57 protein-coding genes and 1 riboswitch (2 of these 58 cut by a window edge) are annotated in these 57,671 nt (G+C 36.9%); of the genes, 27 read left to right on the forward strand and 30 right to left on the reverse strand.

Annotation, left to right across the window (positions count from 1 at the left end; translation table 11 throughout):
* From DHD80_RS10660 to DHD80_RS10670, 3 genes are all read right to left on the reverse strand, one after another.
* Positions 1-511, reverse strand: the 5' portion of a protein-coding gene (locus DHD80_RS10660; RefSeq protein ID WP_251741158.1) for an efflux RND transporter periplasmic adaptor subunit. Its footprint begins 674 nt before the window's first position; only the first 511 of its 1,185 coding nucleotides appear in the window; it begins with the start codon at positions 509-511; the stop codon falls past the left edge of the window.
* 56 nt (positions 512-567) lie between these two features.
* Positions 568-4,935, reverse strand: a complete 4,368-nt coding sequence (locus tag DHD80_RS10665; protein WP_251741159.1) for a CusA/CzcA family heavy metal efflux RND transporter — start codon at positions 4,933-4,935, stop codon at positions 568-570.
* A gap of 127 nt (positions 4,936-5,062) precedes the next feature.
* Positions 5,063-5,446, reverse strand: coding sequence for a hypothetical protein (locus DHD80_RS10670; RefSeq protein WP_251741160.1), 384 nt, complete (start codon positions 5,444-5,446; stop codon positions 5,063-5,065).
* Positions 5,447-5,838: 392 nt separating this feature from the next.
* Here DHD80_RS10670 and DHD80_RS10675 point away from each other — a divergent pair, with 392 nt between their 5' ends.
* Together DHD80_RS10675 and DHD80_RS10680 are read left to right on the forward strand one after the other, a co-directional pair.
* Positions 5,839-6,816: a TerC family protein gene (locus DHD80_RS10675; protein ID WP_251741161.1), complete on the forward strand. Its 978-nt coding sequence runs from the start codon at positions 5,839-5,841 to the stop codon at positions 6,814-6,816.
* A 73-nt stretch (positions 6,817-6,889) separates the two neighbouring features.
* The gene (locus DHD80_RS10680; protein WP_251741162.1) at positions 6,890-7,825 is read left to right on the forward strand and encodes an NAD-dependent epimerase/dehydratase family protein; all 936 of its coding nucleotides are present in this window, start codon (positions 6,890-6,892) and stop codon (positions 7,823-7,825) included.
* Here DHD80_RS10680 and hisS read toward each other — a convergent pair.
* Positions 7,822-9,195, reverse strand: a complete 1,374-nt coding sequence (hisS, locus tag DHD80_RS10685; protein WP_251741163.1) for a histidine--tRNA ligase — start codon at positions 9,193-9,195, stop codon at positions 7,822-7,824. The genes DHD80_RS10680 and hisS overlap by 4 nt on opposite strands.
* A gap of 317 nt (positions 9,196-9,512) precedes the next feature.
* Between hisS and DHD80_RS10690 the strand changes: the two genes are divergently transcribed.
* Positions 9,513-10,751 (forward strand): ABC transporter permease, encoded by a 1,239-nt coding sequence (locus tag DHD80_RS10690; RefSeq protein ID WP_251741164.1) that lies wholly within the window; start codon positions 9,513-9,515, stop codon positions 10,749-10,751.
* 210 nt (positions 10,752-10,961) lie between these two features.
* Here DHD80_RS10690 and DHD80_RS10695 read toward each other — a convergent pair whose 3' ends face one another.
* The 4 genes from DHD80_RS10695 to rpsF are packed head-to-tail and all read right to left on the reverse strand — an operon-like array spanning position 10,962 to position 12,599.
* On the reverse strand, positions 10,962-11,435 hold the full coding sequence (locus DHD80_RS10695) for a DUF6495 family protein (RefSeq protein WP_251741165.1): 474 nt from the start codon (positions 11,433-11,435) through the stop codon (positions 10,962-10,964).
* Between the two features lie 60 nt (positions 11,436-11,495).
* Positions 11,496-11,945, reverse strand: coding sequence for a 50S ribosomal protein L9 (gene rplI, locus DHD80_RS10700; RefSeq protein WP_251741166.1), 450 nt, complete (start codon positions 11,943-11,945; stop codon positions 11,496-11,498).
* A gap of 13 nt (positions 11,946-11,958) precedes the next feature.
* Positions 11,959-12,258, reverse strand: a complete 300-nt coding sequence (gene rpsR / locus DHD80_RS10705; protein ID WP_251741167.1) for a 30S ribosomal protein S18 — start codon at positions 12,256-12,258, stop codon at positions 11,959-11,961.
* Positions 12,259-12,260: 2 nt separating this feature from the next.
* Positions 12,261-12,599 (reverse strand): 30S ribosomal protein S6, encoded by a 339-nt coding sequence (gene rpsF, locus DHD80_RS10710; RefSeq protein WP_251741168.1) that lies wholly within the window; start codon positions 12,597-12,599, stop codon positions 12,261-12,263.
* A 168-nt stretch (positions 12,600-12,767) separates the two neighbouring features.
* On the opposite strand from rpsF, the gene DHD80_RS10715 reads away from it, so the two are divergent.
* Positions 12,768-13,487, forward strand: a complete 720-nt coding sequence (locus DHD80_RS10715) for a LytTR family DNA-binding domain-containing protein (RefSeq protein ID WP_251741169.1) — start codon at positions 12,768-12,770, stop codon at positions 13,485-13,487.
* 49 nt (positions 13,488-13,536) lie between these two features.
* Here the strand turns inward: DHD80_RS10715 and priA are convergent, their stop codons facing one another.
* The 5 genes from priA to nadC all read right to left on the reverse strand — a co-directional run bounded on the left by priA (position 13,537) and on the right by nadC (position 18,865).
* Complete coding sequence (priA, locus tag DHD80_RS10720) at positions 13,537-15,990, reverse strand: primosomal protein N' (protein ID WP_251741170.1); 2,454 nt, start codon at positions 15,988-15,990, stop codon at positions 13,537-13,539.
* An 84-nt stretch (positions 15,991-16,074) separates the two neighbouring features.
* Positions 16,075-16,500, reverse strand: a complete 426-nt coding sequence (locus DHD80_RS10725) for a DUF2147 domain-containing protein (protein ID WP_251741171.1) — start codon at positions 16,498-16,500, stop codon at positions 16,075-16,077.
* Position 16,501: 1 nt separating this feature from the next.
* Positions 16,502-17,062, reverse strand: coding sequence for a chalcone isomerase family protein (locus DHD80_RS10730; protein ID WP_251741172.1), 561 nt, complete (start codon positions 17,060-17,062; stop codon positions 16,502-16,504).
* Between the two features lie 26 nt (positions 17,063-17,088).
* Positions 17,089-18,006: a YihY/virulence factor BrkB family protein gene (locus DHD80_RS10735; RefSeq protein WP_251741173.1), complete on the reverse strand. Its 918-nt coding sequence runs from the start codon at positions 18,004-18,006 to the stop codon at positions 17,089-17,091.
* A 1-nt stretch (position 18,007) separates the two neighbouring features.
* Complete coding sequence (gene nadC, locus DHD80_RS10740; protein ID WP_251741174.1) at positions 18,008-18,865, reverse strand: carboxylating nicotinate-nucleotide diphosphorylase; 858 nt, start codon at positions 18,863-18,865, stop codon at positions 18,008-18,010.
* Between the two features lie 52 nt (positions 18,866-18,917).
* On the opposite strand from nadC, the gene rlmH reads away from it, so the two are divergent.
* The 4 genes from rlmH (at position 18,918) to DHD80_RS10760 (ending at position 22,800) form a co-directional block, all read left to right on the forward strand.
* Positions 18,918-19,391: a 23S rRNA (pseudouridine(1915)-N(3))-methyltransferase RlmH gene (rlmH, locus tag DHD80_RS10745; protein WP_251741175.1), complete on the forward strand. Its 474-nt coding sequence runs from the start codon at positions 18,918-18,920 to the stop codon at positions 19,389-19,391.
* A 9-nt stretch (positions 19,392-19,400) separates the two neighbouring features.
* On the forward strand, positions 19,401-19,973 hold the full coding sequence (locus tag DHD80_RS10750; RefSeq protein WP_251741176.1) for a non-canonical purine NTP diphosphatase: 573 nt from the start codon (positions 19,401-19,403) through the stop codon (positions 19,971-19,973).
* A gap of 182 nt (positions 19,974-20,155) precedes the next feature.
* Positions 20,156-21,973 (forward strand): DEAD/DEAH box helicase, encoded by a 1,818-nt coding sequence (locus tag DHD80_RS10755; protein WP_251741177.1) that lies wholly within the window; start codon positions 20,156-20,158, stop codon positions 21,971-21,973.
* A 74-nt stretch (positions 21,974-22,047) separates the two neighbouring features.
* Positions 22,048-22,800, forward strand: a complete 753-nt coding sequence (locus DHD80_RS10760) for a carboxypeptidase-like regulatory domain-containing protein (RefSeq protein WP_251741178.1) — start codon at positions 22,048-22,050, stop codon at positions 22,798-22,800.
* Here the strand turns inward: DHD80_RS10760 and DHD80_RS10765 are convergent.
* Positions 22,797-23,327, reverse strand: coding sequence for an SRPBCC family protein (locus DHD80_RS10765; RefSeq protein ID WP_251741179.1), 531 nt, complete (start codon positions 23,325-23,327; stop codon positions 22,797-22,799). The genes DHD80_RS10760 and DHD80_RS10765 overlap by 4 nt on opposite strands.
* 34 nt (positions 23,328-23,361) lie before the next feature.
* The gene (locus DHD80_RS10770) at positions 23,362-24,015 is read right to left on the reverse strand and encodes an RNA methyltransferase (RefSeq protein WP_251741180.1); all 654 of its coding nucleotides are present in this window, start codon (positions 24,013-24,015) and stop codon (positions 23,362-23,364) included.
* Between the two features lie 193 nt (positions 24,016-24,208).
* Here DHD80_RS10770 and DHD80_RS10775 point away from each other — a divergent pair, with 193 nt between their 5' ends.
* Together DHD80_RS10775 and purB are read left to right on the forward strand one after the other, a co-directional pair.
* Positions 24,209-24,889: an NAD-dependent deacylase gene (locus DHD80_RS10775; RefSeq protein WP_251741181.1), complete on the forward strand. Its 681-nt coding sequence runs from the start codon at positions 24,209-24,211 to the stop codon at positions 24,887-24,889.
* A gap of 164 nt (positions 24,890-25,053) precedes the next feature.
* Positions 25,054-26,391 (forward strand): adenylosuccinate lyase, encoded by a 1,338-nt coding sequence (gene purB, locus DHD80_RS10780; RefSeq protein WP_251741182.1) that lies wholly within the window; start codon positions 25,054-25,056, stop codon positions 26,389-26,391.
* A gap of 53 nt (positions 26,392-26,444) precedes the next feature.
* On the opposite strand, the gene DHD80_RS10785 is transcribed toward purB, so the two are convergent.
* Genes DHD80_RS10785 through DHD80_RS10800 form a run of 4 tightly spaced genes read right to left on the reverse strand, consistent with a single transcriptional unit; the run spans position 26,445 to position 28,548 of the window.
* Positions 26,445-27,083, reverse strand: a complete 639-nt coding sequence (locus DHD80_RS10785) for a DUF4252 domain-containing protein (RefSeq protein WP_251741183.1) — start codon at positions 27,081-27,083, stop codon at positions 26,445-26,447.
* On the reverse strand, positions 27,064-27,591 hold the full coding sequence (locus DHD80_RS10790; RefSeq protein ID WP_251741184.1) for a DUF4252 domain-containing protein: 528 nt from the start codon (positions 27,589-27,591) through the stop codon (positions 27,064-27,066). Before DHD80_RS10790 ends, DHD80_RS10785 begins: the two co-directional genes overlap by 20 nt.
* Before the next feature lie 11 nt (positions 27,592-27,602).
* Entirely contained in the window at positions 27,603-28,052 is a 450-nt protein-coding gene (locus DHD80_RS10795) for a hypothetical protein (RefSeq protein ID WP_251741185.1), read from the reverse strand.
* Complete coding sequence (locus DHD80_RS10800) at positions 28,033-28,548, reverse strand: sigma-70 family RNA polymerase sigma factor (RefSeq protein ID WP_251741186.1); 516 nt, start codon at positions 28,546-28,548, stop codon at positions 28,033-28,035. The genes DHD80_RS10795 and DHD80_RS10800 overlap by 20 nt, the downstream gene beginning before the upstream one ends.
* Before the next feature lie 133 nt (positions 28,549-28,681).
* On the opposite strand from DHD80_RS10800, the gene DHD80_RS10805 reads away from it, so the two are divergent.
* Entirely contained in the window at positions 28,682-30,208 is a 1,527-nt protein-coding gene (locus tag DHD80_RS10805) for a S41 family peptidase (protein WP_251741187.1), read from the forward strand.
* Positions 30,209-30,734: 526 nt separating this feature from the next.
* Here the strand turns inward: DHD80_RS10805 and DHD80_RS10810 are convergent.
* The 3 genes from DHD80_RS10810 to DHD80_RS10820 are packed head-to-tail and all read right to left on the reverse strand — an operon-like array spanning position 30,735 to position 35,274.
* Complete coding sequence (locus DHD80_RS10810) at positions 30,735-31,799, reverse strand: DUF5074 domain-containing protein (protein WP_251741188.1); 1,065 nt, start codon at positions 31,797-31,799, stop codon at positions 30,735-30,737.
* A gap of 19 nt (positions 31,800-31,818) precedes the next feature.
* Positions 31,819-33,438: an MAC/perforin domain-containing protein gene (locus tag DHD80_RS10815; protein ID WP_251741189.1), complete on the reverse strand. Its 1,620-nt coding sequence runs from the start codon at positions 33,436-33,438 to the stop codon at positions 31,819-31,821.
* A 3-nt stretch (positions 33,439-33,441) separates the two neighbouring features.
* Positions 33,442-35,274, reverse strand: coding sequence for a TonB-dependent receptor (locus DHD80_RS10820; protein ID WP_251741190.1), 1,833 nt, complete (start codon positions 35,272-35,274; stop codon positions 33,442-33,444).
* A gap of 31 nt (positions 35,275-35,305) precedes the next feature.
* A riboswitch (cobalamin riboswitch) is annotated at positions 35,306-35,578 on the reverse strand.
* A gap of 67 nt (positions 35,579-35,645) precedes the next feature.
* On the opposite strand from DHD80_RS10820, the gene DHD80_RS10825 reads away from it, so the two are divergent.
* The 8 genes from DHD80_RS10825 to DHD80_RS10860 all read left to right on the forward strand — a co-directional run bounded on the left by DHD80_RS10825 (position 35,646) and on the right by DHD80_RS10860 (position 43,129).
* Positions 35,646-36,782: an ABC transporter substrate-binding protein gene (locus DHD80_RS10825; protein WP_251741191.1), complete on the forward strand. Its 1,137-nt coding sequence runs from the start codon at positions 35,646-35,648 to the stop codon at positions 36,780-36,782.
* Positions 36,775-37,806, forward strand: a complete 1,032-nt coding sequence (locus DHD80_RS10830) for an iron ABC transporter permease (protein WP_251741192.1) — start codon at positions 36,775-36,777, stop codon at positions 37,804-37,806. The genes DHD80_RS10825 and DHD80_RS10830 overlap by 8 nt, the downstream gene beginning before the upstream one ends.
* Positions 37,807-38,601, forward strand: coding sequence for an ABC transporter ATP-binding protein (locus tag DHD80_RS10835; protein ID WP_251741193.1), 795 nt, complete (start codon positions 37,807-37,809; stop codon positions 38,599-38,601).
* Positions 38,602-38,667: 66 nt separating this feature from the next.
* Positions 38,668-40,116, forward strand: coding sequence for a DNA recombination protein RmuC (gene rmuC, locus DHD80_RS10840; RefSeq protein WP_251741194.1), 1,449 nt, complete (start codon positions 38,668-38,670; stop codon positions 40,114-40,116).
* Positions 40,113-41,255, forward strand: coding sequence for a serine hydrolase (locus tag DHD80_RS10845; RefSeq protein ID WP_251741195.1), 1,143 nt, complete (start codon positions 40,113-40,115; stop codon positions 41,253-41,255). The genes rmuC and DHD80_RS10845 overlap by 4 nt, the downstream gene beginning before the upstream one ends.
* A gap of 1 nt (position 41,256) precedes the next feature.
* Entirely contained in the window at positions 41,257-41,622 is a 366-nt protein-coding gene (locus tag DHD80_RS10850; RefSeq protein WP_251741196.1) for a 6-phosphogluconate dehydrogenase, read from the forward strand.
* A 2-nt stretch (positions 41,623-41,624) separates the two neighbouring features.
* Positions 41,625-42,176: an acyl-CoA thioesterase gene (locus tag DHD80_RS10855; protein WP_251741197.1), complete on the forward strand. Its 552-nt coding sequence runs from the start codon at positions 41,625-41,627 to the stop codon at positions 42,174-42,176.
* A complete protein-coding gene (locus DHD80_RS10860) occupies positions 42,173-43,129 on the forward strand; it encodes a bile acid:sodium symporter family protein (RefSeq protein ID WP_251741198.1) in 957 nt (318 codons plus the stop codon). The genes DHD80_RS10855 and DHD80_RS10860 overlap by 4 nt, the downstream gene beginning before the upstream one ends.
* Here the strand turns inward: DHD80_RS10860 and DHD80_RS10865 are convergent.
* From DHD80_RS10865 to rpmH, 3 genes are all read right to left on the reverse strand, one after another.
* Positions 43,119-43,517, reverse strand: coding sequence for a DUF423 domain-containing protein (locus DHD80_RS10865; protein WP_251741199.1), 399 nt, complete (start codon positions 43,515-43,517; stop codon positions 43,119-43,121). The genes DHD80_RS10860 and DHD80_RS10865 overlap by 11 nt on opposite strands.
* A gap of 6 nt (positions 43,518-43,523) precedes the next feature.
* On the reverse strand, positions 43,524-46,376 hold the full coding sequence (gene carB / locus DHD80_RS10870) for a carbamoyl-phosphate synthase large subunit (protein WP_251741200.1): 2,853 nt from the start codon (positions 46,374-46,376) through the stop codon (positions 43,524-43,526).
* Between the two features lie 101 nt (positions 46,377-46,477).
* On the reverse strand, positions 46,478-46,636 hold the full coding sequence (rpmH, locus tag DHD80_RS10875) for a 50S ribosomal protein L34 (RefSeq protein WP_251741201.1): 159 nt from the start codon (positions 46,634-46,636) through the stop codon (positions 46,478-46,480).
* A gap of 150 nt (positions 46,637-46,786) precedes the next feature.
* Between rpmH and DHD80_RS10880 the strand changes: the two genes are divergently transcribed.
* Together DHD80_RS10880 and DHD80_RS10885 are read left to right on the forward strand one after the other, a co-directional pair.
* Positions 46,787-47,302, forward strand: a complete 516-nt coding sequence (locus DHD80_RS10880) for a DUF2892 domain-containing protein (protein WP_251741202.1) — start codon at positions 46,787-46,789, stop codon at positions 47,300-47,302.
* 121 nt (positions 47,303-47,423) lie between these two features.
* Positions 47,424-48,125 carry a TlpA disulfide reductase family protein gene (locus DHD80_RS10885; protein WP_251741203.1) on the forward strand — a complete coding sequence of 234 codons (702 nt, stop codon included), beginning with the start codon at positions 47,424-47,426 and terminating at the stop codon, positions 48,123-48,125.
* On the opposite strand, the gene DHD80_RS10890 is transcribed toward DHD80_RS10885, so the two are convergent.
* Complete coding sequence (locus DHD80_RS10890; RefSeq protein WP_251741204.1) at positions 48,126-49,073, reverse strand: lytic transglycosylase domain-containing protein; 948 nt, start codon at positions 49,071-49,073, stop codon at positions 48,126-48,128.
* A 2-nt stretch (positions 49,074-49,075) separates the two neighbouring features.
* Positions 49,076-49,783, reverse strand: a complete 708-nt coding sequence (locus tag DHD80_RS10895; RefSeq protein ID WP_251741205.1) for an alpha/beta hydrolase — start codon at positions 49,781-49,783, stop codon at positions 49,076-49,078.
* A gap of 100 nt (positions 49,784-49,883) precedes the next feature.
* Here DHD80_RS10895 and DHD80_RS10900 point away from each other — a divergent pair, with 100 nt between their 5' ends.
* A complete protein-coding gene (locus DHD80_RS10900) occupies positions 49,884-50,597 on the forward strand; it encodes a pirin family protein (RefSeq protein WP_251741206.1) in 714 nt (237 codons plus the stop codon).
* A gap of 12 nt (positions 50,598-50,609) precedes the next feature.
* Positions 50,610-50,906 carry an N-acetyltransferase gene (locus tag DHD80_RS10905; protein ID WP_251741207.1) on the forward strand — a complete coding sequence of 99 codons (297 nt, stop codon included), beginning with the start codon at positions 50,610-50,612 and terminating at the stop codon, positions 50,904-50,906.
* Here the strand turns inward: DHD80_RS10905 and mtaB are convergent.
* From mtaB to DHD80_RS10920, 3 genes are all read right to left on the reverse strand, one after another.
* On the reverse strand, positions 50,903-52,231 hold the full coding sequence (gene mtaB / locus DHD80_RS10910; protein WP_251741208.1) for a tRNA (N(6)-L-threonylcarbamoyladenosine(37)-C(2))-methylthiotransferase MtaB: 1,329 nt from the start codon (positions 52,229-52,231) through the stop codon (positions 50,903-50,905). The genes DHD80_RS10905 and mtaB overlap by 4 nt on opposite strands.
* 58 nt (positions 52,232-52,289) lie before the next feature.
* Positions 52,290-53,462, reverse strand: coding sequence for a GlmU family protein (locus DHD80_RS10915; RefSeq protein WP_251741209.1), 1,173 nt, complete (start codon positions 53,460-53,462; stop codon positions 52,290-52,292).
* Positions 53,463-53,562: 100 nt separating this feature from the next.
* On the reverse strand, positions 53,563-53,817 hold the full coding sequence (locus DHD80_RS10920) for a type B 50S ribosomal protein L31 (protein WP_251741210.1): 255 nt from the start codon (positions 53,815-53,817) through the stop codon (positions 53,563-53,565).
* 147 nt (positions 53,818-53,964) lie between these two features.
* Here DHD80_RS10920 and DHD80_RS10925 point away from each other — a divergent pair, with 147 nt between their 5' ends.
* The 4 genes in view from DHD80_RS10925 to DHD80_RS10940 are tightly spaced (at most 49 nt apart) and all read left to right on the forward strand, a layout consistent with a single transcriptional unit that may run on beyond the window.
* Entirely contained in the window at positions 53,965-54,495 is a 531-nt protein-coding gene (locus tag DHD80_RS10925) for a DUF4199 domain-containing protein (RefSeq protein WP_251741211.1), read from the forward strand.
* A gap of 2 nt (positions 54,496-54,497) precedes the next feature.
* Positions 54,498-55,457, forward strand: a complete 960-nt coding sequence (locus DHD80_RS10930) for a glycosyltransferase family 2 protein (RefSeq protein WP_251741212.1) — start codon at positions 54,498-54,500, stop codon at positions 55,455-55,457.
* 49 nt (positions 55,458-55,506) lie between these two features.
* A complete protein-coding gene (locus DHD80_RS10935) occupies positions 55,507-57,237 on the forward strand; it encodes a phospho-sugar mutase (RefSeq protein ID WP_251741213.1) in 1,731 nt (576 codons plus the stop codon).
* Positions 57,238-57,247: 10 nt separating this feature from the next.
* Positions 57,248-57,671, forward strand: partial view of an ABC transporter ATP-binding protein gene (locus DHD80_RS10940; RefSeq protein ID WP_251741214.1) — the start only. It continues 1,403 nt past the right edge of the window; the window shows 424 of its 1,827 coding nt (coding positions 1-424); the start codon lies at positions 57,248-57,250; the stop codon falls past the right edge of the window.

Below are 57,671 nucleotides of genomic sequence, written 5' to 3' on the forward strand. Positions count from 1 at the left end.
CTGCTTTTTTTGCGGAGTATTCAGATTGTGCCTGTTGAAGGTTTTTCTTCGCTCCAACATCAGCATCGTTTAAAATCTGTTGACGTTCCAATTCTTGTTCTAGATAATTCAGGCGACCATAAACGCTCAAATATTCCTGTTGAAGCTTTACATAAGCAGGGTCTTTCAATTCTACCAGAGCCTCACCCTTTTTAACCACATCGCCTTCCAAAAAATTGATTTTGACCACAAACCCATCCAACAATGAAGAAATTGAAGCTATATTATTTGGAGGAAGTTCTATGCTACCGTTGACCTCAATGGGCACTTTGATTTCCTCCTGTCTAAAGGTGCCATAGACAAGCCCGGCATCTTCCGCCTGTGATTGTGTTAGGCTGATATGTTCTTCTTCGTGATGTTCTGTTTCAGAATTTTCTGACTTTATTTTAACAGTATCATTTTGATTTTCCTTACAGGCGGCCAACGAAAAAATTGCAAGTCCCAATACCGTTATTTTTGATAAATATTTCATTTGTATATATTTTAGATGCCCATCCGCCTGCCGTTGGGCAGGTTATAGGCTCATTTTTATTGCTTTTTCGCAGTTAAATATTCCAGTTCGATCACAGATAAATTGTAGTTCAGCAGGGCATCGAACCAGTTGGTTTTTATAGTGGTCGCTTCCGAAAGACTCTGGATGTATTCGATATAATTGATACCGCCCACACGGAAGGAAAGAGAAGCCCCATTGAAAAGTTCCTCGCTCATCGGCAGTCCGGTTTTCCTATAATATGCCACTTGCTCTAACCATTGTGCATAATTTGCTGTGGCCGTGGCAAGCCTTTGGTGTATGCTTAGTCTATCATTTTTCAATAATTCTTCCTGGCGCAACCTATCGATTTTCAGCGCCTGTACATTTGCCTTCTGGGAGTTGAAAATCAATGGAATGCTGATACCTGCCTGAAAACCATAAAATCCGCTTGTACCGTCAACAGTCTGCAAGGAATACTGTAAGTTGATATCAGGCAACCATTGGGTTTGCTGAAGATAAGTCTCTTCCTGGGCAAGATTTACCAACTCGTTTCTATAAGCAAGGAAGGCATTATCCTCGGTAAGTTCTTCATTGTTCCCAGAACTTAAAATGGATGTATGTTGTATCTCTAAGGGATAATCAACCATAGAAATTTTAGAGGCCGTCAACTGTTCGAGCTCCAAAACTGCAGAATTGTAAAGAACCCGGGATTCCTTCAGTTTCAGTTCGATCTGTTTTCTCTTGCTACTGGCATTTAACTGTTCCAGTTTGGTAGTCTCACCTGTCTCGTAGCGGAGTTTGGCCGCCTTCTCAAAATTGGCATATAGACTGTCCAGTTGGTTATAGAATTCCACTTTCTGCCACCCGTTTACCCATTTATAATAGGCCGTTGCCACCTGCTTTTCCAGTTCGTTTTGCTGTAAGCGATAGCTATTTTCGGCAACTTTTGTACGTTGTTTCAATACTTGCGAACGTTGGATATAAGTGGTGGGAAAATCGAATTTTTGGCCTATGCCATAGCTGTTGATACCGCTACCTAAATTGGATTGATCAACACCGTTGCCCGGCACTTCTTCCTCGGAATAGAAAAAATTTGTATTCGACGGATTAAAGGCCGTTCCTTGCAGCTTTCTGTTTTTAGTGATGTTCAAACTATCTGCCCTTAGCATGGGATTGTTGCTCGTCGCTCTTTTCTGAAGTTGGGTCAGGGAAATTCCAACCCTATCTTTTGTGGTTTGTCCTTTCGCGGAAAACGAAAAAACTAAAAGCACCAGGAATGTTGCTATTATCGGATTTATTTTCATTTTTTTGGGTTTTTCGAACCAGCTATATAAAACCGGTAATACCACTAGCGTAAGTAGGGTGGCCGTAAACAGCCCGCCGATGACCACGGTCGCCAAAGGCCGTTGTACTTCCGCGCCCGAGGAGCCGGAAAGTGCCATGGGCAGAAAGCCTACGATATCAGTTACGGCGGTTAGAAAAATTGGACGTAAGCGTGATTTGGTTGCTTTTCTAATTCGGGTCTTTAGATCGGTTACACCATCGGCTTTCAATTCGTTTAAGCTGCTTATCAAGACGAGACCATTGAGCACCGCTACCCCGAATAAGGCTATAAAACCTACCCCTGCAGAAATACTGAATGGCATTCCCCGCAACCAGAGCGCGAACACGCCGCCCACCGCTGCAAAAGGAATGGCAGTATAGATTAATAAGGACTGCTTCAATGAGCCAAGGCTGATGAACAGGATGACAAAAATGAGCACCAAGGCCAAGGGAACGACGAACGAAAGTCGTTTTTGCGCCCGCTGCAGGTTCTCAAATTCCCCGCCATAGGTAACCGAATAGCCCGGTGGAAGGTCGAGTTGCTGCTGAATGGTTTTCTGCATTTCTTCGACCAGGGATTGTGTGTCCCGGTTGCGCACGTTCACCCCGATAACGATGCGACGGCTCGTATCATCACGGGAAATCTGGGCGGGGGCGTCCTCAAAACTGATGTCGGCCACTTCCCTCAAAGGAATTTTTTGACCATTGGCAAGCGGGACGTAAAGATTCTGAATCGATGCAATTCCATCACGGGATTTTTCCTGTAACCTAACGCTAAGGTCGAACCTCCTTTCGCCCTCAAAAACTTTACCTGTGGTTGCCCCGGCGAAAGCGGTACTGATTATTTGGTTAAGTTCTGAAATAGTAAGTCCGTACTCGGCTATTCGGCTACGTTTAAAGTCGATAACGATTTGAGGTAGGCCAACGACCTGTTCCACGCGAACATCGGCTGCGCCTGTAATGCCCCTAATAATTTCCGCAGCTTCGTTTCCTTTTTCCTGCAAAAGATCCAAATCCTCCCCATAGATTTTTACGGCGATGTCCTGTTTTACTCCGGTCATCAGTTCATTGAATCGCATCTCGATGGGCTGCGAAAATTCCACCTCCACGCCCGGTAGTACAGAAAGGGCTTCCTCCATCTGTTCGGCCAGCTCTTGTTTGCTTTCGGCAGACACCCATTCAGACTTATTTTTAAGGCTTACCATAATATCGGCACCTTCTATGGGCATCGGGTCGGTAGGGATTTCTCCCGCCCCTATTTTCGTAACCACGGTCTTGACCTCCGGAAATTGATCTAATAGAATCGCTTCCAGTTTGGTCATATTTTTGGTCATTTCTGCTAGGGAAGTACCGGGGGCCATACGCGTTTCCAGCGCAAAATCGCCTTCATCCAGTTTTGGGATAAATTCACCACCCAGTGTCGAGAATATGAAAATGGCAATCGCTAAAAGAGCTATAGCTACTATGACCACAAGCTTTTTAGCAGATAATGCCCAATCCAGCACAGGTCGATACTTGCGCTCCATCCATCCCATAAACTTGTCCCCCCATGTCTTTTTATCTAGTTTTTTTGAATACAATAAACTGGAGGCAATCATTGGAACGTAAGTAAGACATAGAATCATCGCGCCAATGATGGCAAAAATAAAAACAAGTGCCATTGGACGGAACATTTTCCCTTCAATACCCGTGAGTGTTAAAATAGGGATAAAGACAATCAGAATAATAATCTGACCAAAAATTGCAGCGTTCATCATCTGGGAAGATGATTTGAGAGCTAATTTGTTTACCTCAGATTTTCGTTCTTCTTTGGAAAGCTTTTTGAGCTTGGCAAGCCTTGCCACCAGGAGAACGACCATTGCTTCGATAATAATTACCGCTCCATCGACGATAATCCCAAAATCAATAGCACCCAGACTCATTAGGTTGGCCGAAACGCCAAAGGTGTTCATCATACCTAATGCAAACAACATCGAAAGCGGAATCACAGAAGCCACAATAAGACCGGAACGCCACGTTCCTAACAGAAATACCAAGAAAAATATCACGATAAGCCCGCCGATTATCAGGTTTTCTGAAATGGTGGAGGTAGTTTTCTCTACCAGTCGGGTACGGTCAAGGAAAGGCTTAATGCTAATGCCTTCCGGTAGCGTCTGTTGGATTTTTGATACATTTTCCTTTACCCTCTTAATAACATCTGCAGAATTGGCATCTTTTAGCATCATTACGATTCCGACTACGGTTTCGCCTTTTCCGTCCTTTGTGGCAGCTCCGTATCGCGGGGCTTTGCCAACGCCCACTTTTCCTATTTGTCCAACGGTAAGCGGGACACCGTTCCTATTTGTAATTACGGTTTGGCGGATATCGTCAAAATCTCGGGCCAGTCCTTTGCTACGTATGTAGAACAGTTCCGGCCCTTTTTCAATATAGCTGCCCCCGGTATTGGCGTTGTTCTGTTGTAGTGCATTAAAAACTTCCGGTAAGGTTATGTTATAAGAATTGAGAACGGAAGGGTCAATGGCCACCTCGTATTGCTTGATGTAACCACCCCAGCTACTGATTTCAACTACGCCGGGCGTCATACTCAACTGGCGTTTTACGATCCAGTCCTGAATACTTCGCAACTTAACGGCATCGTATTGGGATTCATAGCCGGGTTCGACTTCTAAAGAGTACTGATAAATTTCCCCCAGTCCTGTAGATATAGGTCCGATGGAAGGGGTCCCCAAATCCGAACCGATATTTTCTTCGGCTTCCTTCAGTTTTTCATTGACCAGTTGGCGGGGTAGATAAGTGCCCCTATCTTCTTCGAAAACTACAGTAACAACCGAAAGCCCAAAACGGGATATCGAACGGATTTCCAGCACCCCGGGAATATTGGCCATGGCCAGTTCTATGGGATAAGTAATGAATTGCTCCACTTCCTGGGCGGCAAGGTTCTGGGAAGTCGTGATAACCTGTACCTGATTATTGGTAATATCGGGTACGGCATCTATGGGAATTTGATTGAGCGAGTATATTCCCCAGCCCACAATAAGTAGACTAAACAACCCAATAATAAGTTTGTTATTGATTGAAAAATCAATGGTTCGGTTAATCATAAAAATGGTCTAAATTCAGTTAAACTAGTATTGAAAAATTTCACACAGGGAAAGTGAACGATATTGATGTTTCCAAAAAGGAAATACATTAAAAAAGGATATAATTAATTATCCTATAAAAACTGAATTAAGCCCGAGGTGGCTGGAAAGGGGATTCCAGATATCTGGAATTGAAATTGAAAGAATAATTATCAAATTTATTCCTGTTTTCCAGTCTTATCACTTTAAAATCAACCCACTGGGATGAGGCAAGAAAGACTACGGGATGGCAACATTGATTAGAAGTATGCGAAGGTATCTTCTGATCAAAGCCATTGTGATGCCCCTCTTTATCACCGTTATCATTAAAATAGTCTTCAACCACAAAATCTATAAAAGAATCTCCATCGTATTCTTTGTGGTCTTGATAATGGGAGATAAAATTTGAGATTTTTTCACATAAATCCATATCTAATACCAATCCCTGAAGTAGGAAAACGAAAGACATCAATATGGAAATGAATATTTTCATATAAAATTCAAAGATAAAAGAAATTTAATGCAACTGGAATGCAAAACCAGAAAGGACAATTGATTATACATGCCCATCGCGATAAAGGGCAATATTCATATCATCTTTCTAAAATTTTGACTTATATATAAATGTCTTCACAAATGAGTACCAGTCTTGTGAACCATAAAATTTCGATAATTTGAAGAAGCCTGATAAAAATAGTGTTGAATTATATGGGGACAGGTCCAGAAACGAATGGCTCGTAAAACAAAATTAACACATCGAAATGTACCCCCAACCCCTTAACTTAGGAGAATTGCTTTTAGAATTAAATACCATATTGTTATAGTTGTTTTAAACTCCAACCTTATTTCCTAAGAATGTTTTTTATTTGTGCCTAGATTTCTAAAATGATTCAACAATTTTTTTTCATTAATTATTTCCTAAACCCGTCAACTGGTTCTCCTGAAATTGACACATGGATTTGGGTGGCCTTTGCCGCATTTATTGCTATTTTGTTATTAGTGGATCTTAAACTGGTCATGAAAAATCCTCATGAGATCAATACTAAAGAGGCTGCCTGGTATAGCGCGGGATGGATTAGTTTAGGAGTTGCCTTTACCGGAGTCATTTATTTTTGGATGGGTGCACCTGCGGCAGGAGAATATATCACCGGTTATTTGATTGAAAAATCGCTTTCCATGGATAATGTTTTTCTATGGGCAGTTTTATTCACCTATTTCAAAGTTCCCAAGCAATATCACCACAAAGTTCTTTTTTGGGGAATATTCGGGGCACTGGTACTTAGGCTTATATTTATTTTAGGCGGAATTGCCCTTATTGAATCAGTACACTGGATTATTTATGTATTTGGAGCTTTTCTTCTCTTTACTGCCTACAAGATTTTCCGAAGTAATATTTCTGAAACCGATCCTGAAAATAATAAAATATTCAGGTGGGTCAACAAAGTTATTCCGCAAACCAAAGGCTATCGCAAGGATAAATTTTTCGTTAAGGAAAATGGTAAAAAACTGGCCACTCCCCTTTTAGTGGTTTTAATTATCATTGAACTTACAGATATCATTTTTGCTTTGGATTCCATTCCGGCAATTCTGGGTGTTACCAGGGATAAATTTCTGGTGATTAGCTCTAATGCCTTTGCCATATTAGGTTTAAGAGCCTTATATTTTCTTCTGGCAGATATGAAAGACCGATTTATTTTCCTGAATGAAGGCCTTGCAATCATTCTCGCCTTCGTAGGGGTCAAGTTTTTAGTAAGCGAAGTTTATGAAATCCCCATCTGGATTTCCCTTAGCTTTATCGCCCTGGCACTAGCTGCATCAATATTTTTCTCCCTAAGACACCAACCAAAAAAGGATAAACATTGATTTAAAGCCGTATTATAATTGCCAGTTGCCATATTATTGATTTATTTTGCAGGCTACAGAATAATCATTCTTAATGAAAGTATTGGTTACCGGCGCCGCCGGTTTTATTGGTTCTCATTTTTGCGAAGCCTTGGCGGAGCAGGATCATGAGGTTATAGGATTAGATAATTTTTCCAACTATTATTCTGTAGCATTAAAAAAGAAAAATGCGGAAACCTTAGAAAAAAAAGGGATTTCCATGATAGCTGCTGATCTTTTAAACCCTGAATTTTCTGTAGAAATTCCTGAAAACATCAATTATATCTTTCACTTTGCAGCCCAGCCCGGAATCGATAGAAACACATCTTTTGATGCTTATTTGAACAACAATTTCATAGCCACTCAAAATCTTTTAAAGTTTGCTGAAAAACTGCCAGACCTAAAAATGTTCGTGCATATTAGCACATCGTCTGTTTATGGACAAATGGCAACTTCAGCAGAAACTGAAGTAACTTTACCCGTTTCAGATTATGGAGTAACAAAACTTGCCGCAGAACAGCTGGTACTTGCCAGAAGCCGGCTGGGAATTCTCAAAGCTACTTCCCTTCGACTCTATTCAGTTTTTGGTCCCCGGGAACGTCCCGATAAACTTTTTACCCGTCTTATTGATTGTGCTCTGAATGATAAAGAATTTCCGCTTTTTGAGAATAGCCTAAAACATATACGCAGTTTCACTTATGTGGAAGATATCGTAAATGGTGTGTTGGCGGTAATGGGCAAAGAAGAGCAGTGCAATAATGAAGTTTTTAATATTGGTTCTGAGCATGAATATACCACCCGGGAAGGTGTGGATTCCGTAGAAAAAATTACCGGAAAAAAAATTAAAATGAAGATTCTGGAACCCAGACCCGGTGACCAGTTGCGCACCAATGCCAATATTGAAAAAGCTCGAAAAATCTTAGGATACCATCCAAAAACGAGCTTATACAAGGGATTGGAAAAGCAGGTAGCATGGTTTAAAAATTGCTAAGATTTTAATTTGTCTACCAACTCCTGAAAATTAAGCTGATCCTGTTCTCCAGATTTCATATGCTTTAAGGTATATTTTTCCTGTTCCATTTCTTCCTGGCCGGTTAGCACGGTAAAAGGAATATCACGTTTATCGGCATATTTCATTTGTTTTCCCATCTTAGCATCGTCTGGAAATAATTCTGCCGCAATTCCTTCTTTTCGCAGTTTTGAAACTGCCTTCATTGCATACAGGGATTCCCTGTCTCCAAAATTGATAAATAGAACTTTGGTCGATGCTTTAATTTGGTCAGGAAATAAACATAGTTCTTCCAGCACAAGATAAATGCGATCCAGTCCAAAAGAAATCCCAACCCCGCTCATATCCTTTAGACCAAAAATTCCTGTAAGATCATCGTATCGACCACCTCCACCAATAGATCCCATTTTTACACCCTCCGGAGCAGCAACTTCAAAAATTGCTCCTGTGTAATAATTGAGTCCGCGAGCTAAAGTAACATCCAGGTCTAAAGTTGCGGTTTGCAAAGGCATATTCTGAATAGCCTGCTGAATAAATTTTAGCTCTTCAATCCCGGCCATTCCTGTTTTCGAAGATTTTAAAATGTTGCTTATCCCTTCAATTTTTTCTGAAAAGTTTCCGTTCAGATTAAAAATGGGCTGAATCTTTTCAATTGCTTCCGGAGAAATACCTTTTTCCAGCATCTCTTTTTTCACGGCTTCTTCCCCAATTTTATCCAGTTTATCCAAGGCTACTGTAAAATCGATTAATTTATCCTGGGCACCGATTACTTCAGCAAAGCCTGAAAGCACTTTTCGATTATTGATTTTAATGGTAACGCCCTTAAGATTCAAACTATTAAAAACGGCATCATATAGCTGGACAAATTCAACTTCCTGCCACAGGCTTTTACTTCCCACCACATCGGCATCACATTGGTAAAATTCCCTAAACCTTCCTTTTTGAGGACGATCTGCCCGCCAAACAGGCTGTATTTGATATCGTTTAAAAGGAAATTCAATCTCATTTTGATGCTGCACCACATACCTGGCGAAAGGCACGGTGAGATCGTAGCGAAGCGCTTTTTCACTAATGGAAGAAATTAAGGCGGTGCTATCCATTTCTTTTATAGCATTCTTATCGGCCTTTTTCAGGTAATCGCCTGAATTCAGAATTTTAAAAATAAGCCTGTCCCCTTCTTCCCCATATTTGCCCATTAAGGTCGCTGAATTTTCAAAACTTGGAGTTTCAATAGGTTGAAACCCGAAATTTTTAAATTCATGACGAATGGTCTCCATAATATAGTTCCTCTTTAAAACTTCTTCCGGAGAAAAATCTCTTGTGCCTTTTGGAATAGATGGTTTTTGCGCCATATTTTTCTTTACTCTATAATTTTTACAGGAGTGCAAATATCATAAAAAATTTATTGAAACTGACCATCCCAGTGCTTTTCATAAGACTTTTGAACATTTAAACAGATCGTAAATTCCAAATATGAAATTTTTCATTCCCCTCACCCGGAACTGTTAAAAAAAGTTCCGACCTCTCCCCAGGGAGAGGTGTAGCGTAATCCATAGCTAAACCTCAGAGAATTATTTATCTCACAATTTATAAAACACGAACAAATTTCAAATTTTAAGTAACATTCGGGTAATTTTGTAGTCTAACCAGTAACCTCTAATTTCAGTATATGTTCTCATTGTTCGGGGAAAATATTAGAATCGCCCTTAGTTCTATAAGGAATCAAGCCCTTAGAACCATTTTAACTATCTTAATTATCGCCATTGGAATCACCGCTTTGGTGGGTATTTTAAGCGCGGTTTCTGCCCTTGAAAATACGATTAGCAAGGATTTTGCTTCCATGGGCGCCAACACTTTTAATTTACAGCGCTATGAATTTAGAACGCAAAGTTCTGGAGTTGAAGAGCAAAAAGTGAATCCTATTATAAGTTACAGGGAAGTCCGGAAATTTGAAGAAGAATATCACTATCCTACCACGCAAACAGCCATATCATTTGTGGGAACAGGTGGCGCAGAGATCAAATACAAAAACGAAAAAACCGATCCGGAAATTTCTGTATCGGGAATTAATGAGAATTTTTTAACCAATTCAGGATTGAGTGTTGAAGACGGGCGTGAATTCAATGTTTTTGATATCGAGAATAATAATAATGTCGCGGTAATTGGATCAGATTTTAAGAATGGTATCTTTAAAGGAACCGATCCTGTAAATAAAACGATTAGTATTCGCGGTGCTAAATTCAAAGTAATTGGTGTACTGGAGTCAAAAGGAAGTACTTTTGGAAATAACCAGGATCTTCGCGTTTTTATTCCCTTACAGCATGCCAGATCCTTATTTTCCCAACCGAATATAAACTATAGTTTAAGTGTGAAGGTTTCTGATAAGGAACTTTTGGAATCTGCACAGGATGATGCTATAATAACCTTCAGGAATATTCGCGGACTGAATCCTATTGAGGAAAATAACTTTGGGCTGGAACGCAGCGATGATCTTATAAACCGTATTCTCTCTATTACCGGAGCCCTAAACATTGCCGCATGGATCATTTCAATAATTACCATTTTTGGATCTTCTATTGCGCTAATGAATATTATGCTGGTAAGTGTGACGGAAAGGACCCGGGAAATTGGCGTACGAAAAGCGCTGGGTGCCAAGAAAAATACGATCGCCACCCAATTCTTTTTAGAAACACTGGTCATCGGTCAGCTTGGGGGAATTTTGGGAATAATATTGGGGATTTTAATTGGGTTCGGAATCTCTTCCGCACTGGATTTTGAATTTACCACACCCTGGAAAGCGATGATCTGGGCAACGCTGATCACCATAGTTGTCGCCATTCTGGCAGGAAGTTATCCTGCGGCCAAAGCTGCAAAACAGGATCCTATCGAATCGCTGAGGTATGAATGATTTTGGAAGTTGGTAGTTGGTACAAAAGTGAAAGCTTGATGCTGGATGCTGGAGGCTGGAGGCTGGATGAGTGAAAAAAATTAAAATTTGACAGGTTAAAGACAATAAACTCTGAACAACAAACAACAATATTTTAAATTCGAAATTTTGAATTTTGAATTTTGAATATTGAATATTGAATATTGAATCTTGAATCTTGAATTGAAAATATTAATCCTGAACCACTTCTTCAAAATAAGTATAAAGATCTCCTTTGGTAATATTGGCACCCTGTTGAATTAGAGCAAAAATATCTTTATTTCGATCTTCCTGTATGGTTTTTGTAGACGTATAAATATCTACAAGATCATCCATCAAATTCTTCTGAAGCCAGGTATAACCCGATCGAGTGGTGATATCGATATCTTCATTTAGAACTTTTATCGCAATCAACTTCATATCATTTTCAGTAATTTGAAAAAGGAACATTTGATTTTGTGAAAAATGCTCGAGATATTCCACTTTGTTTAAAACCCCTTCCCAAATAAGATCGCTAAAAATATCCAGTTCTTTTTCAGCAATTTCAGGTTTTGAAGCTTTGATCTCTTTCCATTCTTCCGCAGTTATAGATTGTGTCGCCAGGAAATTGATGAACTCCTGATGCATTTCTTCAAACTGCTCTTTCGTTAATCTTGCGTACTTCATTTTATTCTAATAAAAAAGCCTACTCCATAAGAGCAGGCTTTATTTTAATAATAATATAGTTTAAGCTTCACCAACTACATCAAACGTTAGGTTAGAAACAACCTCGCGATGAAAACGCAACGTAGCATCATATTGTCCTAAACGCTTAATGTTTCCACCAGCGATGCTAATATATTTTTTATCGATCTCCACTCCTCCTTTAGAAAGGGCTTCAGCTAAATCTCCATTTGTAATAGATCCAAAAAGCTTATCACCTGCTCCTGCTTTCGCCGTAAGTTTTATTTCAAGGTTATTAAGTTTTTCAGCTTGTTTTTTAGCTGCGTCGATATTCTTTTGCTCTTTATAGGCTCTCTGCTTCAAAGTTTCAGCTAAAACTTTTCTTGCAGAAGGAGTTGCTAATTCAGCATACCCATGAGGAATAAGATAATTTCTACCATAACCGTTTTTTACAGCTACAACATCATCTTTAAAACCTAAGTTGTCTACGTCTTTTTTAAGTATCAGTTCCATGTTCTGCCTATTTTTATTTTAATAAATCACCTACATAAGGCATTAATGCTAAATGACGTGCACGTTTTACGGCGGTAGCCACTTTTCTCTGGTACTTTAAAGAAGTTCCGGTTAAACGACGGGGCAATAATTTCCCCTGCTCATTTACAAAGCCCATTAACCAGTCCGGATCTTTATAATCGATATATCGAATACCAGATCTTTTAAACCTACAGTATTTCTTGGCCTTAGTCGTTTCTATATTAAGAGGAGTAAGATACCTGATCTCACCGTCTTTTTTTCCTTTTGCTTGTTGTTCAATAGATGTTGCCATGCTTACGCTTTTTCCTTGTTACGTTTTCTTCTTTTCTCAGCCCAGGCGATCGCGTGCTTATCTAACCTCACAGTTAAATAGCGCATCATACGCTCGTCCCTTCTGAATTCTACTTCCAGAGGGTTAATTACCTCTCCTTCTACCTGGTATTCAAATAAGTGATAAAAACCACTTTTTTTGTGTTGGATCGCATAGGCTAATTTTTTTAAGCCCCAATCTTCTTTCGCAACCATCTCGGCACCTTTAGAAACAAGAAAATCTTCGTATTTCTTAACTGTCTCCTTTATCTGCTCATCAGATAAAACGGGATTCAAGATGAAAACAGTTTCATAATTATTCATAAAAATTTACTTTAAGTTAAATCGGGTGCAAAAATAGAATTATTATTCCGAAAATCAAAGCTTTAAATAAAGGATAAGATGTAACATTTACCGATGAAAATCTTTTTAACCTTGTATTTGTGATTATTAATGAGTAATATTGTTTAATTCTAATCCTATTAACTAACCGTGGAAGAAGTATTACTCAAATGTGCTGTTGTAGACGATTCAAGCCTTCAAAGGCTATCTATCGTAAAGATGATCAAGGATCATCCCAACTTAAAACTAGTAGCCGAATATAACAATGCCATCGAAACTAAGAATGGACTTTTAGATATTGAAACCGATCTTATTTTTCTGGATATCGAAATGCCGATTTTATCGGGTTTTGAATTATTAGACAACTTACCTAATAAACCTCAAATTATATTTGTAACCGGTAAAACGAAATATGCTTTTAAAGCTTTCGATTACGATGCGGTAGATTATATTCACAAACCTGTAACGAAAGATCGCTTTAATAATGCCGTAACCAAAGCAATTAACCTTTATAGATTAAAAAATCAAACTGCCGCTCCGGAAGATGAAGATTTCATCTTTGTAAAGAGCAATTTGAAGAATAGAAAAGTATTTTTAAGTAAATTAAAATACATTCAGGCTCTTGGGGATTATGTGAAATTTGTAACCGAAAAAGATAATTTTGTGGTACTTGCTACCATGAAATCTTTTGAAAAGCAACTGCCTAGCGAACGTTTCCTTCGAACTCATAAATCTTATATCGTAAATCTTGATAAAATTGAGCGTTACAACAGTAAGAATATTGAAATTGAAAAAGAATTACTACCCTTGAGCAGACATAAGAAAAATGATCTGGTAGAGGCGCTTGCTGCGATACAGGAAGAATCTTAAAATAAGATGATAAAGTTTTACGGAAGCCATTCGAAATGAATGGCTTTTTTTATTGGGGATCTACATTTGGGATCACCCTAACCGATCGAAAAGCCCCAATAGCATTGAAAGTGTTCAAAATTTTTCTCACCACTTCTTTGGTCTTTCCCAAGGATTGTTTTTGCGGAATTTTGATCATAATATTTTTATAATATTCATTTCTTATCCTGGACACGGGCGGAAACTCAGGTCCCAGCACGTATCTTCCAAAAACATTTTCCAAAGCTCTGGCCAGCCAGTCTGCCGCTTCATTTGTCTTTGAATAATCACGACATTTTAGGGTTAACCGTATTAATCTGAAATAAGGAGGATATTGATATTGATAACGGTCTTCAGCCTGCTCCTTATACATATTCTTATAATCTCCAACCGAAACCTGTTGTATGATCTGATGATGTGGGTTATACGTTTGAATTAAAACCTTTCCCCTTTTCTGGGTCCTACCAGATCTTCCCGCCACCTGGAGCATCAATTGAAAACTACGTTCGTGCGCCCTAAAATCGGGGAAATTTAAAAGATTATCTGCATTCATAATACCTACAAGTCCTACATTTCTAAAGTCGAGACCTTTTGTAAGCATCTGCGTTCCAATCAGGATTTGCGTTTCCTGATTTTCAAATGCCTCAATAATCTTTTCATAAGAATACTTTCCCCGGGTGGTATCCTGATCCATTCTGCCAACATTTACCTCGGGAAAAAGGGCTTTAATTTCTGTTTCAACCTGTTCGGTGCCAAAGCCTTTCGTAGAAATCTCATTACTTCCGCAAGCCATACAACTTAACTGCATAGCAATATGGTAACCACAATAATGACAGCGCAGTTGATTATTCCCGCTATGATAAGTGAGGCTTACATCACAATTAGGACATTGGGGAGAATGACCGCAAGTGTTACATTCTAAAATTGGTGAAAAACCACGACGGTTCTGGAAAAGGATTATTTGCTCATTTTCATCCAAACTTTCTTTGATTCCCTGCATCAATCTTTCAGAAAAATGTCCGGTCATTTTTTTCTTACGATGGGCCACTTTAATATCCACAACTTCAACTTCAGGCATTAAAACATTTCCGAAGCGTTTAGAGAGTTCTACCAGGGTATATTTATTATGAAGGGCATTATAATAAGATTCCAAAGAAGGCGTGGCCGATCCCATGATCACATTCGCCTTAAATAAAGCAGCTAAAACTACCGCAGAGTCTCTTGCCTGGTAACGGGGTGCAGGATCGTATTGTTTGTAAGTAGATTCATGTTCCTCATCGATGACGATCAAACCAAGGTCCTGAAAAGGAAGAAAAATACAGGAACGGGCTCCAATAATAATTTTTCCTTTTTCTGAATTTTGCAAAACATGACGGTAGACTTCCACCCGCTCATTTACGGAATATTTACTGTGATACACCAGCACTTTATCCCCAAAATAATTCTGAAGCCTTTTGATTAACTGCGTGGTTAAGGCAATTTCGGGTAAAAGATACAGCGCCTGCTTTCCTTTATTAACGGCTTCTTCAATAAGCCTGATATAAATTTCAGTTTTCCCGGAAGAGGTGACACCATGTAGCAGGCACACCTGATCCTGGTTAAATTCAGATTTTATTTTATTAAATGCTTCCTGCTGAATTTTATTCAGGTTTATTTCAGGATTGGTAATTTCGCCTTCAAATCCTACCCTTCCAATTTCTTCATAGATTTCCTGAAAAACATTTTTCTCGATTAGGCTTTTTAAAATTGAAGAAGAAGCACTGGCGGCTTTCATCAATTTTTTCGCTTTTATCTTTTTCTTTTTCCCAGCCGTTTGGCTGAAATATGCCATCACAATTTCCCTTTGTTTGGGTGCATTGGAAAGTTCATCCAACAGCCGATGCATCTCGGCTTCAGCTTCATACAGCGGATTTAACTGAACGTACCTGCTTTCTTTTGCCTTGAATTGCTCATAAATTTCCTGATTAAGGTTTATAAGATTTTTATCCACTAAAACATTAATAATAGGCAAAACCCTTTTTTTGTCCAGCAAAGCTTCAATTTCCTGAATTTTCATGGACGACTGGCTTTCCAGAGCTTCAACAACGAGGAATTGTTCATCACTTAATTCAGATTCGTTGATTTCTGAAGATTTATTTAGGGAAACAATACTTTCACTTTCTAACATAAATGCTCCCGGAAGTGCTGCACGCATCACATCGCCTTCCGTACATAGATAATAACTGGCGATCCATTTCCAGAATTTGAGCTGATTTTCACTTAGCAAAGGTTTTTCATCCAGGATTTGATGAATGGGTTTCGCTTCATAAATTTCCGGGGGGCTTGTATGCATATGGGCGACAATCCCGGTATAAATCTTAGTTTTTCCAAAGGGCGCCGCTACCCGCATTCCCAGCTGTAAAAAATCGGCTTCTTCAGAAGAAATTGAATAGGTGAATCTATTGTCCAGCGGAATCGGAAAAATGAGATCTACAAACTGCTGCATTAAGTTGATGGTATTTGTCTAAAATAAAAAAGCTGTTTTCAAAGTTAAAACTTTAAAAACAGCCAATCTATTTATTGAAATATTTTATTCTGCCCGTTGCCAGGTCTTGGTCCTGTAGAAAAAAGCCAAATATCCCCTAATTTTTAAAACATCAGGATTTTCTTCATCTATCCAGATTTTACAGCGATATTCTTTTCCCGTTTTAGGATCTACAATAGTGCCGCCCTCATAGATATCACCTTCCTTTTCAAGTCCCTGCATTAAAACCATTCCCTCAATGGGCTGGTCTTTAAGCTTCCCTTCACAATTAGTACAAATTTTTTCACGGTCTTCCTCTTTCATGATCTTATCCACTTTCCCGTAAATCTTATCCCCTTCGCGATAAATTTCTATAATCGAATTTACCGTGCCTTCTTCATTTCTATTTTCCCACTTTCCCACAACATCCTGTGCATTTACAGAAATACTAAAAAAGAGAATAAAGGCTAAGTATGCAAAATTTTTAATCATCTTAGTTACCTAACATTGCTTCTTTTAAGTCATCATCTGCCGGCCTATTGGACAACCAGATCCCGAAAAGTGCTTTTTTAAATTCCATTCCATCGATAGAACCTTTTATTATACCATTCTTATAAACGTTTACACCTTTTTCAGGTAAATAAACTAAATCGAAAACATCATTCTTTTTAATCTCTTCTAAAAACAGACTTCTAAATTGCTCAATTTGAGTTTTGATGTTATTCATATTTCCTCCAGTAGAATTTTCAAAACCTTCATTTACCGCATCGATCATTTTTTCGCTGGAAATCAGTTTTGAGACGATATGTAATTTAATAGCCATGGGAGAATTCCCGGAAACAATGCTGGCCGCGTTCGATGACTTTTCAGAAAGGTATAACCCACCTGCATAAAGATCGATCCACATTTTCTCGCGAACACCTGCTCCATTCAAAACCAGGTTTTTACCTTCAAAATTCATGGAGTTCGGTATCTCTGCACCACCAACTTTAGTCTGCGCCGGCATTAAATTTACGCTGAGAACAGCTATCAAAATAAAAATTATTTTTTTCATCATTTTTGGTTTTTGTGTATTTAAATTTATTTAAATTTTCTTCTAAGATTCAATATTGAGGCATTTAATTCAAATCCCAATAGTAAAATATTGGAATTCAGCCAGATATAAAACATTAAAATTAGCAGTGCTCCAATAGAACCATACAATTCATTATAATTTGAGAAATTGGTAATATAGATACTGAATAAATACGTGGTTAGTAAGAATAAAATTGTAGAAAATAATGCTCCTACTGAAAAGAACCTTGCTTTTCTTGCCTCCCTGGTTCCAAAATAATATAATATCGCCACCGCCGTATAGATCAAAATTATAAAAGCAATATACTGGATCACCTTTCCTCCAAAATCATTTGCAAGTCCTAAATCTTTAAGGTCATCGATAATGTAAATGATGTATACTGCTATTATTACTGAAATAAGCAACAACAATGCCAATATAATTGCAATCCCTATGGCTACTGCATATTGCCGGGGAATTGAACGATTATTATTGGTATGATAACTGAACTCAAAACTCGTAAATATGGAGTTAACTCCGTTGGTCATCAAAAATATGGACAGAAGAAAAGAAAAAGAAAGCAAACCTCCTCTGGGATTCTTGGCAATATCCAGGAAAATTTCCCCAAAATAATCTCCAGTATTGGGTGGCAGTAGTGTTTCTACAAAATATAAAAAGCGTATCTGGAAATCATCAATAAAGGTCACATAGGGAATGAGGTTCAACATAAATAAAAGGAAAGGGAAAATCGCAATAAAAAAACTGTAAGAAATTGCACTTGCCCGTGTTGAGAAAGTTCCTTTAATTATCCCCCCACTATAAATCACCAAAAGATCATAAAGGCTTAAGCCTTCCAGACCAGGTAGAATCACCTTTCTGGTTTTTCTCTCGACCCAGTCAAGAAACTGCTGCCATTTAGATTTTAATATATTTTGGGGAGCCATTTTAAACGGCTTTTAGACTTAAGTCAAGGTTAGATACCGAGTGGGTCAAAGCACCACTGGATATAAAATCAACACCACATTCTGCATAATTTCGTGCAGTTTCTATAGTGATACCTCCACTAGATTCAGTAAGGCACTTCCCATTAATTAATTTAACTGCCTTTCTAGTATCTTCATAATTGAAATTATCGATAAGAATTCTATAAACACCATCACATTTTAAGATCTCTTCGATTTCAGTGAGGTTTCTGGCTTCTACAATTATTTTCAGCTTGAGATCATTTTCCTGTAAATAATCCTTCGTTTTTTGAATAGATTTGGTAATTCCGCCAGCAAAATCAATATGATTGTCTTTGAGCATGATCATATCGTATAGAGCAAATCGATGATTTTCACCGCCACCTATTTTCACCGCCCATTTTTCAAGTGCCCTAATGCCCGGAGTTGTTTTTCGGGTATCCAAAATTTTGGTTTTGGTGCCTTCTAATTGTTTGGCAAATTTTGAAGTAATGGTAGCGATGGCACTCATTCGCTGCATTCCGTTAAGAACCAAACGCTCTGCCATAAGAATCGATCTGGATGAACCTTCAACATAAAAAGCGATATCTCCATTTTTTATCTCTTCCCCATCATTTATTTTGATTTCGACCAATAATGTATTATCTACATATTGAAATACCTTTTTTGCAAAATCGATCCCGGCCAAAACCCCTTTATCTTTTACCAGCAATTTCGCCTTTCCTGTTGCTGAAGCCGGAATACATGCCAGGGAACTATGATCACCATCTCCAACATCTTCCCGAATGGCATTCTTTATGATAATGTCAATTTCTTTTCTAAATTGTTCCGGTGAGATCATATTTCTCTGCTTATTTTTGTAAATGTAATAAAGTCTGTACTAAATTCACGGGATGACCATAAAATTAGTCTGTATAGGAAAAACAGATCAACAGGAGCTTGAAGCCCTTATACAGGTTTATTTTAAGAGGCTTCAGCATTATATAAAATTTGAAATTGATATCATTCCAGATCTTAAAAAGCTTAAAAATCTGAATGAAAATCTACAGAAAATAAAGGAAGGGGAATTGATCCTCGCAGATATTCAAACTTCAGATTTTTTAGTTTTGCTCGACGAAAATGGCAAACAGATGGGTTCTGAGCAGTTTTCAGAATTTATACAAAAGAAACTAAATATGGGTTTGAAACGTTTGATCTTCGTTATTGGAGGACCTTACGGATTTTCAGATCAGGTCTATTCCAGGGCCAATCAAAAAGTATCCCTTTCAAAAATGACATTTTCACATCAAATGATCCGCTTATTTTTCACAGAACAACTCTATCGGGCCTTTACCATATTAAAGAACGAACCATATCACCACCGTTAATCAACTTTCATGAAATTAGTTTTCGCCACGCATAATGCCAATAAATTTGAAGAAATTAAAAGTATGTTGCCTGCACACATCGAATTACTTTCTTTAAATGACATTGGTTGCACTGAAGATATTCCCGAAACGGCAGATACCATTGAGGAAAATGCCATTTTAAAAGCGGAATATGTAAGTAGTAATTATAGTTATGATTGTTTTGCAGACGATACAGGTTTGGAAGTGCATATATTAGACGGTGAACCAGGAGTTTATTCTGCCCGCTATGCAGGGGAACAAAAAAGTAGTGAGGATAATATTGATAAATTATTGGAAAACCTTCAGGATAAACAGGATAGATCAGCCAGGTTTATTACGGTAATAGCCCTTCACTTAAAAAACCATCAAAATTTATTTACGGGGATCTGCCCGGGTTATATAGCTGAAAAGCGCTCTGGCGATAAAGGCTTTGGATATGATTCCATTTTTATACCCGAAAATTATAATAGAACCTTTGCAGAAATGGAACTTTCAGAAAAAGCTGAAATTGGCCATCGTGGCAAAGCTTTTAAAGCCCTGATCCAGTATCTGGAAAATTAGGTTATTTGGCAGATAGAATACCTCTCCGCCACCCCACTAGTATATTCAAAAAAATTGAGTACCTTTGCCGCTTCAAATTCCTCAGGGTGAGGATGTGTTACAAGAGGTTTAGGTTTAAGTATGTCGATTCGCTTCTTATGTAACACTTACAGAACATAATCGAATACTTACTTAAGAAACGAATGAACGCATTCCAAAAACTTGGACTTGACGCAGACTTGCTGAAAGCCATTAAAGACATGGGGTTTGAAACTCCAAGCGAAGTACAGGAAAAATCAATCCCCATTTTATTAGAACAGGAAACCGATTTGGTTGCCCTGGCCCAAACAGGGACAGGTAAAACGGCCGCCTTTGGTTTCCCGCTTATCCAAAAAATTGACAGCAATTCCAGAAAAACACAGGCTTTAATCCTATCACCAACCAGAGAACTTTGTTTACAGATCACCAATGAGATCAAAAACTACTCCAAGTATAAATCTATGAATGCGGTAGCGGTTTATGGGGGAGCAAGTATTACCGATCAGGCCAGGCAAATTGAACGAGGCGCACAAATTATCGTTGCCACTCCGGGACGTATGCAGGATATGATTAGAAGAAGACTGGCGGACATTTCAGGAATACAATACTGCATTCTTGATGAAGCCGATGAAATGCTTAATATGGGTTTTTATGAAGATATTAAAACCATTTTATCCCATACACCCAAAGAGAAAAAAACCTGGTTGTTTTCTGCTACCATGCCAAAAGAAGTAGCGAAAATTGCCAAAAAATTCATGACAGATCCTGTTGAGATTACGGTAGGATCAAAAAATATGGGCACCGATAATGTTTCTCATGAATATTACCTGGTAAACACCAGAAATCGCTATGATGGGTTAAAAAGACTTGCAGATGCAAACCCGGATATCTTTTCAGTGATTTTTTGTCGTACCAAAAGAGATACCCAAAAAGTAGCCGAAAAATTGATCGAAGATGGTTATAATGCCGCAGCGATTCACGGAGATTTGAGTCAGAATCAGCGGGATTTAGTGATGAAAAGTTTTAGATCGCGTCAAATCCAGATGCTTGTCGCTACAGATGTTGCCGCACGTGGAATTGATGTTGATGATATTACGCACGTAATCAACTATCAATTACCTGATGAAATTGAAACCTATACGCACCGTAGTGGTAGAACAGGAAGAGCAGGTAAGAATGGTGTTTCTATGGTAATCGTTTCCAAAAGTGAAGTGAGAAAGATTCGTACCATTGAAAAAATGATTCAGCAAAGTTTTATCCAAAAGGAAATTCCTGATGGAATGGAAATTTGTAAAACACAACTTTTCCATTTAGCCAACGATATCAAAAAAACAGAAATCAATCATGATATCGATCCTTATTTACCAACCATCAATGAAGTGCTCGAAGAATTCTCTAAGGAAGAATTGATCAAAAAATTCTTTTCAGTAGAATTCACCCGTTTCTACAATTATTATAAAAGTGCTCCGAATCTAAGTGTGGATTCTTCCGGAGCAAATTACTCTGCTGAAGGCAATACACGTTATTTCATTAACGTTGGTACTAAAGATGATTTCGATTGGATGAGTTTAAAAGACTTCCTTAAAGAAAATCTTGACCTTGGAAAAGATGATGTTTTTAAAGTAGATGTAAAAGCGAGTTTTTCTTTTTTTAATACCGATGAAAAACATAAAGATCTTGTTTTGAAAACCTTTAGTGAATTTCAACAAAATGGAAGATACATTAATGTTGAAGTTACCAAGGAGAAAGAAGGTCGCAGCCGTGGTGGCGGTGGCGGACGCCGAAGAGGAAGTGATTCCAGAGATTCCGGTTCAGATGATCATCGTGGTGGAAGCCGTAGAAGAACTTCAGGAAAAACCGGAGGTTCAGGAAAAAGGTTTTCAGATAAATCATCAGACAGAGGAGAGAGAAAAGGAAAGAGAAAAGGATCCCGTGAAAAGAATATTGAAAATTCTATAAAAAGAAGACGATCTAATAATTAATCCGTAAAATATAGAAATCAATAAGTTTGGCATTGTTTTTTATTAGGATTTAATATTTTAGGCCTCACGTTACTATGAAAAACACCATTTTTATCTTTTTCCTGCTTTTTATATCTGCAGCATCTGCCCAGGATGTCGTATCCGGTACTGTGATGAATGCTGCTAATGATGTTGAAATCGAAAACGTTCACATTGTAAACCTTAATCAGGTAAAAGGAGCGGTAACCGATGAAAATGGTGAATTCAAATTACAGGCAACGGTTAACGACACCCTTTACTTTTCTTACCTTGGGTTTCGATCTATTCGTGTTCGGGTGACCAATGACTGGTTAAAATATGGGAATGTTAAAGTAAAAATGACTGAACTTGGTTTTGCCCTGGAAAATATTGACGTTACCGCTAATAATCTAACCGGTTATCTCGAAATTGACGCCAAGAATATTCCCATTTATGATAATTATCGCTACAGTATTTCGGGTCTCAATTCCGGATATGAAGGTGGGGATGGTTCTCCTAGCGCTGTTACAAAAACATTACGAACACTTTCCAATCCTGCAGATCTGGTGTATAATATCTTCGGAAACAGGCCGCGACAAATGCGGAAACTTCGAAAAATGAAAGAAGATGATAATATTCGAAGTTTGCTTCGAAATAAATTCGACAGGGAAACCTTAATGGCATTGCTTCAGGTAAATAAAGCTGAAATTGATGAAATTCTGAATAATTGCAGCTATTCCGAAGATTTCATGAATACTGCGAATGACCTTCAAATCCTTGACGCGATAAGCAGTTGCTATGAAGAATATAAAGTGCTAAAAAAGAATTAATTGGATTCGAGGATTGTTTTTAGATTTCTCAGTCCTTTTTCAAAATTCTCTCCTAAAAGCTTTTCCGGGGAATAAATTATAGAAAGTATCGTTAAGGGGAATGCAAGATTTCCTTTGGCTCCCCAAACCATTTTAGTTTTTTCAGGTTCAATATCTTTTATCCCAAAATAGGTAAGCACATTTACCTTTACCGGTTTAATAAAAAGCAATCGGGTTTCTAAAATCCTACCTTGTTTTGCCTTTATTATTCGCTGGATCCCCTCACCTACTTTAGAATTTCCTTTCCAATAGAAACTACTGTCCACCTTTCCATCCTGGCCTTTATATTTCATAATGGCATGGTGGTCTCTCTCAAACCATGGATTCCAATAAGGCTGATTTTTTAATTGCCGAACAAAATTATAAACTTCTTCCCTAGGCTTATTGATGACAACAGTTCGGGAGATATCGTACTCCTTCTTCGCCCAGGCATGAAGGAAGGCAAAAAAGGTTATTACAGCAATGATGAGGTAAAAGAATAATGTCATTTTTCTTCGTTAGGGCTCGAAAAGTTACGAATAATTACGAATTTTTATAGCGATGGATTATTTCTTCTGAGTTTTTAATACATTTTTTTGTCCATTGCCATTCAAGTTCTATTTTTTCTTCTTCGGAAAGTTGCCATTTAAGCTTAGATCTTTTCAATTTCTGGGTGAGACTATTCAGAAAGATTGCCGCAGATACTGAAATATTTAAACTTTCAGTAAAGCCTACCATAGGAATTTGTAAAGTATGATCTGCCGCTTCAAAAACCTCATCAGACAGTCCTTGTTGTTCTGTTCCAAAAAACAAAGCAATAGGCTTTTCAATTTTAAAGTCCTCTAATAATCCGGAATTATGGTGAGGGCTGGTTGCTACAATGCTGTAACCTTTATTTCTTAACACGCCGATGCACTTTTTAGTTGAATTATACCTGTTAACATCTACCCATTTTTGAGCCCCCATGGCGATTTCTTTGTCTATCCTCTGGGGTTTTCGCTCTTCAACGATATGAACATTTTGAACCCCAAAAACATCGCAACTTCTAATGACCGCGCTGGTATTATGCAATTGGTAGACATCCTGGGCGACAATCGTTAGATAATTAGTTCTCTCCGCAATCACTTTTTGAAAGAGCGCACGTCTTCGAGGAGTTAAATATTCCTTTAAATACTCTAACAATTTTAGGTCTTGCATATCGTGCGTAAAAATAATCAAAGCATTATTTCCACCGCAATATTTCCGAGCAGGAAATAAAAAGAAATTCAAATCAAATTCTTAACTTTTTAAAAAAATAAAATGTAACTCTGATTTTTAGTGTTATAAGATTCTTAAGCAAGTTTAGAATGACGTCCTTTATTATACTTTACGGACAATCAAAAAATAAAAAATGAAGAATGTAGTTGTTCTAACCGGTGCGGGAATTAGTGCAGAAAGCGGCATAAAAACATTTAGAGATGCCAACGGGTTATGGGAAGGTTATGATGTCATGGAAGTGGCAAGTCCCGATGGCTGGAATAAGAATCAGGAGCTGGTTTTGGATTTTTATAACCAGAGGCGAAAACAATTGTTGCAGGTTGAACCTAATGCCGCCCATAAAGCCCTGGTTAAATTAGAAGAAAAATTTGATGTACAAATAATTACCCAGAATATTGATGATCTTCATGAACGCGCCGGAAGTAAAAATGTCACCCATCTTCATGGAGAATTATTAAAGGCACGAAGTACTTTTGATGATGAATTGGTCCTGGACTGGAAGAAAGATATTAAGCTGGGCGATTTTTGCGAATATAACTTCCAGTTACGGCCACATGTAGTGTGGTTTGGGGAAGCAGTGCCCATGTTCCAAAAGGCTGCTGAAATTTCTGCAGAAGCAGATGTAATTCTAATAATTGGCACCAGCATGCAGGTATATCCTGCAGCGAGCCTGATAGATTTTGCCTCAGATTCTACCCCCATTTATTTTATCGATCCAAAACCGAATGTCTCCGCACGCGGAAGGATAGAAATTATCGAAAAAAAAGCCGTGGAAGGTGTGCCGGATATTGTCGATCTATTACTTCAGGAATGAGCACAGGATTAATCTTTAAGTAATATATTAATAAGTAAAAATTTCAAAAACTCAACTTGCGACTATATCTCCAGGACTTTAAAAAATTCTAAGGAATTTATAAAGATACTTTCCGAAGCGATTCGTAAAAAGTATCTTAGCGCTTTAATTTTAATCATCTAAAAATGACCTCTCTTTCAGCAATTTCACCAATCGATGGCCGCTATAGTTCCAAAGTTAAGAATCTCTCTAATTATTTTAGCGAGGAGGCTTTGATCAAATATCGCATTAAGGTAGAAGTTGAATATTTTATCGCCCTATGTGAGTTTAAATTACCTCAACTTAAAGAAGTTGACAAAGCAAATTTTAAAGAGCTTAGAAAATTATATGAAAATTTCACCCCTATTGATGCCCAGGCAATCAAGGAAATTGAAAAGATCACTAATCATGATGTAAAAGCAGTTGAATACTATTTGAAAAAGGAATTTGACAAACTTGGAATGGAAAATTTTAAAGAATTTATCCATTTTGGGTTAACGTCCCAGGATATTAATAATACCGCGATTCCGCTAAGTATTAAAGATGCCGTAAAAGAAGCCTATTTACCTGAATTAAAGTTGATCATTGACAAGCTTGATGCGCTCAGTGAAGAATGGAAAGATGTTCCATTATTAGCCAGGACCCACGGGCAGCCTGCTTCCCCCACCCGCTTAGGTAAAGAGATAAAGGTATATTCGGAACGGATTAAACAACAATTAAAAAGTTTAAAAGAGATTCCCAATGCTGCAAAATTTGGCGGTGCCACCGGGAATTTCAACGCGCATCACGTAGCATTTCCACAGAAAAACTGGGAGAAATTTGGTAAAAAATTCGTTGAAACGAATTTAGGTTTACATCATTCCTTTCCTACTACACAAATCGAGCATTATGATCATGCCGCTGCCTTGTTTGATGCCTTAAAACGGATCAATACGATCCTACTCGACCTTGATCGCGATATTTGGACGTATGTAAGCATGGATTATTTCAAGCAAAAAATAAAAAAAGGAGAAATTGGTTCTTCCGCAATGCCCCATAAAGTAAATCCTATCGATTTTGAGAATAGTGAAGGAAATTTGGGAATGGCAAATGCTATTTTTGAACATATGGCGGCAAAACTTCCTGTTAGCAGGTTACAACGTGATCTAACCGACAGTACCGTGCTTAGAAACGTTGGCGTGCCTTTTGGCCATACCATTATTGCATTTAAATCTACGCTGAAAGGGCTCAACAAATTGTTATTGAATCAAGAAAAGCTTAAAAAAGATCTTGATGATAATTGGGCGGTAGTTGCCGAAGCTATTCAAACAATTCTTAGAAGAGAGGCTTATCCAAAACCTTATGAAGCTTTAAAAGGACTTACCAGGACTAATGTTGCCATAACGAAATACAGCATTGCTGAATTTATTGAAACCCTGGAAGTTGATGAGGAAATTAAGGAAGAATTGAGAAATATTAGTCCGCATAATTATACCGGAATTTAAACAAAAAGGCCCCGGAAAAATCCGGGGCCTTTTCTTTCAACTAATTAAATATATTAATCCACTTCAAAATTATCAACTTCCTGAATACTGTCTTTCATAAATTCATGGGAAGTTGTGGACGAATCTATTTTCACATTTTTTCCGAAAATTCCGGCAATATCTTTTAATCCGCTAACATTAATATTTTTTCCATCCAGATTTTTAAGCATCTTGGCAATTTTTGCAGGATTCATATCATCTCCTAAAATTCTGGCAATCCCTAAACCTTTTTCATTGTCGTAGCCGTAAACTATTAACTCTTCAATGGCATCATCATCTCCTGTGAAATACAAAGCGGCTTTTTTATCTCCTCCACCGTATTTCATCAATAACTGATACTTTTCATCGGTAAATATCTCATTCAATTTTTCCTTTTCTTCAGCAAAACGAGCTGGATTATCCTCAGCTTTCATAGCAAGAACATTAATTTTCTTGATAGATTCTAACGTTTCCTTTTGTTCTGCATCCAAAGATTCAGCATTGGTGAACATACTTGTGGGAACATCCAGCGCTAAAAAGTCTGAATCTTCCTGATTCTCTACATAATACTTTTGCAAGGATTTATTATCGTTGCATGAAAAAAGCATTAACGCGGTAATAATTACTACTATGGTTTTAAGGTTGGTCATGGTTTTATGATTTTTTATTTGCATTTTTTAATTCTTCCGCACCGGGAACTTTAAGATCGGCCGTTAATTTTGACAACTGGGAAAGATCAATATCCCCGGTAATACTCAAAATAACCGACATGGGTTTACCATCGGTTTCACCGTCCAGGTACATAAAGAGTTCTTTTACATAATTGTCATTTTTGCCAGATACGGTGTAAAATTTAATATTCTTACCATCTTCATTTACCCGCATTAGTTCTTCCAAAGATCCTTTTTGAAGGTAACTTTTTACATCTGTGGCCATTTGTGATCTTACCTCACTATTAGAGGACTTGTAAATCTGAATTCTATCCAGGTTCTCAATTAGCTTCATATATTGCTGAGCTTCAGGATTGTCTTCAGAAAGTTCGACTTTCGCCAGCATTTTAAACATTTTACTGGTCATTACCATAGCATCTACATCCTTCATGTTCTCATACTTTTCAAAATTTTGAGATTGCATGAGAAATGGAGCCAGGCTCATTAATAGGGCAATAATTAATCGGTTCATCTTTATTGGGTTTAGTCTATTTGTATTATTCTATTTTTGGTGTTATTAAATTCCTGTAAATATCCCAGCTCTGCTGCTCCTTCGTTCATGAACGAGGAAACCATATCTAAGGCTTCCTTCGTTTTTTGATAGGTAATTTCTTCTTCAGAAGCGCTTCCCATATCATCACTGGTCAAGGAATAATCTGTCTGGAAAAAATATAAAATACCAAAGGTAATTACTAAAACTGCGGCGATCGCACTCCAGTTAATTGGGGAATTCCTTTTATTCTTTAATCGTAAAGGAGTTTCCGAGCGTTCTTTTTGCTGTTGGGAAGCAAAGGCAAAGATTAATTTATATGCCTTTAAATCTTCTGAAACTTCATGCTCCTGAAAATAAGTTTTCAGGATGTTTTCTTCTTTTAAAGAAGTCTCACCAGCATCATATTTATCAAGTAATATTTTAATTTTGGCTAATTCCATAATTATGTTTTTTAATAAGGCTTTCCCTAATCGCTTTTCTTGCCCTTGATAAAGACACCCGAATAGCCGTAGGGTTCATTTCTACTATTTTTTCTATTTCCTCGTATTCGTATTGTTCTATATCCCTTAGCTGAAAAATAATTTTTTGCTGTTCTGGTAATCCTGCTACAATTTTATTCAGCCAGTTCATCTCATCAAGTAATTCTACTTCCCGATGAACTGAGATATCATTGTTCTCATAGCTTTGATGTACTATCCTCAAATTATTGTTTCGCTTTGCTTTTAATTCATCAAGACAGTAATTCTTTGTTGTCGTCATGGCAAAGGCTTCAACATTGGCATAATCCTTGATTTTTTCCTTGCGCGTCCATAATTTAAGAATAACCTCCTGTGTTGCATCCTGCGCAGCTTCTTTAGAAGAAAGCAATCTTAATGCCAGACGATACATTTTATCCTTAACTGGATTTACAATATTTAAGAAGGTTGCTTCTTTCATGAAAATTGATTGGTTGGTAGTACCTTCACACTTTTACGACGATTGGGAAATAGTTTTGTTACATAAAAAAACCCAAATTTATTTTTAACGTATATATTTATAGAAAATTAATAACGCTAGTACGAAAAAGATTATGAGAAAAATTAAATTTTTATTCCTTATCCTTTTATCTGTAATGGTTTTTACAGCCTGCTCCAGAGAAGATATGGACGATACCATTACTGAAACCGAAGAACTACCTCCAGGCTCTACAGATCCAACTGATGGTTTAAGCCAGGCTGAATTACTGGAACTGGAAATTAAGGATTTTATCTGGAAGGGCTTAAATAATATTTATTTATATAAAGATGAAATTCCAGATCTTGCCGATGATCGCTTTACTACACAATCCCAATTAAACACATTTTTAATAGGTTTTGATTCTCCGGAATCGCTTTTTGATGCGCTCACAACAGACTTTGACCGTTTTAGTTTTCTGGTGGATGATTATGTAGAATTGGAAAATTCTTTCGCGGGTATCACCAAAACTACCGGAGCCGACTTTAGATTATATCGTTATGCCAATGGTAGCGACGATATTTTTGGAATAGTAAGATATATTATTCCTGGAAGTAATGCTGAACAAACCGACCTTAAAAGAGGTGATTTCTTTACCCAAATTAACGGGCAGGATCTTACTGTTCAAAATTATAGTGATCTTTTAGACAGTGATAATGTAACTTTTACCATTGCAACTATAGAAGGAAATACGATCACCCCAACTGGAAATACAATTAGTATTGACACCCAAACCTTAACCGAAAATCCTATTCTTATTCAAAAAGTAATTGAGCAAGATGGTCAGAAAATTGGCTATTTATTATACAATAGTTTTATTGCCGATTTTGATGATGAACTAAATGCCGCATTTGCCAATTTTAAATCTGCAGGGATTACAGATCTTGTTTTGGATCTAAGATATAATGGTGGTGGTCGTGTAAGCTCGGCGACCCGTCTTGCCAGTATGATCACTGGAGGATTTACCGGGAAGATCTTTGCTAAACAGCAATGGAATGATTATTATCAAAATCTATTTTTAAATAGTAGTAACCCCGGAAGACTATTTAATCGATTTGTATCTACTATAGATAATAATGAGCCTATCAATAGCCTAAATCTGGAAAGATTATTTGTGATTGGAACCGCTTCCACCGCTTCTGCCAGCGAATTGGTGATCAATGGGCTTAAGCCTTATATTACTGTGAAAACAATTGGAACGACAACGGTTGGAAAATCTCAGGCTTCAGTAACCTTATGGGATTCAGAAGATTTTGGAGATCAAAATAGAAATCCTAACCATAAATATGCTATTCAGCCTTTAGTATATGAATCGGTCAATGCAAATGATCAGAATGTGCCTTATGATGGGATTATTCCCAATGTAGAAATTTCTGAAGATATTCGTAATTACGGTGCTTTAGGAGATCCAAACGAACCTTTATTGGCGGCGGCAATCGCTGAAATTACTGGAAACAGGGCCTTTATTCCTGCCAGAGAAACCTGGTATGAAGAGTTTAGCGAATCTGGAGTCAACAACCCACTATATCAAAAAATGTATATAGAGTCGGTTCCTTCAGAAGGTGCTCAAAAACTAAAACTTGATTTACCGCTTAAACAATAATTAGGTTCCAAGCATAAAAAAACCTGCCGATCGGCAGGTTTTTTGTTTTCAGAATTCTTATTCCGTAAAATAAATACCATTCGGATTAATTCCCACATTATAAGTATTCACAACGCCTCCACCAAATAGATCATATACAAGCACTTTTCCGTTTCTGGTGAAATCAGCATTTGGTGAAGTTACGTAAGCTTGGCCGCCACTAATTTCAAATCCATATAATACTGCGGCTTCTTCTACGCTAAAAAGGACGTTTCCAGGAAGATTTTCAAATCCAAGCTCGTGTGTATAAACCTGTTTCCCAAGCGTATAATAAAGCTGTCCGTTGCTAAAACTTAAATTAGAAGGATGATTGGTCGTGTTGGCAAATTCTTTTGAAGAAACTTTTTCATTACTTGAAATATCTATTTGGGAAATGCTTCCGGCTGTCTCAGCATCAGCATAAGAAGTTTTTCCACTGGAAAGTACATAAAGCTGCCTCCATTAATGAGACAGCTTCTTTTTTTTGAATAAACTATGTTTAGGTTTCTTAGTTGAAATAAAATCCATTAGGTGCTACTCCGGTCTTAAAACCAGCGATTAATTCGCCAGAAACAGAAAAAATAGAAACGGAACCTGCGGAAGCAAAATCCCCGCCATCGGCTGTATAAATGTATCCATCCTTTACCTCAAAACCGTACATTTTTCCGTATTCAGAACTACTTTCATAAGTAAAAAGCGGCTCGTTTGGAATTTCAAAAACCTGGCCTGGCATACTATATACAGATGTTCCTGAAGTAAAATAAATAATGTTATTTTCTATTTCAAGGTTGGATACACGACCAATGTTTTCCGGTATTTCAATTAAAAATATGGCATCAGGATTATCTATATCAAACTTGTATAGATTTTGGCCTGATAAAGCTATTAACTCATCATTATAAATTTCAAAAGAATTCAATCCTTCCGGTGTATCAGGAGTTATCTCAAATAGTTTGATACTTTCTACGAAAGTCTTTGCTGATGGATCAAACACTTCAATAGAATTTCCAACTCCATAAGCGGCACCTTCAATATAAATCATGTCCTCATAAAGTTGTATTTCCGAGATTCTTGTTCCCGCTGTAATTTTATTTTCTACTTTGAAAGAATCGAGATCTATTATGGCAACATAGTCATCTTCATCAGTACTAAAATCAGCTACATTTGTTACATAAGCCTTCCCGTTCATCACCACACCGTAAAGTGGCACATTTAAATCGGAATCAATTTGATCTTTAAATTCAAGTGAATAACGATCTACTACCGTTATGAGATTAGAGCCACTAGAAATTATGTACGCATTCTCCTCATCAAAGAAAATAGACTGTATATAATTCCCAAGGTTCATACCTTCATTCACTTTCTCAAAAATTTCATTTTCTACGGAATTAAAATCCTGATTGATAAAAGAAAGAGATCCTGCCGATTGAGAGCCTTCATTTAAAACGATAACACCATCTCTGTAATCACTTGCTGCTTCTTCTGGATTATCTATAATTTCCTCATCTTTAGAACAAGAGTTTAAAAAAGTAATAGTGATTAATGCAAAAATAAATAGTTTAAAAATTTTCATACTTTCAATTATTCTAAAATTATAGTGCCACAACATTGTAATCTTTTAATTCATTAAATGAAATACTTTTTACATTCATATTTTCAACCCATTCTGTCATCCCATATGTATTCAATATATAATCATCATGTACAGAAAATGCGAATTTTCTTTCTTCTGAAAATATATATAACATATTATTCGTATTATCATAATTTTTGGACATTTGACTTAAATCGACATCAGCTATCGATGTTTTATACCGATCACTTAAATTGAACCATGGATTATGATCATTACTAACAAAATGAATATAAACTAAATTAAGATCAAAAAATTGATATTTTAAGTCCGCTTCATTTGTGGCATAAGCAAACATTCCATCTCTATCACCGTAACTGAAAACTTGAGAATAATTAGATAGCCTAATTAAATCACCAAACCTGGTTTTAAGAACTAAGACAGCGGGGCCAGACACGTTGGTATGTCGGACCCATCTGGCCTCCAACCGCGGAGTTTGTAAATCCATCAACGGGAAATTCCCTTGTAAATAATTATTCAAATTATGCGAAAAATTATCTTCTATAAGAAATTTTGAGATTGGAATTAAGCCACCATCATTTATATCCGATAAAACAGTCTTACTCCTATCATTTAAAGAGGATGCCCACTGAGAAAGATCTACATTAACATCATCAATATTTTTTGGTATAGTGAACGAACTCGAACCATAATCTCCCCCAAAACTCCTTATAGACGTGTTGAATTCAGTAATATTATTTGATAAAGCTATTGAACTACCATTTTCATTACCTATTCCGAATTCTGCTGATGCTCCAATCTCTTCAAAGCTATAAGAAGCACTTATTGAGCTATCCATAGAACTTTCAATCGTTTCAACAGAGGAACTAGCATTATAGACTCCTGTAAATAAAGCTTCGGCTTTTCCTCCTGAGGTAAAATCCGTAATTACAAAAGTTCCATAATTACTAACAAATTCTTTGTTTGAGGTATTATAAATCTCATCCAAAAAAACTTCATTTAAATAATTTTCTTTGATTTTGTCAAGCGTATTACTACTAGTTAGCAACTCATATGAAGCATCTCGAATAAAAACATTTACTTCTCCAAAAACCCTTTTACTTTCATTTGTCACCTGTGAAGTAAATGCTGATTCATATTTATGTTTAGCTCCTAATTCAAATAGACCTAAATCTATTTCAAAACCTGCAGATATTTTATCCGTATGTCTAGTTTTTTCTTCATAACGATTAAAACTAGAAAAGGAATAGCTTTTCGCAACAGAATTTCTTATTTGCTTCGATAAGTAATAGTCTGGATAATCAGAAATCAAATCTTCAATCTCAATTACAGGGAATTTTATACCATCTGGAGTTCCAATATCTCCTAGGCTTATATTGTATGATCTTCCTAAGTAATATCTTACATCAAGCAAATCAGAAGTAAATTCCGATTTAATATTATTTTCATTCCCTAAAAATTTAGACTTTGTAGAAAGAATAATTTTATTATTGGAACTTCTTTTTCTAAGAACAATGGTATCATTAATCAAAGTCTCAGATTCCTTAGTCCTTATTTCATCTTTGTTACATGAATAAAGAGTAATACAAATTAAAAAAATGGAGAATAATTTTCTCATGGATTAAATATTAAAAATTAAAAAAATTGAATAATTGATTCCCGGCATCCACCGGTCTTCGACGTTTTGATATTCTGTATTAAATAAATTATTTATCCTTGTTCCCAATTCCCAGTCCCAGCGTTTATCTATAGTATAAGCTAATCCAAAATTGGTTAGGATGTAACCCGAAAGTTGCTCGCTATAATCTGTCCTGGTATAAACAGATCCATTATAAAGTACTTGCAAAGAAGGCGTAAATTGACGGAATTGATAACTTAGATTCCCGGTCACTTTATGATAGGGTACATAAATTAACTGCTTATTGGTTTCAGGATTTTTAGAAATAGTATAGGCATAGCTTCCCCGTGCAGTTAAAATAGTCTCATTAGAAAAAGTTTTTCTCCAGTTAATAAAAGATTCCAGTCCATAAATATTGACTTTATCCTCATTTTCAGGATGCCAAATTCCATCGCTTCCCGGCAACCAGCGAATCATATCTTTAATATCATTATAGTAAAAAATGACTCCTGCTTCTACATTTTGAAAATTGAATTGATTTCCGAGTTCGGCCTGTAAAGATTTTTCTGGATGCAGTTCAGGATTCCCTGCAGAAGACCAGTACAAATCATTGTAAGTTGGTATTCTGAAATTCTTTGAAGCGTTCAATTTTAGGGTATAAAAGTCATTCAGCTTATAGTCTACCCCGAATGAAAATAAAAGCGGACTCTCATAATTTGACGTAATTTCTTTCCTTAATCCTGCTTCATATTGTAAATCTTCATTTATATAGTGTTTTCCAAGAAGTGCTGCTGAAAAAATATTTCTATCATTATCATCAAAACTACTTCCTTCACCTTCGGTATAGGTATTTTGAAGAACGGCATTGAAGAGAATTTCCTCATTTAGTTTATAATCAAGATCATACTTGGCGATAAAATTATTCGCGCTCCCGAAAGAAAAATTCTGAGAATCAATATTTGGATAATACTTATACTCCTCGCCAATGAAAGCCAGGCTTAGGGTTTGTTTAAAATCTATAAACCAACTATTCCACTCTAGTAAATTCCTAGTGGTAAGATCCTGATATTTAGTTCGGTTTTCTGAAGAACGAATCAGGGAGAAGTGGCGCTCTCCATCGTATATCTCGCTAATGATCTTAAGGATATTCTTTGAATTAAACCGGTATCCCAGAGCAATATTTACAACATTATTAAAATATTCGCCATTTAAGTTTTCAGTTCCATTTGGAAAATCATAATCATTGTCACTACTATTCCTGGATAAAGCTAAATTTAAACTCCACTTACTTTTCGATAATTTGAAGTTATACCGGGTGTCTATGGTATTGAAGCTTCCGTATTGTAAGAGCAGATTATGCTCCTTCTTATTTTTGAAGGAGATGGAATTGTTCAAATGCACACTCCCACCTATCGCGCCTGTACCATATACAACACTTCCGCCACCACCCCTAATTGAAATTTCGTTGTACCCGGTTGTATTAATAGTATTAAAATCTACCTGCCCATTCAATTGCGAATTAATATTAATCCCATTCCAGATCACTGCAGTTTGCGAAGCGGTAGTTCCACGAAAGGAAGGAGACGAAACCATTCCGCGCCCATTTTCCTTGAAATATATAGGCGTATTGAAATTTAATACATCTGTTAACTGCTGCTTATTTTTTTGCAGCAATGAATCTGAAAGCTCCGTAATATGCTGGCCTGTAGAGAATTTCTTGAGCTTTACATCGCTCAATCGAACCTCATCCAGCCAGTTAATAGAATCGTTCTGTGCCGTTACATTGAAGCAACCACAAATAAATAAAGCGAATAAAAGGTATATGTTTCTGTTCATAATCTGCCGACCTTTATCCCGAAAGTCACTCGATACTGGTTGAAATTCAGGCAGGTCTCCTGGCTAGCGTGCTGCAATATACCTTCCCGCCGAAATTGGCAGTGGTTGAAGAATTATTGCGGCCTTCCTTACGGAATAAGCTTACAGTTGCGGGAACAGCTCAGGTTTATTGAAGTTAGAAGTACGAGGTTAGAAGTATGAAGTAGTCCTAACTTCTAATTTCACATTTCACATTTCTAACTTCCCCTGATTCCCTTTTAATCCACGTATTTTTTTACGTTGAACCAAAACTTCGATGCGAAAATAAACAAATATGTTTATGGTTCATAACAAAAAACTAATTAATCTTACTTTTGAAAAAAATTAAAATTTTGAAATATTTCAAAGTTGTGGTTATCTCTCTATTTTTCATTTCCTGCGGAAATTCTGATAAAAAAGCTGATGCCCCCAAACCAACCAAGTTCTCCAATAGTATTGAAGATGCCAGCGGATTCACCATTGAACATGCTGAAAATTATACCCTCATCGAAGTGAAAGACCCCTGGCCAAATGCCGTGGAATCGTTTAGGTACGTGGTACATTCGGGTGAAAATAAATTACCTGAAGATTTAAAATTCGATCAGGAAATTAAGCTTCCTATCAAAAAAATTATTGTTACCAGTACTACCCATATTCCGCCACTTGAGGCTTTAAATGAAGAAGATAAACTAATTGGTTTCCCGGGTTTGCACTATATTTCTTCAGAAAAAACCCGTGAGTTGATAGATGCTGGAAAGATTTCAGAAATTGGGCAAAACGAAAATTTAAATACGGAAACCCTACTCAACCTGGAACCGAATGTTGTGGTTGGCTTTGGGATCAATGCGGCAAATAAAAGTCTTAATAACATTGAAAAAATGGGGATTCCGGTGATTTATAATGGTGACTGGACCGAGAAAACACCTTTGGGCAAAGCAGAATGGATCAAATTTTTTGGCACGCTCTTCGGAAAAGAAAAAAAGGCAGATAGTATATATTCAGAAATTAAATCGGAGTATCTAAAAGCAAAAGAACTGGCTAAAACTTCAGAAAAAATCCCCGATGTTATTGGTGGTTCCATGTTTAAGGACGTTTGGTATATGCCTTATGGCAATTCCTGGATCGCTCAATTTATAAAGGATGCCCATGCTAATTATCTCTATGCTCAAACTGAAGGCGACGGTAGCATGTCCTTATCATTTGAAAGTGTATTAGAAAAAGCAGGAGAAGCCGACTTTTGGATGAGTGCCGGGCAATTTACATCGTATAATGAATTACTAAACGAATCTGATCATTATAATCGCTTCTCAGCCGTAAAAGAAAAGAAGGTTTATAGCGTAAGCCTTTCTAAAGGTGAAACCGGTGGCGTCATTTTTTATGAGTTAGGACCACAAAGGCCGGATATTGTTTTAAAAGATCTAATTTCAATCTTTCATCCGGAATTGCTTCAGGATCACGAACGCGTATTTTTCAAACCTTTAAATGATTGATTCCAAACGAAATAAAATAATTTTTATAGTTCTTGGGATAGTCCTGCTCTTTTCAGTTTTCCTGAATATTAGCCTGGGTTCGGTGACTATTCCCTTAAAAGATATTTTAAATGCGTTTACCGGTGGCGAAGTTGAAAAAGAATCCTGGCGTTATATAATCTTAAATTATCGTTCCCCTAAAGTAATTACCGCTGTTTTGGCTGGATCCGGACTTGCCGTAAGTGGACTCCTTATGCAAACTCTTTTCAAAAACCCATTGGCCGGACCTTACGTCTTGGGATTAAGTAGCGGTGCAAGTTTAGGAGTTGCCTTCTTGATTATGGGCGCCTCGGTCTTTGGTGGATTATTCGGAATACTACTACTTTCAAAATGGAGTTTAGTCATCGCTTCCAGTTTGGGAAGTTTGCTCGTTTTATTAGCAGTTGTTATCACTTCGGTGAAATTGAGGGATACCATGGCTATTCTAATCATAGGTTTAATGTTTGCCAATCTAACCGCAGCCGTAGTAAGTGTGTTAGCCTATTTTAGTCCCGCTTCACAACTGCAGCAATATATCTTCTGGTCTTTTGGAAGCCTGGGGAACCTAAGCTGGAACGAAGTTTTGATTTTAGGGATATTCTGGTTTCTGGGTATTATGCTGAGTATTTACAGTATTAAAAATCTAAACTCACTTTTATTAGGCGAACAATACGCGAAAAGTCTGGGTACAAAAATTGGCAGGAGTAGGTTTATAATTATAGTGGCAACCAGCCTGCTGGCAGGAAGTATTACGGCATTTTCAGGTCCTATAGCCTTTGTGGGGCTGGCAGTTCCACATTTGATACGACAGGTAATTCCCGGCGCGAACCATTTAATTTTAATCCCTGCGGTAATTTTTGGAGGTGCGATTTTAATGGTGTTTTGTGATATTGTTGCCCAGCTTCCGGGGATAGAATATAGTTTGCCTATCAATGCGATTACCTCGTTAATTGGCGCTCCAGTTGTAATTTGGATTCTGGTTAGAAAAAGAAAATTTAATTTTTAATTGAGAAAGACCGAACAACATATCATTTTAAGAACTGAAAATCTCTCTATTGGATACAAGCATAAAAAAGAGATTACAGTTATTGCCCGGGATATCAATCTAAAGCTTCCCGAAGGGAATTTAATTGCCGTAATTGGAGTAAATGGATCAGGGAAAACTACTTTAATTAAAACCTTAACTAATAACCTTCAAAAAATTGAAGGTAAGGTTTTTATAAAAAATATAGATCTTGATGAATTAGATAATTTATCCACTTCCAAAATGATCAGTTTGGTTCTTACCAACCAGTTAATTTCGAAGAATTTAACCGCCTTTGAATTGATCGCTTTAGGCAGGCAGCCTTATACTAACTGGCTGGGAACTTTAACAAAAGAAGATCTTTACAAAATAAACGAAGCACTTGAACTTGTAGAAATTTCAGCATTAAGAGACAGGAAATGTCATGAGATAAGCGATGGCCAGTTTCAAAAAGTTTTGATCGCCAGAGCCCTGGCTCAGGATACGCCGCTGCTTATACTGGATGAACCCACCAACCATTTAGATCTATATCATAAAGTATCTATTTTAAAACTTCTGAAAAAGTTATGCGTGGAAACTCATAAAACAATCCTTTTTGCCTCGCATGAATTGAATTTAGCTTTGCAATTATGCGATCAACTCATCATTATTAAAGACAAAAAGCTTATTTCAGGTTCACCTGAAGAATTGATAAATGGCAATGAACTCACTTCCTTATTTAATGATGATCTGGTCTATTTTAATGAATCTTCGAAAAGTTTTCAAATAAAACAATAGATATAATCGTGCTGTCCCTGAATCTAAAATTCTTAAATAAGTATCTTTGAAACAAGAGATCATTTCATGAACGAATTTTTAATCTATTTTCTAATTTTTATAATTGCCCTGGGTTTCGGGATCTTTATTGCGAAAATTATTTTTGAAGCCAAAGCAAAGAACAAATCTGAAATTCTCAAAGAAAAAAACACTCAACTTTTACTTCAAATAGAAGAAAATAAACTACAGTTTTACAGAGAATTAGAAAATTCAAAAACTATTTTATCTGAACATAAAGAAGAAGCTAAATATCAGTTAAATAAAATTGAAATTGATAGAGAAGATATTCGGAAAGAAAAAGAAAAAATCCATCTAGACCTTACCCGTACCATTTCAGAATTTGAAAATTTAAAGCTTAAAAACGAAGAGCAAAAAGCAGAAGTAGAAAAGCTACAGGAAAAATTCACCAAAGAATTTGAAAATCTGGCCAACAAAATTCTGGATCAGAAATCCGAAAAATTCACCAATTTAAATAAGCAAAATATAGAGAATATTCTCGATCCTTTAAAAGAGAAGATTAAAACCTTTGAGGAAAAGATAAGCTTTTCAAATTCCGAATCTATTAAAAGACATGCGGAGCTTGGCCAGCGCTTACAGTATCTAAATGACCAAAATATTAAACTTAGTGAAGATGCGAACAACCTTACCAAGGCCCTAAAGGGGGACACTAAAATGCAGGGAAACTGGGGTGAAATGGTACTTGAACGAGTTCTGGAACGAAGTGGTCTTCAAAAAGATAGCGAATATTTTGTTCAGCAAAGTTTTAATACGGAAGAAGGCAAACGTGTAATGCCCGACGTGATCATCCACTTACCCGGGGATAAAAAAATGATCGTGGACAGCAAGGTTTCTCTAAATGCCTATGAGCGTTATATTAATGAAGTTGAAGAATCAGAAAAAGTTCATCATCTTAGGAATCATTTAATCTCGGTAAAAACCAGGATTACAGAGCTTAGCAAAAAAAATTACCATACGCTCTATCAAATGGAAAGTCCGGACTTTGTCCTGCTTTTTATTCCTATTGAAGCTGCCTTTGCCCTAGCCTCCAATGAAAACCCAAACCTTTACAACGAAGCTTTTGATAGAAATATCATCATTGTAACGCCCACAACGCTTCTTGCCGTTTTAAAAACTATAGATAGCATGTGGCAAAATGAAAAGCAGAAGCAAAATGCAATTGAAATTGCCACCCAGGCAGGTGCTTTATATGATTCATTTACCAATCTTACTGAAGAATTGCTCAAAGTGGGTCGGCAACTTGGTACGGTGCAGAGTTCCTATGATGGTGCCATGAAAAAACTTACCGGAAAAGGAAATCTTGTAAGAAGGGTTGAAAAACTGAAAAAGCTTGGAGCGAAAGCCAGCAAACAATTAGATCAAAAATTGATCAATAAAACGGGGATAGAAGAAGATGTTGCTGAAAATACAGATGAGGAAAATGAAAATATTGAAAATCCCACATTAAAACTTCGATGAAAAATATCAAATTTAACCTGTTCTTGTTCTTATTGCTGATTGGATTTCAGGCAATTTCACAGAAATATTATTTTCCGCCGAAAGGAGCATGGGAAGAAAAACCTGCTTCAGAGTTTGACCTGGACTTTTCAGAAGCTATTGAATTCGCAGAAAATAATGAATATTCAGAATCCAGAGATTTGCGACAGGCTATTCTAAAAGGTTTTGAAAAAGAACCTTTTCACGAATTATTAGGTCCCGTGAAAAGACGCGGCGGGACGGCAGGAATCATTCTGAAAAACGGATATATCATTAGTTCCTGGGGAAATATAGATAGGGTAGACATGACCTTCAGCGTGACTAAGAGTTTCCTTGCTACAACCGCTCTTTTGGCCAAACAGCAGGGTTTGATCTCCAGTTTTGATGATCCCGTTTCAAAATATGTTTGGGATGATACTTTTGAAGGAGAGCATAACAGTAAAATTTCATGGAAGCATTTACTTCAGCAAAATTCAGACTGGAGCGGGGAGCTTTGGGGATCTTTAGATTGGGCAGACAGGCCAGACCAGCAACAAAATATAGACAAATGGCGCAGCCGGGAATTAAATGAGCCGGGCACGGTTTTTAAATATAATGACGTTCGCGTGAATGTTCTGGCCTATTCACTGTTAAACGTTTTCAGGAAACCGCTTCCTCAAGTGCTTAAAAAGAAAATTATGGATCCCATAGATGCTTCAACTTCCTGGAGATGGTTCGGGTACGAAAATTCTTTTACCACGATTGATGGGCTTAAAATGCAATCTGTCAGTGGTGGCGGGCATTCCGGCGGTGGGATGTTTATAAATACCAGAGATATGGCTCGATTTGGTTTGTTATTTCTGAATAATGGTAACTGGAACGGTAAACCATTGATCGATAAGAATTTGATTGAAGAAGCAATGCGCCCTTCAAAACCAAACTCCAACTATGGTTATATGTGGTGGCTGAGCAAAGGAGAAAATAAACAATGGAAAGAAATTGATGAAGACATTTTTTATGCTGCAGGTTTCGGTGGAAATTTTATCATTGTGGATCAAAAAAATGCTTTAGTAATCGTGACGAGATGGTTGGAACCTTCAAAATTGGAAAGCTTCCTAAATCTGGTCTATAAAAACCTATAATATGAAAAAGACATTACTGTATATCCTGGGCGGCATTTTAGCATTATGGCTCCTCTTTTATGCTTTTATCTATTTTGTGCCTTATAGCGAGGGAACACGGAGTGGTGAGTTGATTAAATTCAGCAGAAAAGGTGTCATTACCAAAACCTGGGAGGGTGAAATAAGCCAGGGAATAAGTGGTGCCCAAATTTTTCAATTTTCGGTATTAGATGAAAATGATGAAGTGGTTAAACAATTACAGGAATATGAAGGCAATTATGTAAAACTTAAATATGTAGAACGATTTTCCACATTTTTCTTTTGGGGGGATACAAAATACTTTATTACGGAAGCGGAACTATCACAAAGTCCGCATTTTAGAAGATAATTATGCGCAAAAGATTTAAAAAAGTACAGGAAAGTACGGTGACCATTTCGGAATTAATGCTTCCCTCCCATTCCAATTTCAACGGTAAGATCCACGGAGGTTATATTCTATCACTTTTAGACCAGATTGCTTTTGCCTGCGCCTCAAAACATTCAGAAGTATATTGTGTCACCGCCAGTGTGGATACGGTAGATTTTTTAAAACCTATTGAAATTGGCGAACTGGTCACCATGAAAGCTTCGGTTAATTATGTGGGCAGAACTTCGATGGTAATAGGCATACGCGTGGAAGCTGAAAATATACAAACCGGAGCCTCAAAACATTGCAATTCTTCTTATTTTTCTATGGTTGCCAAGGATTCATCTGGAAATTCTGTAGAAGTTCCCGGGCTAATTCTCAAGAACCATAATGAAATAAGACGTTTTGCCAAAAGCCTGGAACGAAGGAACAGGAAACGTTCTGGAATTGCCGAATTCAAATCTACCGATTTTGCTTCAGAAAAATATTTGCATCTGGTTGAAGGACAGCATGTTAAAATTGAACTCGAAGATTGAAAAAACAGGGTTTTATTTTAGCAATTTTCATTGCTATAGCAATCGCCTATCTATTTCCGCAGGATCCTGAAATTATCCCTTTAAAAACCATTACCAATATTGGTATTGCGCTTATATTTTTCTTTTACGGACTAAAACTTTCCCCGGCTGAATTTAAAGCAGGATTCGTAAACTACAAGGTTCATCTGATAATTCAGCTCACAACTTTTATAGTTTTCCCCCTTATTTGCCTTTTATTCGTACCCTTTTTTGATGATGCTACTTCATCTAATCTCTGGATCGCGCTTTTTTTCCTGGGAACCTTACCCTCTACTGTTTCCTCATCTGTAGTCATGGTTGCCTTAGCTAAAGGAAATTTACCCGCAGCAATTTTCAATGCCAGCCTTTCCGGTCTTATTGGGATTTTTGCGACTCCGTTATGGATTGGTTTTTTTCTGGATCTAACCACCAGTTTCGATTTTATGGAAGTTCTTCAAAAATTATTTTTGCAAATCGTTTTACCCTTAGCGATAGGTTTAATGCTTCAACAATACTTCGGGAGATGGGCAAAAAAATATAGCCGGCAGCTGGGTTTATTAGATAAAACCACGATCATTTTAATCATATATTCAAGTTTCAGCAGCTCATTTTCCTCTAATTTATTCGAAAGTTTGGAAATGATAGATCTTTTGAAAATGTTTGGGATCGTATTAACGATATTTTTTATTGTTTTCTTTGGGCTGGGTTTTTTCAGCAATTTGATAGGATTATCTACTGAAGATAAGATTACAACCCAGTTTTGCGGTACAAAAAAGTCGCTGGTACACGGTTCTGTAATGGTGAAGGTTTTATTCGGAAACGCGGCAAATTCAGGTATAATCCTGCTACCCATTATGCTCTATCATTCCACCCAACTTATTTTAATTGCCTGGTTTGCGGAAAAATACAGAAAAAGGACTGAAATTAAGGTGTAAGGTATAAAGCGATTTCAGCTAAATTAATAGTTAACAAAATCCATCCAATTACCAGGAGCAACCCACCGAAAGGAGTGACAGGCCCAAGAAGCTTTAATTTTCGGTTTTGAGATGACGTCCAGGTTAATCCATAAATACTGAAGGAAAAAAAGAAAGTACCAATAATAAAACAATAAGCCATTAGAACCTGCATCATTTCCAGAAATGGAAAAGTAATTCCGCAGATAATAAGAATAATGGCGTGATACATTTGATATTTCACGCCGGTTTCAAAGCTTTTTAATTGCTCAGGGGCATACTTGGACTTAAGCCAATGCGCTCCAAAAGCTCCAAGTATTATGGCCAGTGTACCATAAATTCCACCAAAAATGAGAACTGCTTCCTTCAAACGCTATTATTTACTTAAGTACATTTTTCGTCGGGAATATAGATCGTAAAAATCATCATTCTTTAGAGAATCAATAAAAAGTATACTTTCACCCGTACTCTTCATTTCCGGGCCAAGTTGTTTATTCACATTCGGGAATTTATTGAAGGAGAAAACCGGTTGTTTGATGGCATAACCATTCAATTGAGGGTTAAAATTAAAATCTTTCACTTTTTTCTCCCCCAACATCACTTTGGTCGCGTAATTTACATACGGCTCTTTGTATGCCTTGGCAATAAAAGGAACGGTCCTGGAAGCCCGGGGATTTGCTTCAATGATATACACCATATCATCTTTGATCGCAAACTGGATATTGATTAAACCAACCGTATTCAAGGCCAGGGCAATTTTCTTGGTATGATCTTTAATTTGCTGCATAACCAAATCCCCAAGATTGAACGGGGGAAGTAAGGCATTCGAGTCTCCCGAGTGAATACCACAAGGTTCAATATGCTCCATGATCCCAATAATGTAAACATCTTCACCATCACATATTGCATCTGCTTCCGCCTCAATCGCTCCATCAAGATAATTGTCCAATAAAAGTTTATTATTCGGAATTTTTCTTAAAAGGTCCACTACATGAGCTTCCAGATCGTCCCGATTAATTACGATCTTCATTCCCTGCCCTCCAAGCACATAGGAAGGTCTTACTAAAATTGGAAAATGTAACTCATCGGATAGCGCCAGCGCTTCATCGGCCGTTTCAGCGGTTCCAAAATCAGGATAAGGAATATTATTTTCCTGAAGTAATTTTGAGAAACTACCACGGTCTTCGGCAAGATCCAGGGCTTCATAACTGGTCCCCATGATCTTGATGCCATAACGATCCAGTTTTTCAGCAAGTTTTAAAGCCGTTTGACCTCCCAACTGAACAATTACACCTTCAGGTTTTTCATGTTTTATAATATCGTAGATATGTTCCCAGAAGATTGGTTCAAAATACAGTTTATCGGCGATATCAAAATCGGTAGAAACAGTTTCAGGATTACAGTTGATCATGATGGTTTCATAGCCACATTCTGAAGCTGCTAAAACTCCATGAACACAACTATAATCAAATTCTATTCCCTGCCCTATCCTGTTAGGACCAGAGCCCAGAACAATAATTTTTTTCTTATCAGAAACAGTACTTTCATTATCTACATATATTTTACCATCCTTAGATCTTATTTCATCTTCAAAAGTTGAATAATAATAAGGAGTTTCCGCTTTAAATTCCGCAGCACAGGTATCAACGAGTTTAAAAATTCGGTTTACACCAAGCTCTTCCCTTTTAGAATAAACTTCGCTTTCAAGACATTTCAGCATATGCCCAATTTGTCTATCGGCAAAACCTTTTTGTTTCGCTTCCAACAAAAGGTTCTTAGGCAAGGAATTAATATCGTATTTAGATATTTCAACTTCAAGCGCGTACAGTTCCTCGTATTCTTTGAGAAACCACATATCAATTTTTGTGATCTCATGTATCCTGCTAAGCGGAATTCCCATTTGAATTGCATCATAGATCACAAAAACCCGATCCCAACTGGGGTGGGTAAGTTTGTCTATAATGACATCGTAACTCTTATAACCTTTACCATCGGCTCCCAGGCCATTCCTTTTTATTTCAAGGGATTGGGTAGCTTTATGTAAAGCTTCCTGGAAGGATCTTCCAATTCCCATTACTTCTCCCACAGATTTCATCTGAAGGCCTAAAGTTCTTTCTGCACCTTCAAATTTGTCAAAATTCCATCGTGGTATTTTCACAATCACATAATCTAAAGAAGGCTCGAATAAGGCTGATGTAGATTTGGTTATTTGATTATCCAGTTCATCGAGGTTATACCCCAAGGCCAGTTTTGTTGCAATCTTAGCAATGGGATATCCCGTAGCTTTAGATGCTAAGGCTGAAGATCTTGAAACCCGTGGATTAATCTCTATGGCAAATATATCTTCTTTCTCATCTGGGCTTACCGCGAACTGAACATTACAACCTCCCGCAAAATCCCCAATACTACGCATCATTCTTATGGCCAGGTCACGCATTTTCTGATAAGCGGTATCGCTAAGGGTCATTGCAGGGGCCACGGTAATAGAATCTCCAGTATGGATTCCCATGGGATCCATATTTTCTATAGCACAAATAATAACAACATTATCATTTTTGTCCCGAAGAAGTTCTAACTCATATTCTTTCCATCCCAGTAAGGCTTTATCTATAAGTACTTCATGAATAGGAGAAGCCTCTAAACCTCGGGTTAGCAATTCGTCAAAATCTTCCTGCCTGTGTACAAAAGCAGCACCACTTCCTCCAAGGGTGAAAGAAGCTCGTATTACAAGCGGAAACCCAAATTCCTGTGCTACTTCCTTTCCCTGCAAATAAGATGTTACGGTTTTAGCCGGAGCCACTCCTACTCCAATACGACCCATAAGCTGCTTGAACTTTTCACGGTCTTCGCAAATATTAATCGCATCAATGTCTACACCAATCAGTTTTACATCAAAATCTTTCCAGATTCCTTTCTCATCTGCTTCAATACAGAGATTAAGTGCAGTTTGACCACCCATGGTTGGTAATACCGCATCAATTTCAGGATGATCTTTTAAAATCTGGAGAATAGATCGTGTGGTAAGCGGTTTGAGATATACATGATCTGCCATGGTTGGATCTGTCATGATCGTGGCAGGATTGGAATTAATGAGAATGGTTTTGATCCCATCTTCTCTTAAAGAACGAAGCGATTGCGTACCTGAATAATCAAATTCGCAAGCCTGCCCTATGACGATTGGACCTGAACCTATAATTAAAACACATTTGATGTTGGGATTCTTCGGCATGATATAAAATTGAATTCGCGATAAAAATAAAAAGCTATAGGGTATAAAAAAAGGCGTTACTTAAAAAGTAACACCTTATTTATTTACAAAAATGTGATCCATTAGTGTTTGTGTCTGAATTCAGAAGAAACAGATATTTTCTTTCTACCTTTAGCTCGTCTTCTTGCCAGCACTTTTCTTCCGTTGGCGCTAGCCATACGTTCTCTAAAGCCGTGCTTGTTCTTTCTCTTTCTTTTAGATGGTTGAAACGTTCTTTTCATTATGAATATCTTTTAACTTCTGTAAATTCTTTTCTATCAGTCTTTAAAACTGCGTGCAAATATACAAAGCTTTTTAAGTACTGCAAATAGTAAATTGAAAAAAATTTTGAAAGTTTTTACTACCTTTGCCGACTGCAAAATCAACTCATAATGTTCAATAAAAATATAAAATTAGTACTTGCCGGTTTAATAATCACCATAGCAATATGGCAATTTGTTGAAGGTCAAATTGGAAACGGTATTTCCCTTCTACTATTTTCAGGGATCTTCATCTTTTTATATTTTAAAAACGAGATCCTTTTATTAGCCTTCTTAAGGCTACGGAAACAAGATTTCGCGGGAGCTACGAAATGGCTCGCTAAAATAAAAAATCCTGAAACTGCCCTTATTACCAAGCAGCAGGGATATTATTGGTATTTACATGGTCTCATGGTGTCACAAACCAATATCACACAAGCTGAAAAATTTTTTAGAAAAGCAATTCGTTTAGGGCTTTCTATGGATCACGATCTAGCTATGGCAAAATTAAACCTGGCCGGAATCGCTATGACAAAACGCAGAAAAAGGGAAGCTACTACACTTTTAACTGAAGCAAAAAAGCTGGACAAACACGGAATGCTCAATGACCAGATTAGAATGATGAAAGAGCAGATGAAAAAAATATAAGAATCTTACACAAAAAATTCATCCACACATCCTTTCAACCTATTTTAAAAGCTCTTTGACGAAAATTTTCGATAAGACTTCAAGTGATTAGTACCTTTGTTCAAACCCCTAATCGAGCTGAATGAAGATACTTCTACCCCTAATCATTTTCTTTACGCTTACTACCCAATCACAAGGAATCGAGAAAGATAAAACCTATTTCTCCACAGCACTTTCCATGCACCTTAAGGAGTATAATGAGCGTGCAGATCGCGCCTATTTTTACAAGGACTACAAAGAAGGTGAACGACTATTCAAGGAATTTACATCAGATTTTTTGGAGGGAACTTATATGGATAACTTTAAAGTAAGGAACCTAAAAAAGAAACCTGTTCATTTATACGAATTTAAAAAACCAATGCTCTTAATCACCTACGCTTCCTGGTGCATTCCTGGAAAAGGGGAAATTCCAGCCTTGAATCAGTTAGCTGATGAATATGCTAAAAAAGTTGATATCGTAGTATTATTTTGGGATTCGCATTCTAAGGTAAAAGAACTGGCAAAACAATTTAATCCTAAAATAAAAATAACCTTTGTTGACGAATCTACAAATGAACAGGATTTTGTGATTCGAAAATTAAAACATTCTCTTGGCCTACCTACATGTTTTTTAATTTCCGGGGACAAGAAAATAATGGCGATACAAAGAAGTGTCTTTCCATCTTTTCAAACCGATGAAGAAATTGCCTATCGCAAGAATTTTGAAGCAATAGACAATTCTATTTCAAAAAATTTACTCCTTAATTTTGAAAGTGAATATGCTGATAATCTTCTAGGAAATTAATCATTTCACTGGCGGATAATTCCCTTGTTCCGGAATTTCTATATAATAAGTCTTTCTTGAAGCATTCTTAAGATTATCATCTCTCAACCATGGATTATGAACCTTCAGGATTTTATAATTGATCCCGAATTTTTCAGCAAAATTGGGAAAGTTTGAAACTACCGTGTCCACTTTTACTTTTTTGGTAGCTATCGGTTTGTATAAATCGTTTTCTTCAAAATCAAAACCATATTTTTCCGGATTTCCCATAATCTCCTTTAAAGCCAGAATTCGGAATACATATCTTCCAGTTTCTTCGCCTAACAGTAAATCATAATAGCTTCCTACGTTTTGTCTATCCAGCTGTTTATCTACACCGTATTGCCCCGCATTATAAGAAGCGGCTGCCAGTGTCCATGAACCGAATCTTGCTTTTGCCTTTTTTAAATAGTCACTGGCCACTCGGGTAGATTTTTCAATATGGTACCTTTCATCAACATTCGAATTGATCTCTAAGCCATAATCTTTTCCTGTGCTTTCCAAAATTTGCCAGAATCCGGTTGCTTTTGCAGGAGAAACTGCCTGGGTTAAGCCACTTTCTATCACTGCTAAGTATTTGAAATCATCGGGTATGCCTTCTTCTTTTAATACAGGTTCAATAATGGGGAAATATTTATGAGCACGTTTCATGAGCAATAAAGCATTAGATTGCCAGTAGGTATTAACCAATAATTCCCTGTCCATTCTTTCATAAACATCCGGGTCATCTAAAGGAACATCTTCCCCGGCAAATTCAAGATTTTCAGGCATTGGTAAAGAAACAATTCGGTAACCTTCAGCAACACTCTTATTGTTGGTTTTTGAAGGAGTTTCCTGAGTTGTTTCAGGTTTTTGCTGAACTGCATATATGCTTACCCAACAAATTGCCAATAATCCAACAATCATTGCGGCATTTTTCAAATTCTTCATAACTATATAAATTGTTTGTTCTTATTCTTTTTTTTGAGTTTCCCGGTGCGTATTAATTCAGGTAAATTCTCATTGAACCAACGAAAACGGTTCACTATCATAATGTGGGTCCCACCCTTTACTATAATGGCATCTTTAATATTTTTAATGGGAAATACCACATCCTCATCACCATGGATATGAATTATTTCTTCATCGGGCTTCTCACATTTCCAAGTTACCATATTTTTTATAGCCCAATCTAAATATTTCTTGTCCCGAATAGAAATATACTGTTTATAAAGCTTCGCCCTTTTTTTAAGAAAATCGCTAAAAGCAATCTTTTCAAAATAATCAACATAATCTACCAAACCGGTGGGTATCCATTTAAACAATCCGGTTTTAGCGGCAAATTTCATCCTTGGTGGAAGTTCATGATGGCACTTTACGCTCGAAATAATAATCACTCTCCGTAAATCCAGGAACTTTGCCATTTCCTGAACAATAACTCCGCCAAAACTTACCCCAATCAAAACAGCATTCGGATGTTTGATTTCCACAGCTATTCTTTTCGAATATTCCACCAGACCTTCCTCCCTGCCAGGAATTTCCCATTCAAGCAAATGCATTTTAAACTGATCTTCAGGTAAATTAATAAACTCAAATATAGAAGACGCTGCCGCCATCCCAGGCATAAAGTACACATGTATTAACTCCTCTCCATTCTTCATTTTAACAGGGATATAACAGCAATTCGCAAGTTTTAATCGTAAATTTAAGTTCAAAATTAAGGCTTAATAGAACTTCTTTCAAATTTACTTCGATCATTTCATGAAAAAAGTTATACACCTAGCAAATACGCGTGGAAATGCTGACTATGGTTGGCTTAAAGCAAATTACTCATTTAGTTTCGCAAATCATTATGATCCGGAAAGAGTTCAATTCGGAAAATTAAGAGTTCTAAATGATGATACGGTTCAGGCCGGAATGGGCTTTGGGACACATTCACACGATAATATGGAAATTATTTCCATCCCTTTAAAAGGATTGGTCAAACATCGGGATAGTATGGATAACTCTGAAGTGATCAATGCCGGGGAAGTTCAGGTAATGAGTGCGGGCACTGGAATTGAACATAGCGAGTTTAACTCTTCCCAGGAAGAATTGAATATGCTACAATTATGGATATTCCCGGAAAAACCTGGTTTGAAACCAAGATATGAGCAGCGAAATTTCGCTCCTTTGATGAAATTAAATGAACTCACCACAATAGTTACTCCTAAAAATAAAACTATTGCGGATTCATTGTGGATTAATCAGGATGCCTGGTTAAGCATGGGTGAATTTGAAAATGGCAGGAAAATTGAGTATACCCTTCATAATGAACAACATGGGGTTTATATGTTTGTGATTGACGGAGAAGTAGAAATTGAAGGCACTTTACTCGAGAAACGTGATGGCATAGGTATATGGAAAACTTCAGAATTCACGTTAAATTTTAATAACCGCTCCAAGGTACTTCTTATAGAAGTTCCCATGGACTAAATACACATAAACATGATTGATGAAGAAGTTAAGATTACAGACAATGAGTTCTTAAGGCAGTTTGAAACTCGGTTTAATGATCAATTGGCAACAATTGAATATTCTCAACAGGAAAGAAAAATTTTCCTTACCAAAGTTAAAATGCCAGAAAACACAGAAGATCGAACTGACGATTTTATTGAGGCAGTTCTGGAAGAAATCAAAGAGCGTAATACACGTGTTGTACCTACAAGTCCGGAAATTGCCGGTTTTATCAGAAAAAACAGAAGAAAATATAAGGATTTATTGCCTGTTGGAATAAATATCTAGATAGCTATTGCTGTTTCAACCCTTTCAAATCTTACCAGGCCATCATCATCAATTTCGGTAAGTTTAATTTTTTGTAAAGTGTTTACAAGCTCCGGATTCCATGGAGCTTTCACTTTCACATAATTTTCAGTAAAACCCTGAATATATCCCCCTTTATTTTCACCTTCAAAAAGCACCGTAAATTCTCCGCCCAACTGACTTTCATAAAAAGCTCTTCGCTTCTTAGCTGAAAGACCACGCAACATTTTGCTCCGCTTTTTACGAATTTTAAGTGGGATAGGATTTTCCATTTCTGCTGCTGGCGTGTTATCCCTTTCAGAAAATGTGAAAACGTGTAAATAAGAAATATCCAGTTCGTTTAAAAAATTATAGGTTTCTAAAAATTTCTCGTCTGTCTCCCCAGGAAAACCTACAATCACGTCAACTCCAATGCATGCCTGGGGCATCGTTTTTTTTATCTTTTTAACCCGGTCCACATATAGGCCACTCAAATAGCGACGACGCATTTTCTTTAAAATATTATCACTCCCGCTTTGCAGGGGGATATGAAAATGGGGTACAAACGTTTTACTTTCAGAAACAAAATCTATCGTCTCATTCTTTAAAAGATTAGGTTCAATTGAGGAGATTCTTAACCTCTCGATTCCCTTAACTTTATCCAGGGCTTTTACCAGGTCGAGGAAAGTGTGTTCATGTTTTTTATTGCCGAATTCCCCCTTGCCGTAATCCCCAATATTAACCCCGGTCAATACAATTTCTTTAATGCCCTGTCCACTAATTTCCCTGGCATTCTGAAGCACATTTTCCAGTTTATCGCTTCTACTTATTCCCCGCGCTAAAGGGATCGTACAATAAGTACATTTATAATCACAACCATCCTGAACCTTTAAAAATGCCCGGGTACGATCGCCAACCGAATAGGATCCTACATAAAAATCGGCTTCATTGATTTCGCAAGAATGTACTACTCCAAAATCATTCTTGGAAAGATCGTTCAGATAATCGGTGACTTTGAATTTTTCAGTGGCGCCAAGAACAAGATCTACTCCTTCAACATCAGCTAATTCTTCAGGTTTTAACTGGGCATAACAGCCTACAGCGATTACAAAAGCATCTTTATTAATTTCCTGCGCCTTTTTTACGATGGTTTTAAAACGCTTATCAGCATTTTCGGTAACAGAACAGGTATTAATAACATAAATATCGGCAACATCACTAAATTCCACCCGATCAAACCCTTCTTGTTCAAAAGATCTGGCAATAGTGGATGTTTCTGAAAAATTCAGTTTACAACCTAAAGTGTAAAAAGCAACTTTCTTGGACATTTTAGTCATTAAAATGGGAGGTAAAGATATTAAGTTTTAAACGTTTATAAAATTTGAATTAGGTCTTTCTCCATTTAGCAGTTTCTTCAAAAATGTGATGGAGTATTTTTTCATCTTCAGTAGACATTTCAATACCGCGACGATCCAGAACAATTTTTATAGTTTCCAATACTTTATCCATTTTATACGTGGTCATGCCTGCACTCCCGCCCCAGCTAAAACTGGGAATAAAATTTCTTGGAAAGCCGCTACCATAAATATTAGCACTAACTCCCACAACCGTACCCGTATTAAACATGGTATTGATCCCACATTTACTGTGATCTCCCATTATCAAACCACAAAATTGCAAACCTGTTTTGGCAAAGTTTTCAGTATTATAATTCCAAAGCCGCACTTCTGCGTAATTATTTTTTAAGTTGGAGTTATTAGAATCTGCCCCAATATTGCACCATTCACCCAGTACTGAATTTCCTAAAAAACCATCGTGCCCTTTATTGGAATTTTGGAATAGTACTGAATTATTGATCTCTCCTCCCGCCCTGCTATTTGGACCTATTGTGGTTGGCCCATAAATTTTGGCACCCAGTTTTATAGTTGCTCCTTCACCCAGGCTAAACGGACCTCGAATGAGAGAACCTTCCATGATTACACTATTTTTACCTATGTAAATGGAACCGGTAGAGGCATTTAAAGAACAATTTTCAACTTCGGCGCCTTCTTCAATAAATATCTTTTCAGGATGTTTTACATAATTAGATGCAGGAACTGGCTGGGATTTTCTCCCTGCAGTCAACAATTCAAAATCTTCTTCGATCGCTTTTCCGTTCAAAGAAAATATATCCCAGGTATTTGAAATCTTAAAAATATCCAGGTCTTCTGAAATAGTTTCAAATCCTTCCAGATCTTTCACATTATTTTCAGAAGCGTAAGCGATCAATGTTTCCTGGACAACAAGTTTTTGATTAGGCTTTAAATTCTGAATAGCATTCATCAAATTTGTATTGGGCAAAACCGAAGCATTGATGAAAATATTTTCATTTTTAAGCTTTAAGGGCCATTTACCACTTAGATAATCTTCAGTTTTAGTAGAAGTAATTTCAGTTTTTAAGAATTTTTGCCATTTTTCCCGAATAGTTAAAATGCCAATTCGAATATCAGCCACAGGCCTTGTATATGTAAAAGGGAGAAGATTTTTTCTGGATTCGCCGTCGAATAAAATATAATTCATTGCAGTTTTTTTCAAAAATAAGAGTTCCAATAAAAGTAAAATGATTTAAAATCAAAAAAGCCGCTAGAAGCGGCTTATATTTTTAAAAAATCCAGAAAAATTATTTTTTCTTGAATTTAGAATATTTGTTCTTAAACTTATCGATCCTACCTGCGCTATCCACAAGTTTAGTTTGACCAGTATAATAAGGATGAGAAGTTCGGGAAATCTCCAATTTGATTAATGGATATTCAGTACCTTCAACTTCGATAGTTTCCTTAGTTTTTGCAGTAGATTTGGTTAAGAATACATCTTCATTAGACATATCTTTAAAAGCTACTAATCTATAATTTTCTGGATGCGTTCCCTGCTTCATCGCTTTATTCTTTTATTTTTCGAGGTGCAAATTTAACCAATATTTCAAGAAGAACAAATGGATTTAGAAAAAAATTTATGGAAAATGTGGTGTAACGTTTTACTATCTTTGTTAACTAATTGCTAAAATCAACTAACTAATAAAATTATGGAAGCATCTTCTAAAAAACTTGGGACAAGTTACGGCGTGTATCTTGGCGTAGCACTTATTTTAATAACTGTTATAATTTATGCCTTTGACATTTCTTTAATGACAGAATGGTATTTAATTGCAATTAATTTTATTTTAATTCTTTTCTTAAGTATTCTTGCGGTCAAGAAGGCCAAAAAATTTAGTGAAACATTGTTTTCTTTTAAAGAGGCATTTTCAGTTTATTTTCTAACTATAGTTATTGGATTATTCATTGCAACGATTTTTAGCTTAATTCTTTTTAATGTGGTAGATCCTGATGCTGCTGAAACCTTGAAGGAACTCTCCATGGAAAAACAAGCTGCAATGATGGAAAAATTTGGAATGCCTGAAGATCAATTGAATGAAGCAATGACGAAAATTCAGGAGGAAGATACATTCTCTATTAAGAATATCGCGATTAGTTTTGCGTCTCAATTGGTATTCTTTTCCATAATAGGACTTATTATTGCTTTAATTTTTCGAGAAAAAGAGCCAACTCATAATTAGGAATGCAGATATCGGTTGTAATACCACTTCTAAACGAAGAACAATCTTTAATTGAATTATATAATTGGATCGCAGAAGTTATGCGATCCAATTCCTTTTCCTATGAGATTATTTTTATCGATGATGGTAGTACCGATGGTTCCTGGAAAACAATCAAAAATTTATCTGAAAAAGACGATCGGGTTAAAGGAATTCAGTTTAATCGAAATTATGGGAAATCACAGGCACTTCACGCGGGATTCCTTGAAGCCCAGGGAAATGTAGTGGTCACCATGGATGCAGACCTTCAGGATAACCCTGAAGAAATCCCTGAATTATATCGCTTAATTACTGAAGAAAAATTTGAGCTTGTTTCCGGCTGGAAAAAGAAACGTTACGATAATAAACTTACCAAGAACTTTCCCTCAAAGATTTTTAATGCTGCGGCACGAAAAACTTCAGGTGTAAAACTTCATGATTTCAATTGTGGCCTAAAAGCTTATAAACGCGATGTGATCAAGAATATCGATGTTTATGGGGAAATGCATCGTTACATTCCGGTTTTGGCCAAAAATGCCGGTTTTTATAAGATCACAGAAATGGAAGTACGGCACCAGGCAAGAAAATACGGAAACACGAAATTTGGGATGAACCGCTTTATTTATGGTTTTCTGGACCTTATAAGCATTTGGTTCCTTTCGAAATTTGGAAGACGCCCCATGCATTTATTCGGTTCCCTGGGTGTTTTAATGTTTCTAATTGGATTTTTAAGTGCCGGATATATTGGTTTTTCAAAGCTTTACAAATTATACCATGGGATTCCAAACACCCTGGTAGCTTTAAATCCATGGTTTTACATTGCGCTCACCGTTATGATTATCGGGACCCAATTTTTTCTTGCTGGATTTTTGGGAGAATTGATCTTAAGATCCAAAAGAGATCGAGAGCGCTATCTTATCAAGAAAACCACTTCAAATATTTAAACCGTTCACGCAGAAATCCTTATTTTAGCGACGGAAATAATAATTTATTATGGCAACACATAAACCTGAAATACTTCAGAAAGCTGAAGCATGGCTGCATGAAATTTTTGATGAAGAAACGAGAAATAACGTTAATGAACTAATTTCTAAGCATCCCAAAGAACTTGAAGAAAGTTTTTATAAAGATGCTGAATTTGGAACCGGCGGGATGCGGGGAATCATGGGCGTTGGAACCAACAGGATCAATCGTTATACGCTAGGAAAAAATACTCAGGGATTATCAAATTATATAAAGCAAAGTTTTCCTTCGGAAGAACTTAAAGCAGTCATCGCTTACGATTGCCGAAATAATAGTCAGGAACTGGCAAAAGTAGTCGCTGATGTTTTTTCTGCAAATGGAGTAAAAGTCTTTCTATTTTCAGAACTCCGCCCTACGCCGGAATTAAGCTATGCCTTGCGGGAACTTGGCTGCCAATGTGGAATTGTTTTGACCGCAAGTCACAATCCACCTGAATATAACGGTTATAAAGTTTATTGGAACGACGGCGGGCAGCTTGTGCCGCCGCAGGATTTAGAATTAATCGATATTATTAATAATCTCGATTATCAGGATATCAATTTTAATGCTGATGAATCACTTATTGAAAAAATCGATTCAGAAGTTGACCAGTCATTTATTAAAGCATCGATAAAAAACGGAAGTTTTGATCAAAAAAATGGTGCCCGAAATGATTTAAAGATTGTTTTCACCTCCCTTCACGGTACTTCTATCACCCTGGTACCGGATGTTTTGGAAAAAGCAGGTTTCACGAACGTTAGCATTGTAGAGGAACAACGTGAGCCCAATGGTAATTTCCCAACCGTAGTTTCACCAAATCCTGAAGAGCCAGAGGCTTTGGAAATGGCTTTAAAAATAGCCGATAAGGAAGATGCTGATATAGTGATTGGCACCGATCCCGATTGTGACAGACTTGGGGTTGCGGTTAGGGATTTAAATGGGGAAATGATCCTTTTGAACGGAAATCAAACCATGTTGATCATGACCTGGTTTTTATTGGAAGAATGGAAAAATGCAGGTAAAATAGAAGGAAAGGAATTTATAGCTTCTACCATCGTTTCTACGCCCATGCTTAAAAATATTTCTGAAGCATATGGCGTAGAATATAAAGAAGTACTTACCGGTTTTAAATGGATCGCAAAATTGATCAAAGATCATCCTGAGCTTCAATTCATTGGCGGTGGCGAAGAAAGTTTTGGTTATATGGTTGGTGATTTTGTGAGGGATAAGGATGCGGTGACCGCTACCCTCCTCTCCTGTGAAATTGCGGCAAAGCTTAAATCTGAAAACAGTTCTATCTATCAAAAACTTCTGGAACTTTATGTGGAATATGGTCTTTATAAAGAAGAACTGATCTCATTGGTTAAAAAAGGGATTGAAGGTGAACAGGAAATAAAACAAATGCTCATCGATCTTCGTGAAAATCCCTGGCAGGAAATTGATGGAGAAAAAGTGGTTCTGCTTGAGGATTATAAATCTTCTGTAGCAAAAGATCTTCAAAATCATGAAGAACGGCCAATTGATATTCCCAAGTCGAATGTATTGATCTATTATACCGAAAATGGTACCAAGATCGCAGCCAGGCCAAGTGGAACAGAGCCAAAAATCAAATTTTATATCAGTGTAAATACGAATCTGGAATCTGTAGAAGCATATCAGGAAACTCATCAGCAATTAAGCGATAAGATCTCAAGGATTAAGGAAGATTTAAAGCTGGGCTAACAACTTTTACATGACCTATTTTAGGAAGATACTTCAGTTCGCAATACCTTACAAGCGATTCGCGATCCTGAATATTATTTGCAATATTTTCTATGCAATTTTTAGTACGCTCTCGTTTATTGCGCTAATTCCTGTAATCCAGGTGTTATTTGATAAAACACGACGCGTTGCTATAAAGCCTGTCTGGGATGGAACATTTGCTGAACTCAAAGATTACGGATCTGATTACTTCAATTATTATATTACTGAAAGGGTTAACGAAGATGAAGTTGGCGCTTTAATGCTTATTTGCGGACTCGTTGTCCTTCTATTTTTTCTGAAGAATTTATTCGGTTATTTAAGTTCTTTTTTTCTAACCTTTCTTCGGAATGGTGTGTTGCGGGATCTTCGGGATGCCATGTATCACAAGATTCTAGGCCTTCAGATTGCTTATT

The organism is Gramella sp. AN32, from assembly GCF_023718305.1.
Classification (GTDB): domain Bacteria; phylum Bacteroidota; class Bacteroidia; order Flavobacteriales; family Flavobacteriaceae; genus Christiangramia; species Christiangramia antarctica.

Bases quoted from the DNA above. Each gene is read 5' to 3' on its own strand.
- DHD80_RS10665 (WP_251741159.1), bottom strand. From the start codon at position 4,935: ATGATTAACCGAACCATTGATTTTTCAATCAATAACAAACTTATTATT.
- DHD80_RS10670 (WP_251741160.1), bottom strand. From the start codon at position 5,446: ATGAAAATATTCATTTCCATATTGATGTCTTTCGTTTTCCTACTTCAG.
- DHD80_RS10675 (WP_251741161.1), top strand. From the start codon at position 5,839: ATGATTCAACAATTTTTTTTCATTAATTATTTCCTAAACCCGTCAACT.
- DHD80_RS10680 (WP_251741162.1), top strand. From the start codon at position 6,890: ATGAAAGTATTGGTTACCGGCGCCGCCGGTTTTATTGGTTCTCATTTT.
- hisS (WP_251741163.1), bottom strand. From the start codon at position 9,195: ATGGCGCAAAAACCATCTATTCCAAAAGGCACAAGAGATTTTTCTCCG.
- DHD80_RS10690 (WP_251741164.1), top strand. From the start codon at position 9,513: ATGTTCTCATTGTTCGGGGAAAATATTAGAATCGCCCTTAGTTCTATA.
- DHD80_RS10695 (WP_251741165.1), bottom strand. From the start codon at position 11,435: ATGAAGTACGCAAGATTAACGAAAGAGCAGTTTGAAGAAATGCATCAG.
- rplI (WP_251741166.1), bottom strand. From the start codon at position 11,945: ATGGAACTGATACTTAAAAAAGACGTAGACAACTTAGGTTTTAAAGAT.
- rpsR (WP_251741167.1), bottom strand. From the start codon at position 12,258: ATGGCAACATCTATTGAACAACAAGCAAAAGGAAAAAAAGACGGTGAG.
- rpsF (WP_251741168.1), bottom strand. From the start codon at position 12,599: ATGAATAATTATGAAACTGTTTTCATCTTGAATCCCGTTTTATCTGAT.
- priA (WP_251741170.1), bottom strand. From the start codon at position 15,990: ATGCAGCAGTTTGTAGATCTCATTTTTCCGATTCCGCTGGACAATAGA.
- DHD80_RS10725 (WP_251741171.1), bottom strand. From the start codon at position 16,500: ATGATTAAAAATTTTGCATACTTAGCCTTTATTCTCTTTTTTAGTATT.
- DHD80_RS10730 (WP_251741172.1), bottom strand. From the start codon at position 17,062: ATGAAAAAAATAATTTTTATTTTGATAGCTGTTCTCAGCGTAAATTTA.
- DHD80_RS10735 (WP_251741173.1), bottom strand. From the start codon at position 18,006: ATGGCTCCCCAAAATATATTAAAATCTAAATGGCAGCAGTTTCTTGAC.
- nadC (WP_251741174.1), bottom strand. From the start codon at position 18,865: ATGATCTCACCGGAACAATTTAGAAAAGAAATTGACATTATCATAAAG.
- rlmH (WP_251741175.1), top strand. From the start codon at position 18,918: ATGACCATAAAATTAGTCTGTATAGGAAAAACAGATCAACAGGAGCTT.
- DHD80_RS10750 (WP_251741176.1), top strand. From the start codon at position 19,401: ATGAAATTAGTTTTCGCCACGCATAATGCCAATAAATTTGAAGAAATT.
- DHD80_RS10755 (WP_251741177.1), top strand. From the start codon at position 20,156: ATGAACGCATTCCAAAAACTTGGACTTGACGCAGACTTGCTGAAAGCC.
- DHD80_RS10760 (WP_251741178.1), top strand. From the start codon at position 22,048: ATGAAAAACACCATTTTTATCTTTTTCCTGCTTTTTATATCTGCAGCA.
- DHD80_RS10765 (WP_251741179.1), bottom strand. From the start codon at position 23,327: ATGACATTATTCTTTTACCTCATCATTGCTGTAATAACCTTTTTTGCC.
- DHD80_RS10770 (WP_251741180.1), bottom strand. From the start codon at position 24,015: ATGCAAGACCTAAAATTGTTAGAGTATTTAAAGGAATATTTAACTCCT.
- DHD80_RS10775 (WP_251741181.1), top strand. From the start codon at position 24,209: ATGAAGAATGTAGTTGTTCTAACCGGTGCGGGAATTAGTGCAGAAAGC.
- purB (WP_251741182.1), top strand. From the start codon at position 25,054: ATGACCTCTCTTTCAGCAATTTCACCAATCGATGGCCGCTATAGTTCC.
- DHD80_RS10785 (WP_251741183.1), bottom strand. From the start codon at position 27,083: ATGCAAATAAAAAATCATAAAACCATGACCAACCTTAAAACCATAGTA.
- DHD80_RS10790 (WP_251741184.1), bottom strand. From the start codon at position 27,591: ATGAACCGATTAATTATTGCCCTATTAATGAGCCTGGCTCCATTTCTC.
- DHD80_RS10795 (WP_251741185.1), bottom strand. From the start codon at position 28,052: ATGGAATTAGCCAAAATTAAAATATTACTTGATAAATATGATGCTGGT.
- DHD80_RS10800 (WP_251741186.1), bottom strand. From the start codon at position 28,548: ATGAAAGAAGCAACCTTCTTAAATATTGTAAATCCAGTTAAGGATAAA.
- DHD80_RS10805 (WP_251741187.1), top strand. From the start codon at position 28,682: ATGAGAAAAATTAAATTTTTATTCCTTATCCTTTTATCTGTAATGGTT.
- DHD80_RS10810 (WP_251741188.1), bottom strand. From the start codon at position 31,799: ATGAAAATTTTTAAACTATTTATTTTTGCATTAATCACTATTACTTTT.
- DHD80_RS10815 (WP_251741189.1), bottom strand. From the start codon at position 33,438: ATGAGAAAATTATTCTCCATTTTTTTAATTTGTATTACTCTTTATTCA.
- DHD80_RS10820 (WP_251741190.1), bottom strand. From the start codon at position 35,274: ATGAACAGAAACATATACCTTTTATTCGCTTTATTTATTTGTGGTTGC.
- DHD80_RS10830 (WP_251741192.1), top strand. From the start codon at position 36,775: ATGATTGATTCCAAACGAAATAAAATAATTTTTATAGTTCTTGGGATA.
- rmuC (WP_251741194.1), top strand. From the start codon at position 38,668: ATGAACGAATTTTTAATCTATTTTCTAATTTTTATAATTGCCCTGGGT.
- DHD80_RS10845 (WP_251741195.1), top strand. From the start codon at position 40,113: ATGAAAAATATCAAATTTAACCTGTTCTTGTTCTTATTGCTGATTGGA.
- DHD80_RS10850 (WP_251741196.1), top strand. From the start codon at position 41,257: ATGAAAAAGACATTACTGTATATCCTGGGCGGCATTTTAGCATTATGG.
- DHD80_RS10855 (WP_251741197.1), top strand. From the start codon at position 41,625: ATGCGCAAAAGATTTAAAAAAGTACAGGAAAGTACGGTGACCATTTCG.
- carB (WP_251741200.1), bottom strand. From the start codon at position 46,376: ATGCCGAAGAATCCCAACATCAAATGTGTTTTAATTATAGGTTCAGGT.
- rpmH (WP_251741201.1), bottom strand. From the start codon at position 46,636: ATGAAAAGAACGTTTCAACCATCTAAAAGAAAGAGAAAGAACAAGCAC.
- DHD80_RS10880 (WP_251741202.1), top strand. From the start codon at position 46,787: ATGTTCAATAAAAATATAAAATTAGTACTTGCCGGTTTAATAATCACC.
- DHD80_RS10885 (WP_251741203.1), top strand. From the start codon at position 47,424: ATGAAGATACTTCTACCCCTAATCATTTTCTTTACGCTTACTACCCAA.
- DHD80_RS10890 (WP_251741204.1), bottom strand. From the start codon at position 49,073: ATGAAGAATTTGAAAAATGCCGCAATGATTGTTGGATTATTGGCAATT.
- DHD80_RS10895 (WP_251741205.1), bottom strand. From the start codon at position 49,783: ATGAAGAATGGAGAGGAGTTAATACATGTGTACTTTATGCCTGGGATG.
- DHD80_RS10900 (WP_251741206.1), top strand. From the start codon at position 49,884: ATGAAAAAAGTTATACACCTAGCAAATACGCGTGGAAATGCTGACTAT.
- DHD80_RS10905 (WP_251741207.1), top strand. From the start codon at position 50,610: ATGATTGATGAAGAAGTTAAGATTACAGACAATGAGTTCTTAAGGCAG.
- mtaB (WP_251741208.1), bottom strand. From the start codon at position 52,231: ATGTCCAAGAAAGTTGCTTTTTACACTTTAGGTTGTAAACTGAATTTT.
- DHD80_RS10915 (WP_251741209.1), bottom strand. From the start codon at position 53,462: ATGAATTATATTTTATTCGACGGCGAATCCAGAAAAAATCTTCTCCCT.
- DHD80_RS10920 (WP_251741210.1), bottom strand. From the start codon at position 53,817: ATGAAGCAGGGAACGCATCCAGAAAATTATAGATTAGTAGCTTTTAAA.
- DHD80_RS10925 (WP_251741211.1), top strand. From the start codon at position 53,965: ATGGAAGCATCTTCTAAAAAACTTGGGACAAGTTACGGCGTGTATCTT.
- DHD80_RS10930 (WP_251741212.1), top strand. From the start codon at position 54,498: ATGCAGATATCGGTTGTAATACCACTTCTAAACGAAGAACAATCTTTA.
- DHD80_RS10935 (WP_251741213.1), top strand. From the start codon at position 55,507: ATGGCAACACATAAACCTGAAATACTTCAGAAAGCTGAAGCATGGCTG.